Here is a 57142-nt window from a genome sequence, read left to right on the forward strand (position 1 = left end):
AGCTCGTCCATGTACTGCTTGCCGCGCAGCGAGCTGACCACACGCTCGGTCGCCTCGAAACCGGTGCGGCGGCGCAGCAGGATGGTCTCGTCGAGTTCGGCCATTTTGAGTTCGGCCACGCGCGCGATGCGCCACACGCTGGCCCGTTCGGCATCCGTGCGCGCCAGTTCCTTGGCGTCGTGCAGGGCCGAGGGCAGCGTGCGCCGGGCCCGCTCATACGGCTCGAGGAAGGCCTCGTTGCCGGTGATGACGAAGCCGCGCTGCGCCGTCTCGGCATCGCGCAGGCTGGTCAGGACATCGTCCAGGCGCTGCTGCGCGAGTCGGTCGGCGCGCGTCTGCGCCAGCAGGACGTTGACGGAGCGGTTCAGCCAGAACGGCACCGCCGCCACCAGCACCATGACGGTGAAGACGGCAAGGACGACGAATCTGAGATGTTTTGCGCTGCGCATGGGATGTCGATCGGAATGTCATTGCTACGAGGCAAGGCAAAATAGCACAGATTCCTTGGCGCACGGTTGAAATGGACGATGCCAACCTCCCGGATCGTGTTTTTGCCTACGCCGCGTGGAGGTGGCGCGGCAAATGCAGGATCGCTTCTGCGTTCGAACTGGAAAAGCACCGGTCGGCCGCTTCCAGCAACGGCAGCCAGGCATATTGCAGGTGTTCGCGCGGCGCGAGGGTGATCGCGATGTCGCGGGGGACGCAGACGGAGAACACGTGCTCGGTGTTGTGGGTGACGCCGGGCGCGTAGCGGTGGCGCCAGGTCTGGTAGATCTCGTAGACGTTGGACAGGTGCCAGTCCTTGAGGACGATGCGTACGCCGTCGGCGACGATGCCCGTTTCCTCGAACAGTTCGCGGGCGGCCGTTTCCAGCAGCGGTTCGTCGGGGTGGTCGAGGGAGCCGGTGACGGATTGCCAGAAGCCGGGACGGTCGGCGCGTTCGATCAGCAGCACCTCCAGGTCGGCGGTGTGGATGACGACGAGGACGGATTCGGGGATTTTATGCGTCATGACGCCATTGTAGCGCCACATGAAAAGCGTCGTCCCCGCGGAGGCGGGGACCCAAGTTTCATGCGCAGTCGAGACGCAAGCAAAATTGGATCCCCGCCTGCGCGGGGACGACGATTCATCCGTCTACAATAACGAAGGCTTACGCGACCTTCGGCTCGTTACGCAGACGGATATGCAGCTCTTTCAGCTGCTTCTCGTCGACTTCCGACGGCGCGTTGGTCAGCAGGTCCTGCGCGCGCTGGGTCTTCGGGAACGCGATCACGTCGCGGATCGACTCGGAGCCCGTCATCAGCGTGATCAGGCGATCCAGGCCGAACGCCAGGCCGCCGTGCGGCGGCGCGCCGTACTGCAGGGCGTCGAGCAGGAAGCCGAACTTCAGCTGCGCTTCTTCCGCATCGATCTTCAGCGCGCGGAACACCTTGCTCTGGACTTCCTCGCGGTGGATACGGATCGAGCCGCCGCCCAGTTCCCAGCCGTTCAGCACCATGTCGTAGGCCTTGGCGATGCAGGCGCCCGGGTTCGTCTCGAGCATGTCCTCGTGGCCGTCCTTCGGCGCGGTGAACGGGTGGTGCGTCGCGTTCCAGCGGTCGCCTTCCTCGTCGTATTCGAACATCGGGAAGTCGATGACCCACAGCGGCGCCCAGACTTCTTCGAACAGGCCGGCCTTTTTCGCGAATTCCGAGTGGCCGATCTTCACGCGCAGCGCGCCCATCGAGTCGTTGACGACTTTCGCCTTGTCGGCGCCGAAGAAGATCAGGTCGCCGTCCTGCGCACCGGTCAGTTCCAGCACCTTGGCCAGCACGTCGTCGGAGAGGTTCTTGACGATCGGCGATTGCAGGCCGTCGCGGCCCTTGGCCTTCTCGTTGACCTTGATGTAGGCGAGGCCCTTGGCGCCGTAGATGCCGACGAATTGCGTGTACGCGTCGATTTCCGAACGCGGCATCGAACCGCCCTGCGGCACGCGCAGGCCGATGACACGGCCGCCCACCATGTTGGCGGCGTTGTTGAAGACCTTGAATTCGACGGTCTTCATCAATTCGGTCAGTTCGGTGAACTGCAGTTTTACCCGCATGTCCGGCTTGTCCGAACCGTAGAGGCCCATGGCGGTGGCGAAGTCCATCACCGGGAACGGGTTCGGCAGGTCGACGCCGGCGGCGTTCTTGAAGACGACGCGCATCATGTCTTCGAACAGGTCACGGATTTCCTGCTCGGTCAGGAACGACGTTTCGCAGTCGATCTGGGTGAATTCCGGCTGGCGGTCGGCGCGCAGGTCTTCGTCGCGGAAGCACTTGGTGATCTGGTAGTAGCGGTCGAAGTTGGCGACCATCAGCAGCTGCTTGAACAGCTGCGGCGACTGCGGCAGCGCGAAGAAGTTGCCCGGGTTGACGCGCGACGGCACCAGGTAGTCGCGCGCGCCTTCCGGCGTGGACTTGGTCAGCATCGGGGTCTCGATGTCGATGAAGCCCAGGTTGTCCAGGTACTTGCGCACTTCCATCGACACCTTGTAACGCAGGCGCAGGTTGTGCTGCATCTGCTGGCGGCGCAGGTCGAGCACGCGGTGCGTCAGGCGCGTCGTTTCCGACAGGTTGTCGTCGTCCAGCTGGAACGGCACCGGCACGGACGCGTTCAGCACTTCCAGCTTGGTGGTGTTGATCTCGATCTTGCCCGACTTCAGGTTGGCGTTGGCGGTGCCCTCCAGGCGGTTCACGACGGTGCCCGTCACGCGCAGGCAGTACTCGTTGCGCACGTGCTCGGCGACCTTGAACACGTCGGCATTGTCGGGGTGGCAGACGACCTGCACGAGACCTTCGCGGTCACGCAGGTCGATGAAGATCACCCCGCCGTGGTCGCGGCGGCGGTGCACCCAGCCGCACAGGCTGACGGTTTGGCCCAGCAGCTCTTCGGTCACGAGGCCGCAGTAGTGAGTACGCATGGAGGACATAGTTTTTCGATCCTGGTTGGTTGATTCGGTGGGCCCGCTCCTGGCGGGACCTGGATTCTTTGCTGCCTTGTTCTTCTATTGCGCCGCGATGGCGGCGGGGGCGGCGGCCTCGGCCGGCGGCGGGGGCGCCACGACGCCCATCGAGACGATGTACTTGAGCGCCGCGTCGACCGTCATGTCCAGCTCGACGACCCGGCTGCGTTCCATCATCAGGAAGAAGCCGGAGGTCGGGTTGGGGGTGGTCGGCACGTACACGCTCACGTAGTCGCCCACCAGGTGGTTCTTGACGTCGCCGCCCGGCACGCCGGTGAGAAAAGCGATCGTGTACGAATTCTCGTGCGGGTACGGGACCAGGACGGCCTTGCGGAACGCGTTGCCCGACGACGAGAACAGCGTGTCGGACACCTGCTTGACGCTGCCGTACACCGAGTTCACGACGGGGATGCGCTGCAGCAGCCGCTCCCACATGCGCACGAACCATTTGCCGACGAGGTTATTGGTCAGCAGGCCGGTCACGAACACGATGGCCAGCGTGATGATGGCGCCGAGGCCCGGAATATACGTCTGCGGCCGCCACTCGCTCGGCACGAGCACGAGCGACTGGTCCAGCGCGCTGATCACGAAGTTCAGCACCCAGGCCGTGATCGCGAGGGGCACCAGCACCAGCGCGCCTGTGATGAAATATTTACGCATCGATTGTCGTGACGATTCTCGTCCGGTGAATGTGTCGGGTGCTCATTATGCGCCGGCCGCGGGGCCGGTGCCGCGGTCAGGTACTGCTGTCTTTCGCCGGTGCGGCGGCGGGTGCCGGCGCGTCCGACGATGCGGATGTGCTTGCGCCACCATCGGACGACGACGACGCCGCCGCCGCTGGCGCCGCCGGCGCCGCGCCGGTCGCCGGCGTCGAGCCGCCACGGAAGTCCGTCACGTACCAGCCGGTACCTTTCAACTGGAAACCGGCGGCGGTGACCTGCTTCTTGAACGATGACTTACCGCACGACGGGCAAACGGTCAGAACCGGATCGGCAATCTTTTGCAGCACATCTTTGGCAAAACCGCATTCATCGCAGCGGTAGGCGTAAATCGGCATCTGAATACTCCGCAAAAATCATCAAAACCCTGAATTATAAAGCTTTTGCGGGAGATTTTGACTCTGGCCGGCATCCGGGGGCCGGATGGCCGCCCGGTCAACTTGCTGCAGCATGGAAACAGTGTTGTTTTTCGTCAGCGCACGGATGAGTTCCGTTTGCCGAACATCAACTTAACTGTTTAAATAGCATTCCTCAGCGGTATCACGCTGCGCAAGATTTAAGAAACAGAAGTTTGCGCGACCGGCTCTGCCGGCCCGCCGCAATACCATAGAAGAACACTTCAAATCGGGGCCCGCTTGCGGGCCTTTCTTTTTTCTTTGCCCGATCCTGCAGATCACTGCCCAGTCCGACAGACGCGGATTATCATGATCCGTATGGATATTTCCCTTCTCGATGCCGTGCGCCGGCACGCGGACGCCCATGCCGGTCCCAACGGCGCCGCGCCCACCGCGATCCCCGGCCTCACGGCGATCCGCGCGGCCGCGCGGACCGAGCTGGGCTACCAGATCCAGCGGCCGCTCATCTGCCTCGTGCTGCAGGGCGCCAAGCACGTCGCCATGGGCAGCCGGGCGCTGACCGTGCGCGCCGGCGATTCGCTCGTGATCACCGCCGACGTGCCGACTGCCAGCCGGATCACCGAAGCGAGCCTTGCTTCGCCCTATTACTCACTCGTGATGGAGCTGGACCCGGCCGTCATCGCCGGTCTGGCGACGGACATGGCGGCCGTCGGCGATGTCGACGATGCCCCGGTACGGATCGAATCCACGGACATCCACGTCAGCGACACGGCATTGCGCCTGATGCGCCTGCTCGACCGGCCGGCCGCGCTGCCGGTGCTGCTGCCGGCACTCGTGCGCGAATTGCACTACTGGCTGCTGGCCGGCCGCCACGGCGGCGCGATCCGGCGCCTGGGCCTGCCCGACAGCCACGTGCGGCGCATCGCCCGCGCCGTCGCCCTGCTGCGTGCCGGGTACGCGCAACGGATGCCCGTCGACAGGCTGGCCGCCGCCGCGGGCATGAGCCCGTCCGCCTTCCACCAGCACTTCCGCGCGGTGACGTCGCTCACGCCGCTGCAATTCCAGAAACAGCTGCGCCTGATCGAGGCGCGCCGCCTGATGCTGGCGGAGGGCGTCAACGCCAGCAATGCGGCGTACGCGGTCGGCTACGAGAGCGTGCAGCAGTTTACGCGCGAGTACGGCCGGATGTTCGGGCGGCCGCCGATGCGCGACGTCGCGGTGACGCAGCGGCATCTCGACGCCGCCTGAGTCGCCGTGCCTCAGATGACCTGGCCGCCCGAGACTTCGATGCGCTGGCCGCTGACCCAGCCCTGGTCCTCGCCCAGCAGGTTGGCGATCACCGGGCCGACGTCGTCCGGCACACCCACGCGCCCGAGCGCCGTCATCCGCGCGAAGGCCGCGTTCAGGTCGGGTGTGTCGCGCACGGCGCCGCCGAGGAAGTCCGTCTCGATGGCGCCCGGCGCCACCGTGTTGACGGCGATGCCGCGCGGGCCCAGCTCCCTGGCCAGGTACACGGAGAGCACCTCGACGGCGCCCTTGGCCGCCGCGTATGCACCGAAACCGGGATAGGACACGCGGGTCAGCCCGGACGAGAGATTGACGATGCGCCCGCCGTCCGCCAGCAGCGGCAGCAGCGCCTGCGTCAGGAAAAACACGCCCTTGAAGTGGACGTTCACCAGCCCGTCGAACTGCGCTTCCGTCGTCGCGTCGAACGCGGCCATGTCGCCATGGCCGGCGTTGTTGACGAGGTGGTCGAACCGGTCGCGCCCCCACACATCGCGCAAGCCGGCACGCACGTGCTCGGCGAACAGCGGGAAGCCGGCCGTATCGGCGAGGTCCAGCCGCAGCGCCAGTGCCTTGCGGCCCAGCGCGCGGATGTCGGCGACCACCGCCTGTGCGTCGTCGGCGCGGTCCCGGTAAGTGAGGATGACGTCGCCGCCGCGGCGCGCGATGTGCAATGCGGTATTGCGTCCGAGGCCGCGGCTCGCGCCGGTAACGATGGCAATCCTGGTCATGATCTGCTCCTGTCGAGTCGTTGAGGAGCAGTCAGTATCGGACCCGGGGCGGCCCCGCCGTTGCCGGGAACTCGGCCGTTCTTGCCCGATCCTACAGGCCGCGGCGGCGCCAGATCATCCAGCGTTCCTTGCCTGCGAACACCGGTATCGAATCCTCGACCGTCTCGTCGGCGACGCACTCGAACGCGCCCGCCAGCAACGCATCCAGTGCCGCGCGAGACATCCCGAACGGCGGCCCCTTGGCCGCATCGTCGAAGAAGAAATAGCCGGCCAATAAACCGCCCTGCCCCAGCAGTTCCGCCCAGCGCCGCGCCACGTCCGGCCGGCGCGCCGGCGGCAGCGCGCACAGGAACGCCTGTTCGTAGATCAGGTCCAGCGGCCGCGGCGGAGCATACGCGAAAAAGTCGGCCTGGACGATGCGGTCCGCCCACGGGCCCGCCTGCGCGCGGGCACGCGCGACGGCTTCGGCCGAGAAATCGATGGCGGTGGCATCCCAGCCGGCCTCGCACATCACGGCCAGCTCGTGCGCCGAACCGCAGCCGGGCACCAGCACCGACAGCGGACGATCGGCGTTCGCCACGAAACGGCGCAGCGCCAGCGATATACCGCCCCGCTCCCACGGCGTGAAACCACGCTCGAAGCGCTCGTCCCAGAATCGCGGCGACAGCGGATCGCGGCTGGAGAAGGCCGGCGGCGCGGCCATCAAGACGTCCAGTGCAAGTGCCCGGCGGCGAACATCGCGCCGACGAGCACGGCCAGCACGCCTGTCACGCAGGCGAGGAAGATCAGCAGGCGCGTGGCGCGGCGTTGTTCCTGCACCATTTTTGCCATCAGGTCGCCCATGTCGAGGTCGCTGTACGCGCGCTTGTGCAAGACCTGGTGCATCAGGCGCGGCAGCTGCGGAAAGATCTGGGCGAAACGCGGCGCCTCGGCCTTCAGGCGCTCGGCCATGCCGCGCCAGCCGACCTGCTCGGCCATCCAGCGTTCCAGGTACGGTTTCGCCGTCTTCCACAGGTCGAGGTCGGGGTCGAGCTGGCGGCCCAGGCCCTCGATGTTGAGCATGGTCTTTTGCAGCAGCACGAGCTGCGGCTGCACCTCGACGTTGAAACGGCGCGACGTCTGGAACAGGCGCAGCAGCACCTGGCCGAAGGAAATGTCCTTCAAGGGGCGGTCGAAGATCGGCTCGCAGGTGGCGCGCACCGCGGCTTCCAGTTCGTCGACGCGGGTCTCGCGCGGCGCCCAGCCGGATTCGATGTGCGCCTCGGCCACGCGCTTGTAGTCGCGCCGGAAGAAGGCGAGGAAGTTCTGCGACAGGTAATCCTTGTCGAAATCGTTCAGCGTGCCGACGATGCCGAAGTCCAGCGCGATGTAGCGGCCGAACGTGGCCGGATCGATGGAGACGAGGATGTTCCCGGGGTGCATGTCCGCGTGAAAAAAACCATCGCGAAAGACCTGCGTAAAGAAGATCTCGACACCGTCGCTGGACAATTTCTTGAGGTCGACGCCAGCCGCGGCAAGGCGGTCCGTCTGCGAGATCGGGATGCCGTTCATGCGCTCCATCACGATCACGCTGCTGGAACAGTAATCCCAATACATTTCCGGCACGAGCAGCAGATCGGAATTCGCGAAGTTGCGGCGCAGCTGGCTGGCATTGGCCGCCTCGCGCATCAGGTCGAGCTCGTCGTGCAGGTATTTGTCGAACTCGGCCACCACTTCGCGCGGCTTCAGGCGGCGGCTGTCGGCCCACACTTTTTCGATGAGGCTGGCGGCCATCTGCATCAGCGCAATGTCCTCGTCGATCGTGGTCTTCATGCCCGGACGCAGCACCTTCACCGCCACCTGCTTGCCGTCCTTGAGCGTGGCGAAGTGCACCTGGGCGATCGAGGCGGAGGCGACCGGCGTGCGTTCGAACGACGCGAACAGCAGGTCCGGCGCCGCGCCGAGCGAGCGCGTGATCTGGGCGATGGCCACGTCGGAATCGAACGGCGGCACGCGGTCCTGCAGCAGCGACAGCTCGGCCACGATGTCCGGCGGCATCAGGTCGGGCCGGGTCGACAGCACCTGGCCGAATTTCACGAAGATCGGCCCCAGCTCTTCCAGCGCCAGCCGCAGACGGATCGCGCGGGGCGAACTGATGCGGCGCCAGAAGAAAACGGTATTGATCACGCGGGCGGTACGCGGTACGTGCAGGCCGGAAATTGCGATCTCGTCCAGGCCATATTTGACGATGACGGTGAAGATCTTCAGCAGGCGCAGGAATTTCAGGATCATCAGTGGTCCGAAGGCGTGTCAGGGAGCGGCGGTACGGGCGCGGCGCCGTGTCCGGCGCGCTGTGCGAGCTGCTGTGCCAGCTTCTGCTCGAGTTTGGCGATGCGCTTGGCCGTGCGTTCGACGTCGTCGCGCAGGCGGCCGACGTCGTCCGCGAACATGTCGACGGTCGCGGGACGCACGAGCACGCGGCGTTCTTCCAGCAGGAATTCGGCGACGTTCTCCGCCAGCCGGCGTCCGGCCGCGGCCGCGCCCGTCACGGCCGAGCGCGCACCGCCGGCCAGGCGCACGGCGCCGATCGGCCCGAACAGGCGCTCGAGGTCGTGCTCGGCATCCCAGCGCAGGCCCTTGGATAATTGCGAGATCGTGTTGGCAAACTCGGCATCGCCCTCGATGCGCACATAGGAAAACGCGCGATCGCGGTTCTGCAGGATCAGCGGCACGTCGCCCAGCTTGACGTGGATGGTGACGCCGGCCGCGTCGTCGGCGCCCGCCGTCTCCAGCATGCCGTCGCGCGCGACGCGCATGCGCAGGGCGACGTAGCCCGTATCGATACAGGCGGTCTTGCCGGCGTGGCGCATGAGGGCGTCGCGCGCCCACGCTTCCTGCGCCAGCAGGTGGTTGATCGTCGCCACGGCCGGGGCCGTCAAGCCGCGTTGCGGCGACAGGAAAGAGGAAGTCGAAGACATGAAGGATTCGTATTCACAAAATAAAACCGCCCGGCATCGTCGGGCGGTTTCGATCTTACCAGTTCACCAGAGCATAAAACCCGGAGCACAAGCTTTTTATTGCGAAGTGTTCAAGTAATTTGCTGGATGCCCGCCAGCACCCAGCCGCCATTGCCGTTCAGCGGCTTGGACAGGTTCCACACCTCGACGAACGGTTCCGGCTGCGCGCCCGGCGCATTGCGGATCATGCCGTTGAACTGCACGCTGGCCAGGTAATCGCGCTCGTTCGTCTCGATGCCGAGCAGCTGGGAATCGATGGTGACGACTTCCGTAAAGTCGGGCTGGCCGCCCCGCTCCTGGATCTGCAGCGACAGTTCGGCATACACCTCGGGCGACGTGAACTCGCGCAGGTCGGCGACGTCGCCGCGGTCCCAGGCGGCCTGCATGCGGATGAACGATGCCTTGGCGTGGCGCAGGAAGGCCTCCGTGTCGAACCCGGCCGGCACGCCCCACTGCTGGTGCGCGGGCGCGGCCTTGTCGAGGGACGGCGCGTTCGAGAAGCCGGACTGGAAGCCGCCGGCGTTGCCCTGGTAGGCACTGTTCAGGCCCGAGCCGATTTCCGGCGTGGCCGAAGCCGGCAAGGGATTCTGGTTAAAGCCGGTAAACGTCGGGTTGGCCGGCGTGTCCTTGCGGCGGAACATGCGCACGATGAACATCACGGCGAACACGAGCAGCAGAATCATCAGCACCGACGACAGGGCGCTCGCCATGGCGCCGCCGATGCCGAAGTGCGAGAACAGCGCGCCCAGTCCGAGGCCCAGCAAAGCACCGCCCAGCACGCCTTTCCACATGCTCGGCCGCTTCACCGACAGCGCGGGCGGCACGGCGGGCGCGGGGGCCGCGCGCTGGTACGACGGCTGCTGGTAAGGCGTGGGCGCCGGCGCCGGGGTGCGCATGCGGCTCACGGACTGCGACTGGCGGCCGAACGACCGGCTGCCGCCGAGCGGGCGCGCGTCGGCGATGCTGGACAGCGCCATCAGCGCGATCAACATGCTGGCCAAGAACTTTTTCATCTGCTCACCTCAGAGTTTGATGCCGGTGTGCAGTGCGGCCACACCGGCCGTCAGGTTGTAGTACTGCACGCGGTCCAGGCCCGCCGTTTCCATCATCGACTTCAGCGTGTCCTGGTCCGGATGCATGCGGATCGATTCCGCCAGATAACGGTAGCTTTCCGCGTCGCCGGCGATGCGCTGGCCCAGCCACGGCAGCACGGAGAACGAATACACGTCGTACGGCTTTTGCAGCGGCGCCGCGACTTTCGAGAATTCCAGCACGAGCAGCTTGCCGCCCGGCTTGAGCACGCGGCGCATTTCCGCCAGCGCCAGATCCTTGTGCGTCATGTTGCGCAGGCCAAAGGCCACGCTGACGCGGTCGAAATAATTGTCGGGGAACGGCAGTTTTTCCGCGTCACACAGCAAGGTGGGGGTGACGAGACCCTTGTTCAATAGACGATCGCGGCCCACGCGCAGCATCGACTCGTTGATGTCGGTCAGCCAGACCTCGCCGCTCGGCCCCGCCTGCTTGGCGAACGCCTTCGACAGGTCGCCCGTGCCGCCCGCGATGTCGAGCACCTTGAAGCCTGGACGGATGCCGGCCTGGGCGATGGTGAACGCCTTCCATACGCGGTGCAGGCCGGCGGACATCAGGTCGTTCATCACGTCGTATTTCGACGCGACCGAGTGGAATACCTTGGCTACTTCGTGAACCTTCTCGTCTTCCGAGACGGTCTTGTAGCCGAAATGGGTGGTGTTGGTCATGGTAGCAAGCCGTTTAGTCTTGCCACATTATACAAGCCGGGTGCTGTGCTCAGCTTAAAGGTGTCTTACCCCCGAAGCGTACCTGTGCAATCGTTGTCATGCGTGCACCTGTCGTCTTTGCCACACGAGATAGCAATCGTGCATCACAACTGTTAAAACTCTGCTTATAATGATTTTCGCTTGCGCACAGTTCGGAACAGGGATGCCTTATCGCTTAACCATGTGTCGCCAGCAAAAACACATTATTTTTCAAAAAAATTTCTTGAGAGAGAGAAACATGGCGACTGGCACCGTGAAATGGTTCAACGACGCAAAAGGCTTTGGCTTCATCAAACCTGACGATGGTGGCGACGATCTGTTCGCCCACTTCTCGGCCATCAATTCGGCCGGCTTCAAATCGCTGGCGGAAAACCAGCGCGTCAGCTTCGACGTCACGTCGGGCCCGAAAGGCAAGCAGGCAGCAAACATCCAGCCGCAATAATCCCTACCGGGACACAGACCGGATAGCGCCGGCCCACCAGGCCGGCAAGAAAAAAGCGCCGTGTGTCAAACCGGCGCTTTTTTCGTTAGTGGCTGCACCCACCGCTCCCGCAACCGCCACCCTTCTGCCCGCCCACCGGCACGGCGCTCGCTTCGCGGCCGCTGTCGCCTTCATACCCCGCCGCATGCAGGCGATCCAGGTAATCCTGCCACAACCGGTCGTGCTCGTTACCCAGCTTGTACAGGTAATCCCACGTGTAGATCCCGGACTCGTGGCCGTCCGTGAACAGCGGCTTGACGCCGTAGTTGCCGACCGGCTCGGCGCCGCGGATGCCGACGTCGCGCTTGCCGACCTGCAGCACTTCCTGGCCAGGGCCGTGGCCCTTCACTTCGGCCGACGGCGAGTACACGCGCAGTAGTTCGAACGGGATGGCGAAGGCGGCGCCGTCGTCGAAGGCGATTTCCAGGACCTTCGATTGCTGGCGGATGGTGAGGCTGGTGGGAGTGGGCATGATGTGTCTTGATGAGTGGCGTTGCCGGATACCGTCGTTGCCGCGAAGGCGGGAACCCGTTTGCAAGCGTTTCGGTGGCTGATGCAGAACTGGGGTCCCCGCCTGCGCGGGGACGACGTTTCAGGAAGACGCTATTTTAGCGAACCTGCGCTTGATCGCCTCCGCCAGCTGCGGCACGAGCGCGCGGCGCGCCCGCAGCACCGCATCCGGCGTCGCGCGCACGGCCTGCGCCCACACGGGTGCCGGAAAATGCGCGTCGTCGGCGTAGCGCGGGATCACGTGCCAGTGCAGGTGCGGCACGACGTTGCCGAGGCTCGCCACGTTGACCTTCAGCGGCTGCATCACCTCGCGCACCGCCAGTTCGAGCTTGTACACCGCATCGTTCAGCAGCAGGCGATCGGCGTCCGCCAGGTCGCTCACCTCGCGCACGTGGTCCTTCCAGATCACGCGCGCGAAGCCGGGGTAGTTGGCGTCGTCGACGAGGATGACGGCGAACCTGTCGTTGTCGACCACGGTGGGCGCCGACAACGCGCACAGCTCGCAGCCGGCCACACGCGTCATACGAGCACCCGCTCGATGCCGCCGTTGTTGGCGTTGGCGACGTAGTTCGGCATCCAGTTCTCGCCCAGCAGGTGGCGCGCCATCTCGACGACGATGTAGTCGGCCGTGGTGCCCGAATCGTCGTTGTAGCGCGACAGGCCCTGCAGGCAGGACGGGCAGCTCGTCAGGATCTTGACGTCGCCCGTGAACCCGTCGGCGCGCAGCTTGTCCGCGCCCTTCACCATTTCCTGCTCCTTGCGGAAGCGGACCTGGGTCGAGATGTCCGGCCGGCTGACGGCGAACGTGCCCGACTCGCCGCAGCAACGGTCGTTCTTTTCGATCGCGACGTTGTCGACGGTCTGCACGAGCGCGTTCACGGTCTTCATCGAATCGCCCAGCTTCATCGGCGTGTGGCACGGATCGTGGTACATGTAGCGCGTACCGGTCACGCCTTCGAGCTTGACGCCCTTCTCCAGCAGGTACTCGTGGATGTCCATGATGCGGCAGCCCGGGAAGATCTTGTCGAACTCGTAGGTCGCCAGCTGGTCGTAGCACGTGCCGCACGAGACGAGGACCGTCTTGATGTCGAGGTAGTTCAGCGTGTTGGCCATGCGGTGGAACAGCACGCGGTTATCCGTCATCATCTTGTCGGCCTTGTCGTACTGGCCGGCGCCGCGCTGCGGATAGCCGCAGCACAGGTAACCCGGCGGCAGCACGGTCTGCACGCCCACTTCCCACAGCATCGCCTGCGTGGCCAGGCCCACCTGCGAGAACAGGCGCTCGGAGCCGCAGCCGGGGAAGTAGAACACGGCTTCCGTATCGGCGTTCGTGACCTTCGGGTTGCGGATGATCGGGATGACCTTGTCGTCCTCGATGTCCAGCAGCGCGCGCGCCGTTTTCTTGGGCAGGTTGCCCGGCATCTTCTTGTTGACGAAGTGGATCACCTGCTCGCGGATCGGCGCCTTGCCCGTGGTCGGGGGCGGTGCCTTGGTCTGCTCTTTCGCGACCGCCTTCAGCACGCTCGCGCCCAGGCGCTGCGCCTTGTAGCCCCAGTCGATCATCCCCTTGCGCATCGCGTTGATCGTCGTCGGATCGGTCGCGTTCAGGAAGAACATGCCCGCGCGCTGCGCCGGCTTGAAGCTGCGCTTGTCCATCTTGCGCAGCAGGTTACGCATGTTCATCGAGACGTCGCCGAAGTCGATGTCCACCGGGCACGGCGTCACGCACTTGTGGCACACGGTGCAGTGGTCGGACACGTCCTCGAATTCTTCCCAGTGGCGGATCGACACGCCGCGGCGCGTCTGCTCCTCGTACAGGAATGCTTCGATCAGCGCGGACGTCGCCAGGATCTTGTCGCGCGGCGAATACAGCAGGTTCGCCTGCGGCACGTGCGTGGCGCATACCGGCTTGCACTTCCCGCAGCGCAGGCAGTCCTTGACGCTGTTGGCGATCTCGCCGATGTCGCTCTGCTGCATGATCAGCGATTCGTGGCCCATCAGGCCGAACGACGGCGTGTACGCGTTGCGCAGGTCGGCGTAGGAGGTCTCGCTGTTGAGCAGCTTGCCCTTGTTGAAGCGGCCTTCCGGATCGACGCGCTGTTTATAGTCGCGGAAATCGCGGATCTCGTCCTCGGTGAGGAATTCCAGCTTCGTGATACCGATACCGTGCTCGCCCGAGATCACGCCGTCCAGCGAACGCGCCAGCTTCATGATGCGCTCGACGGCCTTGTGCGCATCCTGCAGCATCGCGTAGTCGTCCGAGTTCACGGGCAGGTTCGTGTGCACGTTGCCGTCGCCCGCGTGCATGTGCAGCGCGACGAATACGCGCGAACGCAGCACGCGCTTGTGGATCGCGGTCGCCTCGGCCAGGATCGGCTCGTAGGCCGCGCCGTTGAAGATCTGGCGCAGCGGCGCGCGGATCTCGTGCTTCCACGAGACGCGCACGGTGTGGTCCTGTACGACGTCGAACAGCGTGGCGCCAGGCTGCTGCGCGAGACGTGCCTGGAACGTGCCGCTCGAGCCTTCGAGCCCGACGCCGGCCAGTTGATCGAGCACGGCGTCCAGCGGCTGGTCGAGGTTGGCCATGATCCAGGTCCAGCGCGCGGACACGCGAGCCAGCAGATCGTCGCCCTGCTGCGGGCGGTCGCCGAGGATTTCTTCCTTCGACACGCCTTCGCCGGTCGCATCGTCGGCCTTCGTCGTTTCCAGGTTCCCGGACGCGAAATAGGCGTGCAATTCCTCGACGAGCTGCAGCTTGTTCTTGATCGACAGCTCGACGTTGATGCGCTCGATGCCGTCCGTGTATTCGCCCATCCGGTTCAGCGGGATGACGACGTCTTCGTTGATCTTAAACGCGTTGGTGTGGCGCGCGATGGCCGCGGTGCGCGAGCGGTCGAGCCAGAATTTCTTGCGCGCTTCCGGGCTCACGGCGATGAAACCTTCGCCCACGCGCGTGTTCGCGAGACGCACGACTTCGGACGTGGCCAGCGCGACGGCGTTCTCGTCGTCGCCGACGATGTCGCCGAACAGCGCCATCTTCGGCAGGGTGCCGCGCTTCGATTTCGTCGCATAGCCGACGGCGCGCAGGTAGCGTTCGTCCAGGTGCTCCAGGCCCGCGAGGCGCAGGCTGGCGAATTCCGGCTTGCCGTTCTTCGGCAGGCCGTCCAGGTAATCCTTGATCTCGACGATCGACGGGATCGCATCGCGCGCCTGGCCGAAGAATTCCAGCGCGACGGTGCGCGTGTACTTCGGCATCTTGTGCAGGATCCAGCGGCCGGACGTGATCAGGCCATCCGTGCCCTCTTTCTGGATGCCCGGCAGGCCCGCGAGGAATTTGTCGGTGACGTCCTTGCCGAGGCCCTCCTTGCGGAAGCGGCGGCCTTCGATGGCGAGCGTCTCGGTGCGGAACGGCTCGCCTTTCGGCGCGCCCTTTTCCGACGGGTGCGTCCATTCGAGCTTGAACGTGGCGACCGGGGCGTCGTGGATCTTGCCCAGGTTGTGGTCGACGCGCGTGACCTCGAGCCAGTCGCCGTTCGGGTCGACCATGCGCCACGACGCCAGGTTGTCGAGCGCCGTGCCCCACAGGACGGCCTTCTTGCCGCCCGCGTTCATCGCGATGTTCCCGCCGATGCAGGAGGCGTGCGCGGAGGTCGGGTCGACGGCGAACACGAAGCCGGCCTTCTCGGCCGCCTGCGATACGCGCTGCGTAACGACGCCGGCGCCCGTGTAGATGGTCGCGTAGTCGCGGTCGACGCCCGGCAGGCGGGTCATCTCGACCTCGCTCATGCCGATCAGCTTTTCCGTGTTGATCACGGCCGACAGCGGCGACAGCGGAATCGCGCCGCCCGTATAGCCGGTGCCGCCGCCGCGCGGGATGATGGTCAGCCCGAGTTCGATGCAGCCCTTCACGAGGCCCGCCATTTCGTCTTCCGAATCCGGCACGAGGACGAGGAACGGGTATTCGACGCGCCAGTCGGTGGCGTCCGTCACGTGCGACGTGCGATGCATGCCGTCGAAGCGGATGTTGCGCTTGTCGGTGTAGCGGCCCAGCACGGACTTGGCGCGCTTGCGCAGGTCGTAGGTCTCGGCGAACTCGCGGCCGAAGTCGTCGACGGCCTTGCGGGCGGCGACGAGCAGCTGTTCGACGGCATCGCTGCGACGCGCGGCCGTGGCGGGATCGGCCTCGCTGCCATCCACCGTCAGGCGGCGCTTGTCGACTTCCGCCAGCCGGTGGTGCAGCGCTTCGATCAGCTTGGCGCGGCGCTTGGGGTTGTCCAGCAGGTCGTCCTGCAGGTACGGATTGCGGCGCACGACCCAGATGTCGCCCAGGACTTCATACAGCATGCGCGCCGAGCGCCCGGTCTGGCGGGCGCCGCGCAATTCGTCCAGCAATTGCCACGATGACTCGCCCAGCAGACGGATCACGATCTCGCGATCGGAGAACGACGTGTAGTTATAGGGGATTTCGCGCAGACGGGTCGGCGCGTTGTCTTCGAGCAGGGCGTGGATATTGGCAGGAGCGTTCATGGGGAGATCGACTGTCTTACTGACGCGTAGGACTCTCTATTCTAGCTTATTGCGATGCACCACGCTGGGGAAGGAATGATTTTTGCAACGGCCGAAAAGCAGAAACCAACAGAAAAGTGCCATTGCGCTCGAATTTGTTTTGGAAAAACGAGGTTTTTCCACCTAAAGCACGGCACCCCGCGTGGAGAGGCGTCTTATCCACGCCGGCCAGCCCGTCGATCCTACCGCCCGGGCCGGCCCGATATAACCGGTGCAAGGTCAGGGCGACGGTTGCAGCTTCCAGCGCTGGCAATCGCCACCGAGCCACTGCCATTGCTGGACATTACCGCCCGGGGCGGTGGAACAGGCATCGACATCCAGCACCAGGCCGCTGTTCTTCGACACCAGACGGAAGTAACCGCCGCCGACCGGCTCCGGGTGCCATGCCTGGCAAGGGGCGCCATTCGGCGTCCACTGCTGGACGTTGCCGCCATTGGCCGTCGAACAGGCATTCACGTCCAGCGCCAGGCCGCTGTTCACGGAAGTCAGCAGGTAATCGCCGTTACCCTGGTTTTGCACATTCCAGCGCTGGCAATTGGCGCCGTTCGGCGTCCATTGCTGGACGTTGGCGCCGGCGAGGGTCGAACAGGCGTTGACGTCCAGCGCCAACCCGCTGTTCTTCGAAATCAGCGTATAGATGCCGCTGGCGACCGGATTATCCATCGGCCCGACGGCAAACTTGATCGAGCAGCCGACGTTGACCAGTTCATACAATTGCACGCCATTCGCGGACGGCAGCAATTGCGTGGTATAGCCATTGCAGACGTCACTGCCGCCGTTGGTCGCGGCCGCCTGCGGGGTCGCGCCTTCGGTCCATAATCCGGTGCCGTTATTGGTGTTGTACATGAAGGTCTGGCCATTGCCGGCGGCAATGCCGTTGTCGGCATTGCGGCGCAGGACCATGCCGGTCACCAGCAGACGGCCATTGGCGCTGCCATCGTTGTACCAGCGCACGGTCGGCGTTTGCGTGAAGTGATTGCCGGAGGTGGATTCGATGCGTGTGCCCAGATTCGACGGCACGCCCCAGTTCACGCCGTCGGAAGACGTGCGGATGAAGGCGTCGCAATTCGACCCGCCGCAGACCTCGTACGTCATCACATAGCTGCCGTTCGGCAGACGCGCCACCAGCGGCATGCCGGGCCGTTGCACATTGCCGTCGCTGACGCCGACGACGATGGTGTCGCTGCTCCAGGTGACGCCGCCATCGTTGGAAATACGCTCGGCGATCAGCTGGTTGTAGCCGCTACCCTTGTATTCTTCGCTGGAGTAATACATGACCAATCGCCCGGCGCTGTCGGTCGCGAATTCCGCCTCCCACACGCCGGTGCCGCCCGTCACCGGCGTGGACAGCAGGCTCCAGGTATGGCCCCGGTCGGTGCTGCGATAGATCTTGATGGCGTGGACGCTGCCGTTGGTGGTGGACGTGGTCCACAGCAGCGCGCCTTGCGGCGTTTCGTACAGGCCGCTGCAGCAGTGGCCGGGCTCGCCGAGATTGATGGTGGCGATCTGGGTCCAGCTGGCGCCATTGTCGGCACTGTCCCAGATGGTGCTCTGCGTATTCCCGTAATCGAAGCTGGCGATCAAATGCGCATTCGAGTTCAACCTCAACATGCGCGGATAGAACGACGTCTGATTTCCCAGCGTGACGGCGGCACTGGCGCCACTCAGCCAGCACAGCATCGCCAACAGCACTGCATAGAAACGGATCTGCATGGTATATCCTTTCGTATGTGCCGAAAAAAAGGCGGGGGCAAGCCCCCGCCAAATACTCCAAAAGGAGCAAGGAGCCGGTATTACAGCTTGAAGCGCAGGCCAAGCGAATAGACGGCCGGGTCGTAACGGATATCGCGCGGGAACTGTTCGTAGCCGCTGTAGCTTTCATAGGCGGCGTGGCTCAGGTTCCAGGCATTGAATTGCAGGGACAGCTGAGGATTGATCTCGTAGCCGACCGACAGATCGACCTGGTTACGCGCACGCACCACATTGGTCGGCGGCAGCTGGATGCCGCCGTTGTTCAGCGATTCGACATACCGGTCGCGACGGGTGAACGCCAGCCGGCCGCTGAAGCCGAACTTCTCGTAGATCAGCGCCAGGTTGGCGTTCCGTTTGGCGACGTTGGTCAGCGGCGTGACAGTATAGTCGCTGCCGTTCCGGGTATTGGCGGTTTCGGTGCTGCCTCTGATCCACGTGTAGTTGGCTTGCACACCGAGGCCGGCCAGCGCGCCCGGCAGGAAGTCCATGAACTTCTGCGCCGACAGTTCATAGCCGTGCAGCTTGCCCTTGCCGGCATTCTGCGGACGCGTCACCGTGTAATCCAGGCCGTCGATGTTTTCCACCTGCGAGAACGGCTGCAGATAGCCATCGATGCGGCGATCGAAGTAGGCCAGCGATGCGTAGCCGTTGTTGTCGAAGTAGCGCTCGAGGGTCAGGTCGAAGGACTTCGATTCCACCGGCTTCAGATCCGGATTGCCGGCGCTGCCGTAGCCGGGGCGGTTGATCGACGGCGGCGTCAGCGACAGCGCGGGATTCAGCGACGCGAAATCCGGACGCGTGACCGTCTTGCCCCAGCCGACGTGCGACATCCAGTCGGCATTCCAGTCGATCTTCGCGCCGATGCTGGGCAGGACGTCGGTATGCGAACTGCTCGAGTTGATCGTGCTGATGGTGTTGCCGATGCGGTTGTTGCCGGTCAGGTCGCGGTCCAGGCGGCTCACGCGCACGCCGCCCACGCCAGAGACGCTCACCGAGCCCACATCGAACGCATAGTTGGCCATGCCGTAGACGCTGTAGTTCTTCTCGGTCTGCTTGAACAGGCGGTTCGGGTCGTCCGGCAGGCGTCCCGCCGGCAAGCCGTAGTACTGGCGCACCTGGTCGCGGTTATCCAGCAGGAAGTTGGTCGACGGCGTCGCGAAGGCGCCGCCCAGCCGTTCCACGCCCGGCACGACATCGTCGAACGACGAGCCGAACACGCCGACCGGTACCGGACGCACACCACCCGGCGTATCGGCGCCGCCTTCCGCGCCGTGGTATTCGGCATCGCGCGACGACAAGCGGAACCCGGCCGACAGCTTTTCGATCAAGCCCGGCGCCAGGCGGTAGCTGACGTCGTTGCGCCACTGCGTCTGCCGGCCGCTGCTCTCGCTCCACGACTGGAAGAAGCCGCGCAGCACATACTGCGACGGATCGCTCAAGGCGTTCGGGTGGCCGGGCGTGGAGCCGGAAAAGCCGCCGTGGCCGTCGCCGTCCAGGCCGATCACGTGCAGCGTGGCGAACGGCACGCTCTGGTCGATGATGATGCGGTCGTCGACGGCCTTCGAATAGGTGAGCGCCAGGTCGGTCGTCGCCTGCCACGGGCCGTTCTTGTACTTGGCGCCGATGCTGCCGTACATGGTGTCGGTTTTCTGCTGGTGCGCCTGGGTGCTGCTGGCGGTGTAGGGCGCGACGCCGTCCGCGTCCGGCAGCACGTCGGCGGACGCGATCGGGCACACGTGGCCGCGGCTGGTGTTGCAGTAAGGGCCGTCCGGCACCAGCACCACATTGGTCGCCTTGTTGCCGTCACGCGCCACGGCGAACAGATAGTCTTCGGCGCTGCGGCCGCGGTATCCCATGTAGATCGCCTGGCTGTCCACTTCCAGCTTGTCGCTCGGACGCCATTGCAGCGCGCCGTGCAGCTGCTCGCGCTCGCGCTTCCCGGAGTTGTACACGCCGCCGGGGAAAGGCATGACGGCGGTCGTCGTGGCCCCGCCCTTGGCCTGTTCGGCCGCCAGGTTCGGATTACCCGGATCGTTGCGATACGCGCTGCCGTCGGGACGCACCTGCCACGAGGCGCCGCCCGGTTCCGCGAACCACTGCACCGGATTGACGAAGCGGTCCTTGACGTAGGTGCCGTCCAACAGCACGCCGACGTCGCCATGCGCGGTCTTCCAGCGATTCGAAACCAGGCCGCCAAGCTGCGGGTCGGTATGCGAATCGGCACCACTGCCGCGCGGATGCAGATTCACGCCGTCGACGAAGCCGGAGGCGGTGAATCCCTTCAGGTCCAGCGGCTTACGCAGGCGCACATCCATCACGCCGGCAATGCCGCCTTCCTGCTGGTTCGCGGTGGCGGACTTGTACATGTCCAGGCCGGCCACGCCTTCGATCCGCAGGTCCTGGTACGACAGGCGCCGGCCGTCGCCGGTAAAGATTTCGTTGCCGTTGATGGTGGTGGCCAGGTCGGGCAGGCCGCGGATCAACACGTCGGTGACCTCGCCGGCATTGCGGCTCACCTGCACGCCCGGAATGCGCTGCAGCGCTTCGCCGACGGAGCGGTCCGGAAATTTTCCGATGTCTTCGGCATTGATCGAGTCGACCACCTGGTCGGCGGTGCGTTTGATGTCTTCCGCTTTGCGTACGCTCTGGCGGATGCCGGACACCACCACCGTGTTGGTATCGTTAATGGCATCGGCGGGCTGCTGTTGCGCCCAGGCCGGTGCGCCGGTCAATACGCCCAGCAAGGCCGCGGCGACCGGCGTCCTCTTGAACTGTTGCATGTGATGTCTCCACTATTGAACGAAGCTTCCGTGCCGGTCCGGTATGCCCTGGCGAGCTACAGATACCGGATGCCGTCAGTGCTGGCACGATGCGTCATCGCTTTAATTCTTGTTTGTTATGGGCGGGCACTACAACAAATTTATTTGCGATAGTGCCCCAGCAGCGATGCAATAGTGAATGTATTTCTTATTTATTTCAACAATATTTGCGATAAATATTGAAATTTTATGAACATCGGGTAAGTGCGCGTCAATTCGACGCTAAGCAACAACAAAACTTGTTGGAAAAGGGCCGCCCTCAGCCGATTTTCCTGGAAACCGGCACCGGCACGCCGCTCGGGAACTCGAAGCCGAGCTTCATGACGATGTCTTGCGGGTAGTTGCCGAACTTGCGGCCGAACAGGTTGAGGCCGCCCTTGTTGCGCGCGTCTTCCTTGACGCCGATGCGCACGCGGATGTGATTGGCCTGCCCCAGCTTCAGGTCGCCGATGGTCGTCCCGCCCAGCGAGACGCCGTCGATCATGGCACCGCGCTCGTTGACGCTCCATTGTTTCAGCATGCCATAGGTCGTGCCCTCGACCTGCCACCACGACGGCGTCAGCAGGGCCGGCTTGCCGCCGAAGTCGCCGGGCGAAGTCCACGTGCCGACTTCCACCTCGTTGATCCACAGCGTAATGTCGGACGGCCAGTCGGGATTGTAGTTGGGCGCCTCCGAACACAGTTCCATGGACAGCGACAGCTCGGTGGTCACCGCGCCGTACGGCACATTGTTCGGGAAGGCATATTCCACATGGCCCGCGCCGAACCACAGCAACTGCGCGTGGACGTGTTCCGGCTCGAAGAAGGAGCGCGGATCGTCCAGCATGCCGATGATCTTGCTCTCGCTGACCAGGCCACAGGTCGGACTGGCTTCGACGCTGCGATAGCTGCCGATCGGCATACTGATGGTGACGGTATTCTGCTCCGCCTCCACCGCCGCGCCGGGCAGGCGGATGCGCACTTCATCGTAGCGCTTGGAGCACAGTTTCTGGATGCCGCGCGTGCCCGGCTCGGTTTCCACCACCACGAGGCCCACCGCCTCCAGCTGGTTGACGTTGAAGCTGACGGTGGAATGCGGCAGGCCCATGGTCGCGGCCAGCTCCGACAGGTTCAGCACCTTGTGCGTCAACAGGCCCAGCATCGCTTGCCGCGTTTCCGACGCCAGTGCTTTTACCAGCGGCAGTACCGCATCGCCTTCTACCAGCAAAGACCGATTCCCAGCATCCATGTTGCGCCCTATTCCTCTGAATATATCTGTGAGTTCACCACGTCGGGTGAGGATGGCATGCATGATACCGCGTGGCGAAAATGCCAGTAACGCAAATTTATAACAATTATTCTTGTAAGTAATGATGTATATTGCGAGAATAAACCAACGAAAATACTTGTGAATTAATAGCTCAACAACAACAGGAGACCAGCATGATCAACAAGACCGGCATGTTTGCCATTGCCACGCTGTGCGTGGGACTGTTCCTCAGCGGTTGCGGTGGCAGCGGCGCGATCGCGGCCGCGCCGGGCGCAGTGGCCGCCGCCACGCCACCCGCCGCCGGCACGTCGAACCAGGGCGCGCTGCTGGCCGACACGTTCGCGACCTACCCGCGCCTGATCCGCCAGAGCCATCACCAGACCGCGGCGTTGAACGGCCGCCTGGTGGCCAGCGTCACCAGCAGGAACGCCGACCAGCCGGTGGCCGGCATTTATGCCAGCAGCGACGACGGCGCCAGTTTCACCCGCATCGGCACGGTCGCCGATCCCGATTTCAAGAACGGCCATTGCTGCGGCACCTTGTACGAACTGCCGGTCAAGATCGGCGCGCTGCCGGCCGGCACCTTGCTGTACGCGGCATCCGTCGGCCAGGAACGCGAGGCGCCGATGGAAAACCGCATTTACCAGAGTGCCGACGGCGGCGTGACCTGGAACTACCTGTCCCTGTGCGGCACGGGGCGCATTCCCAAGAATCCGAAAGCACCGTCCGGCATCTGGGAGCCGGAATTCGCCATCGCCAAATCGGGTGAACTGGTGTGCTACTACTCGGACGAGACGCTGGCGGGCCACTCCCAGATCCTGGCGGAAGTCACCAGCCTCGATGGCGTCAACTGGAGCGCGCCGCGCACGATCGTCGCCGGCGACGATCCCAAATCCCGTCCCGGCATGGCCATCGTGCGCCAGCTGCCGAACGGCGCTTATCTGCTGACCTTCGAGAACTGCTACCTCGGGACGCTGGACTGCGCACTGCGCGCCAAGCGGTCCAGCGATGGCCTCGACTGGGGCCCCGCCAACGATCCGGGCTTCCGCCTGGAGACCGCCAGCGGCCAGTTCTTCCGCCACGCGCCGACCTTCGCCTGGGCCCCGGTCACGGGCCAGCCCAACGGCATGCTGATCGCGATCGGCCAGATCCTCGTCGACAAGAACGGCATCCCGGATGCCGGCGGCAACGGCAAGGTCATGTTCACCAACACCACCGCCGACGGCAGCGGCCCGTGGAAGCTGGCGCCGGCGCCGCTGGCCATCGCTTCTCCGCCGCTGACGACCAACTGGTGCCAGAACTATTCCAGCCCGCTGCTGCCGTCGACCGACGGCAAGCGCCTGGCCATGCTGCAGTCCGACGGCGGTGCCGACCAGAGCTGCCGCACCCGCTTCGGCACCGCCGCGCTGACGCCCTGACGACGTCAACCCCTCCAATCCTGATTTCAGAAAGAACATGATGACCACTGCACCCGCCACGCCCGCCGTTCCACAAGTCCCGCTGTGGAGCCCGCAGCGCGCGCATGCCTGGTTCGCGGCGCAGCCGCGCATCCTCGGTGCCAACTTCGTTCCCGCCAGCGCGGTCAACCAGCTGGAAATGTGGCAGGCCGACACCTTCGATACGGAGCGCATCGACCTCGAACTGGGCTGGGCCGCCAGCCTGGGCATGAACACCATGCGCGTGTTCCTGCACGACCTGCTGTGGGCGCACGACGCCGAAGGTTTCAAGCAGCGCATCGACGTCTACCTGGGCATCGCCGCGCGCCACGGCATCCGCACGATGCTGGTGCTGTTCGACTCGTGCTGGGATCCGCGTCCCGAGCTGGGGCCGCAGCGCTGGCCCGAACCGGGCGTCCACAATTCCTGCTGGGTGCAGAGCCCCGGCGCGGCCCAGCTGGCCGATCCGTCCAGCTACCCGGCGCTGCGCGCTTACGTCGAAGATATCGTCACCACCTTCGGCAACGACGACCGCGTGTGGTGCTGGGACCTGTGGAACGAGCCGGACAACCAGGGCGGCGGCCTGGGGTACTACCTGCCGTTCGAAGCCAAGGAAAAGATCTCGCTGGTGGCGAAGTTGCTGCCGCAGGTATTCGGCTGGGCCCAGGGCTGCGCGCCGAAGCAGCCGCTGACCAGCGGCGTCTGGTTCGGCGATGACTGGTCGCCAGCGTCCACGGTACTCAACGACGTGCAGAAAGCGCAGCTGGCGCTATCGGACGTGTTAACCTTCCACGATTACAGCGGTCCGGAAAAATTCCTGGCCCGCGTCCACCAGTTGCAGGGCTACGGCCGCCCGCTGATCTGCACCGAATACATGGCACGCGGCATGGGGTCCACCTTCAGTTCCGCCCTGGAGATCGCGCGCACGGAACACATCGGCATGATCAACTGGGGCTTCGTGGCGGGCCGCAGCCAGACCAACATGCCGTGGGACTCGTGGAAGACACCCTACGCGGACACGCCGCCGCCCGTCTGGTTCCACGACGTGCTGCATGCCGACGGCACGCCCTATTGCACAGAGGAGGTCGAACTGCTGCGGCAGTACGGCAAAACAGAATGAAGATGGAACATGAACTGGGCGGCATCGAGTGGGTCGACGTCAGCAAGCGCTATGGCCAGAACGCGGTGATCCCGGACTTCAACCTGTCGATCGCGCCCGGTGAATTCATTGCGCTGCTGGGCCCATCGGGCTGCGGCAAGTCGACGCTGCTGCGCATGCTGGCGGGACTGGAGCCGGTGTCGGGCGGCCGCATCGCCATCGGCGGGCGCGACGTCACCACGCTGCCGCCGGGCCAGCGCGGCGTGGCGATGGTATTCCAGCAGTACGCACTGTATCCGCACATGACGGTACGCGACAACATGGCGTTCGGCCTGCGCAACGTCCGCATGGACGAAGCGGACATCGCGCGCCGCGTGAACGATGCGGCCACCATGCTGGAACTGCAGCCGCTGTTGGAGCGCAAGCCCGGGCAGCTGTCCGGCGGGCAGCGCCAGCGCGTCGCCATCGGCCGCGCCGTGGTCAAGGAACCGCTGGCGTTCCTGTTCGACGAACCGCTGTCCAACCTCGACGCCGCATTGCGCACGCGCACCCGGCTGGAACTGGCGCGCCTGCACAAGCGCCTGGGCGCGACCATGCTCATCGTCACCCACGACCAGGTCGAAGCCATGACCCTGGCCAGCCGCATCGTGGTGCTCAACCAGGGCCGCATCGAACAGTGCGCGGCGCCGATGGAACTGTACGAACGCCCGGCCACGCGGTTCGTTGCGGCCTTTGTCGGCAGCCCAGGCATGAACTTCCTGCCGGTTGCGCGCGCCGCCGACGTGAATGGCCGCTGCGCCGTCACGCTGGCCGACGGCGCGACCGTGCGGACCGCCGTGCCCGCGTTCGCGGCGGAAGGCAGGCTGGAACTGGGCCTGCGCCCGGACGCCATCACGGCCGCCGCCGATGGACAGCTCGAAGGCACGCTGGAAGTGATCGAACGCCTCGGCGACCGCACCCTGCTGCACGTGCAGTTGCAGGATGGCCTGCTGATCGTGGCCGACGCGCCGCCGCGCGCCGCGGAACCGGCCGTGGGCGCCGCCATCCGCCTGCGCGTGGACCTGCGGCGCGCCCACCTGTTCGACGCGGCCGGCATTGCGCACCATCCGGCATGAGGCGCGACCGATGAAACGCGACCTCCCCTCTGCCCTGCTCGCGCCCGCGCGCCGCACCGCCTTCGCCTGGACCGGCCTGCTGTTCGTCAGCCCCTTCCTGCTGTGCTACCTGGCGTTGCTGGTGTGGCCGCTGGTGAAGGGGCTGTGGCTCAGCCTCCACGCGATCGACCTGCTTTCCAATATCGGCCGCTGGGTCGGCGCCGTCAACTTCGTCGACCTGCTGCAGGACGAGATGTTCGTGCGCTCGACGTTCAACACCGTGCTGTTCGCGGCGCTGTGCACGCCCGCCATGGTGATCACGGGCCTGGCGCTGGCGCTGGCGCTGAACCGGCCGGGCCGCGCCACCGCCATCCTGCGCGGCGTGTTCTTCGGCGCCGGCGTGCTGTCGGTCACGATCGTCACCCTGGTCTGGCGCCTGGTGCTGATGCCGGAACACGGCATGCTGGCCAACGCCGCACACGGCATGGGCCTGGATTCGGGCGCACCGCTGACCGACCAATGGCTCGCATTGCCGATGGTGGTGATGGCCACCGTCTGGTGGGGCGTCGGCATGCCGATGATGCTGTTCCTGGCGTCGCTGCAGCAGATTCCGCACGATGTCTACGAGGCCGCCGCGCTGGACAACACCAGCCGCTGGCGCAGCTTCCGCCACATCACGCTGCCGGCGATCCGCCACAGCGTTATCCTGGTCGCGGTCACGCAGCTGATCGCACAGTTGCAGGTGTTCGGCCAGATCCAGTTGCTGACGCAGGGCGGTCCGAACAACAGCACACGCTCGCTGGTGATGTTCGTGTATGAAGCCATGTTCGAACAATGGCAGCTGGGGTATGCGGCCGCCGGCGCGCAAGCCTTGTTCCTGTTGATGCTGGCCGGGATCGCGCTGCAAGGCTGGCTGGAACGCCACGCACGAAAGGCGCAATCATGAATGCGAATCTGACCAACCGCTGGGGCAACCGCGCCATCTTCGGCGCCACCGTGCTGGCCGCGATCGTCTGGGTGGCGCCATTGCTGTGGATACTGGCGCTGTCGTTCAAGCCCAATGAATTGCTGGCGCAGCGCACCGACATCCTGTTCGCGCCGCCCTACACCCTGAAAAACTACAGCGACATCCTCGGCACCTCGCTGGTGTTCCGCTGGATCGTCAATTCCTGCGTGGTGGCATTCGCCCAGACCATCCTGGTGCTGGTACTGTCGTCGCTGGCCGGCTACGGCTTCGCCCGCACCGAGTTCCCCGGCAAGACCTGGCTGTACCGCCTCGTCCTGGCCGGGCTGGCCGTGCCGCAGACCGCCGTCGTCATCCCGCTGCACCGCATGTTCGCCGACTGGGGCCTGCACAACAGTTATCCGGGCCTGATCCTGCCTGGCCTGGCGGCGCCGTTTGGCGTGTTCCTGATGACGCAATACTTCAAGGCGATACCGCGCGATCTGGAAGAAGCCGCGCTGCTGGACAATGCCTCGCGCTGGACCGTGTTCACCCGCGTGATCCTGCCGCTATCGCTGCCGGCGCAAGCCACGCTGGGCATCGTCACCTTCCTCGGCGCGTGGAACGACTACCTGTGGCCTTTGATCTCCGCCACCCAATCGGACCACTACACGCTGACCCTGGGCCTGGCCTCGACCCAGACCAACTTCGCGCAGTCCGAAGGCCTCGGCTTCCTGATGGCGCAGGCCGTGTTCGCGGCCGCGCCGGTGCTGGTGCTGTACGCCTTCTTCCAACAATACATCGTCGCCGCGGTCGCCGGCGCCCGGGTACGTTCAGCATGAGACTCATTCCCTTCGTCGCCGCGCTGGCCCTGATGCTCGCGGCCCGCGCGGCAGCTGCCGCGCCGACCGACATCTCGTTCGCACGCTTCTTCGGTTCCTGCGAAGCCGAATACGGCAACTCGACCGATACCGCCAACGCCACCGGCGAATGCGGCATCATCACCACGCTGGTCAACAAGTTCAACGCCACCAACCGCGAGCAGATCACGGTGCACACGCAAGTGGTGGAGCATGGCTCGTACTACAGCCAGCTGGGTGCGCGGATCGTCGGCCGCGACATGCCCGCCGTCGCCATCCTGCACAGCTCCGCGCTGAACGACTTCGTCAAGCGCGGCCTGATCGCACCCCTGGACGACGAGTTCCGCGCCGCCGGCATCGACGTCGCCGACTTCACGCCCCAGGCGCGCACCGCGGTCACGATCGGCGGCCATCAGTACGCCCTGCCCTTCGACACCCATTCCTGGCTGTGGCACATCAATCTCAATTTGATGAAGCGCGCCGGGCTGGTGACCAGGGACGGCAAGCCGCTGCTGCCGCAATCGCCACAGGAGCTGCTGGCCCAGGCACGCCAGTTCAAGGCCGCCACCGGCAAGCCCTATTTCATCTGGCTGACCGATAACGATCCGGCCTTCTTCCCGCGCATCCTGCTGACGCTGGTGCGCCAGCAGGACACGACCCTGTTCCCCAAGGACGACTTCCACATCGACCTGCACAGCGCGACCGTGCGCGCGTCCGTGCAGCTGCTCAGGACGATGTACGAAGAAGGCCTGACCACGCGCGGCCAGGATTACGGCGCCGCCCTGCAAAGCTTTGCCGCCGGCGAAGGCGCGGTGATGATCAACGGGACCTGGATCATCGGCGACCTGCTGCGGCAGTCGCATGAGGCGCACAGCGCCACCGCGGGAGGCTATACCGCGGTGCCGTTCCCCCGCCTGCATGGCCACAGCGCCGTGTGGGCCGACAATCACGTGATGGTGCTGCTGAAAGGCGGCACGCCGGATGCGCGCAGCCGCCATGCCGCGCTGGCCTTCCTCAAGTTCTTATACGATGAAGGCGGGGTGTGGGCGCGCACCGGCCAGCTGCCGACGCGCCGCTCGGTGATCGAATCGGCGTCGTTCACGCGGCTGCCGCTGCGCGGCGAGATTGCCGCGATTTCGCGCGACGGCGTCGCGCTGCCGATCGAAGTCGCGCGCCAGGCGATCGTCGCCAAGACCCTCGGTGATGCGATGATCGCGGTGATCGCCTACGGCGCGGACCTCGATCGCACGCTGGCACGCGCCGAAACCAGCATCGACCGCATCCTGGCGCGCGACGCCCAGTTTCAGGGAGGCGCCACGGCGCCGCGCTGAGGGATGGCCCTCATCCGAACACCCTGTTCGCCAGCTCGCCGAGCCACTTCCACCAGCCGTTCGGCACGTACAGCAGCGTCACGGTCATGAAGACGTAGCGCCCGAATTTGCCGATGGCCATATAGATCACGCTGGGCCAGAACGGCAGGTGCAGCCAGCCGGCCAGGGTGCACAGCGGGTCGCCGATGCCCGGCACCCAGGACAGCAGCATCGTCTTGGCGCCGTAGCGCTTCAGCCAGTGGAACCAGCGCGACGAGCGCTCCTTCGCGAAGGCGACCTTGGCGCGGTAGCCGATCCAGTAGTCGACCACGCCGCCCAGCGTGTTGCCCAGCGTGGCGACGAGGATCACGGGCCAGAACATCGCGGGATTGGCCTTGACGACCGCGAACACGGCCGGTTCGGAGCCGAGCGGCAGCAGGGTCGCGGAAACGAAGGCGATCAGGAAGACCGACGTGAGCCCGACGGTGGGCACGGCGAGGAATTTCAGCAGCCACAGTACGGCGGATTCGATCATCGGCAAGAAGGGGTGGACGGCGAACGGATGGGTTGATTACATTATAATGGGGAGAAACACCTCGTAACGACACGGCATGCCAGGCTCTACCGAGCCAAACTGCCGCACTGCTCGCCTCGGTTACCCGCCAAGCAGGACAGTCAGCGTCGCCCCGGAACCCGAACAGACCGCATCGATCATGACTACCGACTACCTCAAGAAAATCCTTACCGCACGCGTCTACGACGTCGCCGTCGAGACCCCGCTCGAATACGCCCCCAGCCTTTCCAAGCGCACCGACAACAAGATTTACCTGAAGCGCGAGGACATGCAGAGTGTGTTCAGCTTCAAGCTGCGCGGCGCCTACAACAAGATGGCGAACTTGTCGGAATCGCAACTGAACCGCGGCGTGATTTGCGCGTCGGCCGGTAACCACGCGCAGGGCGTCGCCATGTCGGCGGCCCGCCTGAACTGCCGCGCCGTGATCGTCATGCCGACCACCACGCCGAGCGTGAAGGTCGACGCGGTCCGTGCCTTCGGCGGCAGCAATGTGGAAGTCGTCCTGCACGGCGAATCGTACACCGACGCCTTCAACCATGCGCAAGTGCTGGAGAAGGAGCAGAAGCTGGCGTTCGTGCACCCGTTCGACGATCCGGACGTCATCGCCGGCCAGGGCACGATCGGCGTCGAGATCCTGCGCCAGCATTCGGGCCCGATCCATGCGATCTTCCTCGCGATCGGCGGCGGTGGCCTGATCAGCGGCGTGGCCGCGTACGTGAAGCAGATCCGTCCCGACATCAAGATCATCGGCGTGCAGACCAACGATTCGGATGCGATGGCGCGCAGCCTGAAGGCCGGCGAGCGCGTGACCTTGACGGACGTCGGCCTGTTCGCGGACGGCACCGCCGTGCGCCTCGTGGGCGTCGAAACCTTCCGCCTGTGCCAGGAACTGGTCGACGAGATCATCATCGTCGACAACGACGCGCTGTGCGCCGCCATCAAGGACGTGTTCCAGGACACGCGCAGCATCGTCGAGCCGTCCGGCGCGCTCGCGGTCGCGGGCGCCAAGGCGTATGTCGAGCGGTCGCTGATGACGAAGAATCCGGTGCGCGGCGAGTCCCTCGTCGCCATCGCCTGCGGCGCCAACATGAATTTCGACCGCCTGCGCTTCGTCGCCGAACGCGCCGAACTGGGCGAGGCGCGCGAAGCCGTGTTCGCCGTGACGATCCCCGAGCAGCGCGGCAGCTTCAAGCGCTTCTGCGCGCTGATCGGCCCGCGCAACGTCACCGAGTTCAACTACCGCATCAGCGACGAGCGCGAAGCCCACGTCTTCGTCGGCGTGCAGATCGGCAGCCGCAGCGAGTCGGGCACCGTCGCGCGCACGTTCGAGGAACACGGCTTCCGCACCCTCGACCTCACGCACGACGAATTGGCCAAGCAGCACGTGCGCCACCTGGTCGGCGGCAAGAGCGGCCTGGCGCACGACGAGCTGCTGTACCGCTTCGAATTCCCGGAACGCCCGGGCGCGCTGATGCGCTTCCTGGACAGCATGGCGCCGAACTGGAACATCTCCCTGTTCCACTACCGGAACCAGGGCGGCGACGTGGGGCGCATCCTCGTCGGCCTGCAGGTGCCGTCCGGCGAGATGGACGAGTTCCGCCAGTTCCTTGCCACGCTCGGTTATCGCTACTGGGACGAGAGCGCGAATCCGGCGTACAAGCTGTTCCTGTAAAACGGCTGCGGATGTGCCTGGTGGGCACGGGGTGCCCACCGATGATATGCCGATAACGCATCCATTAACGGGACACGCATCCGATCGCGGAAAGGTGTACGATACGCCGCTTTGCCGCCGCCGGACCGGCATCGCCACGCACGTCACGAACGTGGCCGGCCTCGAGAAAACATCATGACCAATACCCCTGAACATTCGCCTCTCGGCAAGAACTCGGCCTACCAGACCCAGTACGCGCCGGAGCTGCTGTTTCCCATCCCGCGCCAGCAAAAGCGCGACGAGCTCGGCCTGACCGGCACGCTGCCCTTCTTCGGCGTCGACATCTGGAACGCCTACGAATTGTCGTGGCTGAACATGCGCGGCAAGCCGCAGGTCGCCATCGCGACCTTTACCGTGCCCGCCGATTCGCCCAACATCGTCGAATCGAAATCCTTCAAGCTCTACCTGAATTCGTTCAACCAGACCCGGCTGGCCAACACGGACGCCCTGCTCGCCCTGCTGCGCGAGGACCTGTCGACCGCGTTCGGCGCGCCCGTGCACGCGGCGCTGACCCTGCCCGAAGACTTCGACAAGGTCAAAATGGGCGAGCAGGACGGCCTCCTGATCGACCGCCTCGACATCGAGGTCGACAACTACAGTCCGTCCCCGGAACTGCTCAAGGCCAATCACGACGAAGCCGCGGTCGAGGAAACCCTCGTGTCGCACCTGCTCAAGTCGAATTGCCTCGTCACCGGCCAGCCGGACTGGGGCAGCGTGCAGATCCGCTATACCGGTCCGCAGATCGACCAGGAAAGCCTGCTACGCTACCTGATCGGTTTCCGCGAGCACAACGAATTCCATGAGCAATGTGTCGAGCGCATCTTCACCGACATCCTGCGCCAGTGCAAACCGATCAAGCTGGCCGTGTACGCACGCTACACCCGGCGCGGCGGCCTGGACATCAACCCATGGCGCGCCAATTTCACCACCGGAAAACTGCCGAATTTGCGCACTGCACGTCAATAGACAGTGTGGATGGGTGATTTTTCGTCGATCGCCCCCATCTACAGTGTACGTTTCCAACGACATTTGCGACGCCAGCCCGGCCATGCCGGCCGGCGTTCCGCCGTGTCGCCGGATATGCAAAGCGACAAGTTTTCGCTAGAAAAATCGGTAAAAGAGGCCCCGGGAAGATGTTTTGTGCGTAAAACCCGGGATTTCGTGGCGGAAATTGCGCATGTCCGATTGTCGGATGCGAGGTCTTTACGCAAAGGTTTGCGACGGGGATCACACAGGCACCGGACGACATGCGAAATCGAATTACACGGCCATAAAACCGGCCTATAATTCCCGCTCGCAAGCACCCCCGGGTGCACCGCAATAGAAGCGTTTTATGACTAATCTAAGCAAAATCCTCTCGCTCGAGAACGTGCAGCTCGATCTGGAAGTGTCGAGCAAGAAGCGCGCCTTCGAGCAGGCCGGCCTGATCTTCGAGAACAACTGCGGCATCGCCCGGTCCACCGTGTCGGACAACCTGTTCGCGCGCGAGCGCCTCGGATCCACGGGACTCGGCCACGGCGTCGCCGTGCCGCACGGCCGCATCAAGGGCAGCAAAAGCCTCAAGGCGCCGCTGGCCGCCTTTGTGCGCCTGCTCGAACCGATTCCGTTCGAATCGCCGGACGGCCAGCCGGTCAAGCTGCTGTTCTTTCTCCTGATCCCGGACCATGTCACGCAACAGCACCTCGAGATCCTGTCCGAGATCGCGGAACTGTTCTCGGACGAAGCCATCCGCACGGCATTGACGACCGATAACGACCCGCGCGCCGTCTACGAACGCATCATCAACTGGCAGCCGAGCCTGCAAGCTCTCGGCTGACCTTGCGAAAGGGAACATGCTGCAGACTCCGCTGACCATCCAACGGCTATACGACGACAACCGCGACAGCCTGCAACTGGGCTGGTTCGCCGGATTCCCGGGCGGCGAGCGCCAGATTTCCGGCGACGCCGTCTCGGCCGCGGACCAGGTGGGTCACCTGAACCTGATCCACCCGGGCCGCATGCAGGTGTTCGGTCACCAGGAACTGAATTACTACCAGCGCTTGAAATCCGGCTCGCGCAGCCACCTGATCGGCGAACTGATCGCGGGCGGGCCGCCGGCCCTGTTCATCGCCCAGGGGCTCGACACGCCTCCGGACATCCTCGCCATCTGCGACGAGCAGAATATCCCGCTGTTTTCGACGCCGCTGCCGGCCGCGCAGGTGATCGACTACCTGCGCGTGTACCTGTCGAAGAAGCTGGCGCAGCGCGTCATCATGCACGGCGTGTTCATGGACGTGCTGGGCGTCGGCGTGCTGATCACGGGCGACTCGGGCCTCGGCAAGAGCGAGCTGGGCCTGGAACTGATCTCGCGCTCGCACGGCCTGGTCGCCGACGACGCCGTGGAATTCTCGCGCATCGCCCCGAACATGATCGAGGGCCGCTGCCCGCCGCTGCTGCAAAACCTGCTGGAAGTGCGCGGCCTGGGCCTCCTCGACATCAAGGCGATCTTCGGCGAGACGGCCGTGCGCCGCAAGATGCGCCTCAAATTGATCGTCCACCTCGTCAAGCGCGGCGCGCTGGACGAAGAGGTCGAACGCCTGCCCTTCCACTTCCCCACCGAGGACGTGCTGGGCCTGCCGATCCGCAAAGTGGTCATCCCCGTCGCGGCCGGCCGCAACATCGCGGTGCTGCTGGAGGCCGCGGTGCGCAATACGATCCTGCAGTTGCGCGGGATCGATACGCTGCAGGAGTTCATGGAACGGCAGCGGCAGGCGATGAGCAGCGATTAGCGCTGCAGTGCAGTGCGGAGCCGTGCTCCGCGAAACCCCTGCTCCACCAGCGGCAGGCGATGAGCAGCGATTAGCGGTGCGGTGCGGTGCGGTGCGGTGCAGTGCGGGCCAAGCATGCGACATCGGATCCCCGCCTGCGCGGGAAACGTTGTCGAGGCTGGGTACGCCAAATCGTCGTTCCCGCGCAGGCGGGAACCCAAGTTCCCTGTTGCAAATACCTCAACCATAAGCCTGGTGCACTGCGGTAAACATCGGCCGATGCTATCATCGCCGCATGCGCATCCTACTCATCACAGGTATCTCCGGCTCCGGTAAATCCGTGGCCCTGAACGTCCTCGAAGACGCAGGCTACTACTGCGTCGACAACCTTCCTCCGGCCCTGCTGCCGGCCCTCGTCGGCAACGTCGACGGCGGCGCGACCCGCCGCATCGCCGTCGCCGTCGACGCGCGCAGCGCCGAATCGCTGGCCGAACTGCCGACGACGGTGGCTACCCTGCGCGACGAAGGCCACCAGGTCAAGGTGATCTTCCTCACCGCCAGCACGCACTCGCTCGTCGCGCGCTTTTCCGAGACGCGGCGTAGCCATCCGCTGTCGCACGAACTGCGTCCGGGCGAGAACCCGGCATCGCGCCGCACGCTGATCGAATGCATTTCGGAAGAGCGCGACCGCCTCGGCCAGATCGAAAAGATGGGCCACGTGATCGACACGTCCGAGCTGTCCGCGAACAAGCTGCGCGCCTGGGTCAAGGAGCTGGCCGAGGTCACGTACGCGCCGCTGACGCTGTACTTCGAATCGTTCGCGTTCAAGCGCGGCGTGCCGCTCGACGCCGACTTCGTGTTCGACGTGCGCGCCGTGCCGAATCCGTACTACGACCTCACCTTGCGCCCGCTGAACGGCAAGGACGCACCCGTGATCGCCTTCCTCGACGCGCAGCCGCAGGCGGCCGAACTGCTGTCCGACATCCGCGCCTTCATCGCCAAGTGGCTGCCGTCGTTCAAGAAGGACAACCGCAGCTACCTGACGGTGGCCGTCGGCTGCACGGGCGGGCAGCACCGGTCCGTGTACATGGCGGAGCGCCTCGGGTCTTATTTCGCCGACACGGAACGGGTCGTCGTGAGGCACCGCGAGCAGCCCTGAAGCGGCAGACGTGACGCGTGCGCTGTCGCGGGCACGGGGTGCGCGCCCTACGGTGACTGTCGTGGGCACGATCACGCGTGACACAAGTCCGTAGGGTGGGCAACCTTTGCCCACGCGCAGAGGCAAACGACCGGATCACAGGTCGCGCAGCGGATGCGCGTGCGCCGGCCACACGGGCGCGAAGAACCACGCGACCATCTCCGGCGTGACGTCGGCCAGCAGCGGCGGATTCCAGCGCGGCGCATTGTCCTTGTCGATCACGAGCGCGCGCACGCCCTCCAGCACTTCGCCGTGTTCGAAGGTGCGGCGCACGAGCGAGCGTTCCATGCGCAGGCAGTCGGCCACGCCGAGACTGGCGCCGCGCACGAGCATCTCGCGCGTCACCGACATCATCAGCGGCGAGCGCTGGCGCATCGTGGCCAGCGTCTTTTGCGCGAACGGGTTCGCGTCCGTCTCCAGCGACGCCATCACGGCCGCCACGGAATCCGCGCCGAAGTGGCGGTCGATCGCATCGCGCTGCGCCGCCAGCTCGCCCGTGCCGGCCTGCGCCGCATACGGCGCCGCGAACGCGCGGATCGCGGCGGCCAGTTGCGCGCCCGGCGTCGCGTCGACCAGCGCGCGCAGGGCATCCAGCTGCGCCGACGGCACGAACACGTCGGCCAGCCCCACGTAGATGGCGTCCGCGGCGCCGATGGTCACGCCGGTCACGCCGAGGTAGTGGCCCAGGCGGCCCGGCGCATGCGACAGGAAATGGCTGCCGCCCACGTCCGGAAACAGGCCGATGTTCACCTCGGGCATGGCAATTTTGGAACGCTCCGTCACGATGCGCAGGCCGCAGTCCGGCCCGCCCTGGGCGATGCCCATGCCGCCGCCCATCACGACGCCGTCCATCAGCGCGATATACGGCTTCGGATAAAAATGGATCAGGTGGTTGAGGGCGTATTCCTCGGTGAAGAAATCTTCCAGCAGCGGGCTGCCCGTCCGCGGCGTGGCCCTGCCGGCCTCGTGGAAGAAGCGGATGTCGCCGCCGGCACATAACGCCTTCTCGCTCGTGCTCGTAATGACGACGGCGTCCACGCCGGCATCCCCGCGCCAGGCGAGCAAGGCCGCGGTGAGCGCGCGGACCATGTCCAGCGACAGCGAGTTGAGGGCTTTGGGGCGGTCCAGGGTGATGATGCCGGTGCGGTTGGCGACCCGCGTTTGCACGTGTTCGGTCATGTCTCGTGTTATTGAAGTGTTATTGGAATAAGCAGAACCGCATTCTAACGCGCATGGGTGGCGCATAAAATCGAAAAGGGCGCCGATGCGCCCTTTGTCATTGATGCTGCTGCACGCGTGGCATCACGCGGCGGCGGGTTCTTCCTCTCCCCCTTCGGACATGCGCTTGATGCACGCGTTGTCATGATCCTTGAGCATTTGCTTGTACTTGACGACCTGGCGGTCGAGGCGGTCCATCAGCATGTCGATCGCGGCATATAAATCGTGCGCGGCACTGGCGACATGGACGATCTTGCCTGCGAGACGCAGATTGATCTCGGCTTTCTGGCGTTTTTCTTTCTCGGTGAGATTGTCGATGCAGAGGATGACGTGGGAGTCAATCACTTGATCGAAATGGCGGGTAATGCGTTCAAGCTTGTTCTGTACGTATTCTCGGATTGCTGGGGTTACATCGAGATGATGTCCGCTGATAGTGAGATTCATACACACTCCTTTGAAGATTCGCTGCCGTGCCGTGCGCGCATCCGGGCATGGAGGCAGCGTTGTTGCCAGAGCTTGCTGCAAGAGCTTGCTACTAGAGCTCGCTACAAGGATTTGCGGAGACTGACGGGAGGGATCTTCAGCGCCTCACGGTATTTGGCGACCGTGCGCCGCGCGATAACCATTCCCTGTTCCCCTAGCATCTCCGCGATCTTGCTGTCGGATAAAGGGTTCTTGGGGTCTTCTGCTCCTGTGAGTTGTACGATGAGGGCCCGTATTGCCGTCGACGATGCTTCGCCTCCCGCTTCGGTGGCAACGTGACTCCCGAAGAAATACTTCAACTCGAACATGCCGTGCGGGGTCAGCATGTATTTCTGAGTTGTGACTCGAGAAATTGTGCTCTCGTGTAGACCTAGTGTATCAGCTATCTCACGTAAAACAAGGGGCCGCATTGCGACGGCGCCATGCGAGAAAAAGTTGCGCTGGCGATCCACAATGGCCTGGGCCACGCGCAGGATCGTGTCGAAGCGCTGACGCATATTCTTGATGAGCCACTTGGCTTCCTGCAACTGTGCTCCCAGCTGGGATTCCGATTTCCCCTGCTTCATCAGCGCCGCATACACGCTGTTGACGCGCAGGCGCGGCATCACTTCCGGATTCAGCTGCACGCTCCAGCCGTCCTTGGCGCGGCGCACGATCACGTCCGGCACGACGAAGTCTGACACATCCGACGCGAACGCCGCGCCCGGATGCGGATTGCACTGGCGGATGATGGTCTGGGCTTCGCGCAGGTCTTCGTCGTCGCAGTCCAGCGCCTTTTTCAGCTTGTTGAATTCGCGCTGCGCGAACCACGTCAGGTATTTCTCGACGATGACCAGCGCCATGCGCCGCGTGACGAGCGGCACGCCGGGCATGCGCCGGATCTGCAGGGCCAGGCATTCTGCCGCGCTGCGCGCGCCCACGCCGGGCGGGTCCATGCTCTGCACGAGGGCCAGCGCCATGCGCAGTTCCTCGAACTCGATCTCCAGTTCGGCCGGCAGGCGCGCGTGGATGTCGTCCAGCGGTTCGTCCAGATAACCATTGTCGTCCAGCGCGTCGACGACGAGTTCCACCAGCGCGCAGTCGCGCGCCGCGCAGCACGTCATGCGGACCTGTTCCATCAGGTGCTCGCGCAAGGTGACCGGGCTCGCTTCCAGCTGCGGACGGCCGTCCTCGTCCTCGCCGCCGCTGCCGCTGCTGCGGCCGAATTCGCCCCAGTCCTCGCCGCCTTCGCTGCCGGCGCCTTCGCCGCTGTCGCCGCCGGCATCGGCGCCGCTCTCGCCGCTGCCGTTCTCGGCGGGCGCGCCGCCCTCCGCGCTCGGCCCCTGCGCGGCCGGCGCCTCACCGGCCTGCATCGATGCCGGCGCGCTGTTGATGGCGCCGTCGGCCAGCAGGCGTACGGAGCGGTCGAGCGGATCGTCGAGCCGTTCGAGCAACGGGTTCTCGCTCAGGGCCTGCTCGATTTCCTGGTGCAGCTCGAGAGTCGACAGCTGCAGCAGCCGGATCGACTGCTGGAGTTGCGGCGTCAGTGCAAGGTGCTGTGAAGTCTTGAGTTGCAGCGTCTGTTTCATGACTACATTCGGAAGTGTTCGCCCAGGTAGACGCGCCGCACCGATTCATTGGCGATGATGTCGTCGGGACGGCCGGATGCCAGCACCGCCCCCTGGTTGATGATGTAGGCGCGGTCGCAGATGCCCAGCGTCTCGCGCACATTGTGGTCCGTGATCAGCACGCCGATGCCGCGCTCCTTCAGGAAGCGCACGATACGTTGGATCTCGATGACCGCAATTGGATCCACGCCGGCGAACGGTTCGTCGAGCAGCACGAAGCGCGGATTCGTCGCGAGGGCGCGCGCGATCTCCACGCGCCGCCGTTCCCCGCCCGACAGCGACAGGGCCGGGCTCTCGCGCAGCTTTTCGATCTGCAGCTCGGTCAGCAGCTCGTCGAGGCGTTCGGCGATGCGCGTCTTGGTGAGCGGCTTGCCGTTCTCGCGCTGCAATTCCAGCACGGCGCGGATGTTCTCTTCCACCGTCAGCTTGCGGAACACGGACGCTTCCTGCGGCAGGTACGACAGTCCCAGCAGGGCGCGCCGGTGGATCGGCAGGCTCGTGACGTCGGTGCCGTTGATGTCGATGCTGCCGGCATCCGACGGCACCAGGCCCACGATCATGTAGAACGACGTCGTCTTGCCGGCACCGTTCGGGCCCAGCAGGCCGACGACTTCGCCGCACGCGACCTGCAGCGACACGTCGCGCACCACCAGGCGCTTGCCATAGCTCTTCTGCAGGCCGTTGACGACCAGCGTGCTGCCGCCGCATTCGGCCGGCGGGATGTCCGTATGGGCCTCCATCGTGCGGACCTCCGTCATTGCTTGCCCGCCGGCGTGGCACCCGCGGCCGGCGCGGGCGTGCGGCGCGGCTGCAGCGTGATGCTGCCGCGGCCATTGCCGGGCTTGTCCGCGCCGCTGGCGTCGTTGCGGCCGACCAGCACTTCCTTGCGGTTATCGTAGGAGATGAATTCGTTGTCCATTTCCTGCGTGACCTTCTGGCCTTCGAGCTGGCGGATCATGGCTTTCGAGAACAGCTTCACGAGGTCGTTGCGTTCGTCGTATTCGATGCGCTGGGCCTGGCCTTCGTCCCACAGGTCGGGGCCGCCGTCGCGCTTCTGGCGGAAGGTCGCGAGCTTGCCCGGATCCGCGGTCAGGATGAACGTGTGATAACCGTCCGGCGCTTCCTTGACCTCGGCGCGGTCCGACTTGAGGACCATGGTGCCGCGCGTGATGATCACGTTGCCGGTGACGACATAGTTCTGCGTCACCAGGTCGCTGTTGGCCTTGTCGTACTTGATGTTGACCGGCTTGAGGGCGTCCGCCCTCTCGGCCGAAGCAGCCAGCGGCACCAGCAGGAACATGGCGGCGGCGAGTATTTTCTTCATTCGTTTATCCTCTCAATTGGCTTCAGCGCGGCGGGCGCGGTGGGCGCGGCGGATAGGTGGCCGAGCCGCGGCCGCCCAGCGCGATCTGCTGGGTGGCGTTGTTGGCCTCCATGCCCACGGCGTCGATCGACGCGCTGCCGAGCGTCATGTGGACCGGCCGGTCGGTCTTGGCGATCTCGTCGTCCGTCAGCAAGGTCAGGACCTCGGTGCGGATCCGCAGCGGCTGCGACGTCGCGTTGCCGGGGCGCTGGATGTCGACGTTGCCGGTCAGGTCGATCTGGTTCTGGTTCTGGTTGACGAGCGCGTGCTCCGCCGTCATCGTCATGGGCGGGTGTTCGGCCGTGAGGCTCTGCACCACGGGCTTGTCGACGAGGGCCGTGTTGTCGGCCGGGCGGTGCGTCAGGCGCTCGCCCGAGATCACGTAGCGCGGCTTGCCGGCCTCCGACATGCGCACCCAGCTGAAGTTGTCGACGATGTAGTCCGGCTCGTTGCCCGCATTGGCGCCCGGCGTGGTCTCTTCGCCCTGCATCACCTGCACGAGCCAGAAGCTGCCGAACGCAAAAAACACGGCGGTCAGCATCAGGGCCAGCAGGCGCCAGCGGTGCGCGGTGCGCTTGTAGTTGGCAGGGGCCATGGCTGCGCTTATCCTGAAATTAACCGAAATACGGCGCGAGCGCCTGTTCGTAGGTGCCCTGGGCGCGCATCACCATGTCGCACACTTCGCGCACGGCGCCGCGGCCGCCCGGGTTCTGCGTGACGTAATGGGCGCGGTGCCGCACTTCCGGATGGCCGCTCGGCACGGTCACGGCAAAGCCGACGCGCGTGAACAGCGGCAGGTCGATCACGTCGTCGCCGATGTAGCCGCATTCCTCGGCCGTCACACCCGTTTTGGCGAGCAGGTCGGCGAACGCGAGGCGTTTGTCGTGCTGGCCCTGGAACACGTGCGTGATCCCGAGGTCGGCCGCGCGCCTGATGACGATGGGCGACGTGCGTGCGCTGATGATGGCCGTCTGCACGCCCGTGCGGTTCAGGAGCTGGATGCCGAGGCCGTCCAGCACGTAGAACGTCTTCGTGACTTCGCCGTCCGGGCCATACGTCAGGCTGCCGTCGGTGAGGACGCCGTCGACGTCGAAGATCATGACTTTCACGCGCGCCGCGCGCTCCATGTGTGCCAGCGGGGTCACCATCAGATCACCTTGGCGCGCGTGAGGTCGTGGATGTGCAGCGCGCCGACCAATACGTCGTCGGCGTCGGTGACGAGCATCTGGTTGATGCGGAATTCTTCCATCACGGCGACGGCATCCACCGCCAGCTGGTCCGGATGCACGCGGCGCGGGTCCGGATGCATGACGTCGCGGATCACGAGCTTGCTGAAATCCTGGGCCTTCTCGATCAGGCGGCGCAGGTCGCCGTCCGTGAACACGCCGACCGGATGGCCGGCGGCGTCGACGACGGCCGTCATGCCCATGCCCTTGTGCGAGATTTCCAGCAGCGCATCGGTCAGCAGCGCGTCCGGCGTGACCTTCGGCACGGCGTCGCCGCTGCGCATCACGTCGCGCACGTGCGTGAGAAGCCTGCGGCCCAGCGCGCCGCCCGGATGCGAGCGCGCGAAATCGTCCGGTTTGAAGCCGCGCAGTTCGAGCAGCGCGACGGCCAGCGCATCGCCCAGCGCGAGGGTCGCGGTGGTGCTCGCGGTCGGCGCCAGGTTCAACGGGCAGGCTTCCTTCTCGACCGCGACGTCCAGGTGCACGTCCGCCGCCAGGGCCAGGGTCGATTCCGGCTTGCCGGTCATGGCGACCACGGGCACGCCCATGCGCTTGACGGCCGGGATCACGACGGCCAGTTCGCTGCTTTCGCCGGAATACGAGATCGCGATCAGGACGTCCTGCGCGGTCACCATGCCGAGGTCGCCGTGGGCCGCTTCGGCCGGGTGCAGGAACAGCGCGGGGGTGCCGGTCGAGGCCAGCGTCGCCGCGATCTTGCGGCCGATATGGCCCGACTTGCCCATGCCGGTGACGACCACGCGCCCCTTGCAGGCCATCATCAGCGCCACGGCGCGCGGCACGCTGTCGTCGCGGCCGAGGCGCGCGGCCAGCTTGCGGATTGCTTCGCCTTCGATATCCAGCGCCTCGCGGGCCAGTTCCAGCGCCCGGGCTGCCTGGGCCGCATTAAAACTTGTCAGCATTGTTTTTTCATCGGTTACACTCATAGTCAAAGTATAGCCGAATTGGGAAAGCAAAAAACTTGCCAGACGTAACAAACAACATGTTTACGGGACCTCATCGTCAACCGATATGACCTCAGGCCTCGAACTCACCCTTCTTTTGCTGGGCAGCGCCGTCCTCGGCGTCGTCGCATTCCGCATGCTGCACCTGCCGCCCATGCTGGGCTATCTCGCGGTGGGCGTGCTGATCGGGCCGCATGCCCTGGACCTCGCCGACAACGGCTCCACGACGCAGGCCCTGGCCGAATTCGGCGTCGTCTTCCTCATGTTCTCGATCGGGCTGGAATTCTCGCTGGCCCAGCTGCGCGCCATGCGCCGCATCGTGTTCGGCCTCGGGCTCGCACAGGTCGTGCTGACCATCGCCGTGACGGTGCTGGCGTCGCTGCTGACGCGCTACCTGCCCCCATCGATGCACGTCGGCTGGCAGGCCGCGCTGGCGCTGGGCGGGGCGCTGGCGATGTCGTCCACGGCCATCGTCTCGAAACTGCTGACCGAGCGGCTCGAACTGGAAAGCGAGCACGGACGCCGCATCATCGGCATCCTGCTGTTCCAGGACCTCGCCGTCGTCCCGCTGCTGATCCTGATCCCGTCGCTGGCGCAACCGGCCGAGGAACTCGCGATGACCCTGGCCTGGGCCGGCATCAAGGCGGCGGCCGTGCTGGCGCTGCTGCTGTTCTTCGGCCAGAAGGTCATGCGCAAGTGGTTCAACGTCGTCGTCAAGCGCCGCTCGCAGGAACTGTTCATGCTGAACCTGCTGCTCGTGACCCTCGGCGCCGCGGCGATCACGGAACATGCGGGCCTGTCGATGGCGCTGGGCGCGTTCGTGGCCGGCATGCTGATCTCCGAGACACCGTATAAACACCAGGTGGAAGAAGACATCAAGCCGTTCCGCGACGTGCTGCTGGGCCTCTTCTTCATCACCATCGGAATGCTCCTGAACGTGCACCTCGTGCTCGCCAACTGGTGGATCGTCCTGGTGCTGCTCATCGTGCCGGTGATGCTGAAATTCGCGCTGATCGCGCTGCTGGCCAAGGCCTTCGGCTCGTCCGACGGCATCGCCATGCGCACCGGCCTCGCGCTCGCGCAGGCCGGCGAATTCGGCTTCGTGCTGCTGAACCTCGCCTCGGGCTCGAAGCTGATCCCGCCGTTCGTGATCCAGCTGGTGCTCGCGTCGATGGTGCTGTCGATGCTGGCCGCACCGTTCGTCATCGCCCACATGGACAAGCTGGTGATGAAGATCGCGGCCAACGAATGGATGCTGCAATCGCTGCAGCTGACGCAGCTCGCGAGCCGCACGATGGCCACGCAGAAGCACGTGATCATCGCCGGCTTCGGCCGCAGCGGCCAGTCGCTGGCGACCCTGCTGTCGGAAGAAAAGCTGCCGTGGTACGCGCTCGACCTCGACCCCGAGCGCGTGCAGGAAGCGCGCACGGCCGGCATCAACGTGTCGTACGGCGACTGCACGCGGCGCGAAGCCCTGATCGCGGCCGGCATCAACCGCGCCAGCGCCCTCGTGATCACGTTCGCCGACACCCGCCTTGCCGTGAAGGTGCTGCACCTCGTGACCGAGCTGGCGCCCAAGCTGCCCGTGATCGTGCGCGCCCATGACGACCGCGAACTGGACGTGCTCAAGAAGGCCGGCGCCACCGAGGTCGTGCCGGAAGCGCTGGAATCGAGCCTGATGCTCGCGTCGCACGCGCTGGTGGTGATGGGCGTGCCGCTGCGCCGCGTCGTGCACCGCGTGCAGGCCGCGCGCGACGAGCGCTATGCCTCGCTGCGCGGCTTCTTCCACGGCGCCAGCGACGTCGCCGACGGCACGGAACACGACTACGTGCGCCTGCATTCGGTGACCCTGCGCGACGACGCCGGCGCCGTCGGGCGCTGCATCGCGGAGCTGGAACTGGACGAAGTGGGCGCGGAGGTGACGGCCGTGCGGCGCGGGAACGAGCGCATCGAACCGACGCCGGAGACGGCGCTGCGGGCGGGGGACGTGGTGGTGTTGCGGGGAACCGGCAACGCCGTCACGCGCGCCGAAGGCCGACTATTGCGGTAGGGTGGGCACCCTGTGCCCACGCGAACGTTCGCGTCATGCCGGCGTCACGCGTGGGCTCGGGGAGCCCACCCTACGTCGATGCGACGACGCGGTTGCGGCCACCTTCCTTCGCCTGGTACAGCGCCTGATCGGCATGCGCGACGAGCTGCTGCGCCACGCCTTCGATCGCGTGATCGCGCTCGAAATCGTCGAGGGTCGCGACACCGATCGACACCGACACCGCCAGCGTCTGCCCCTCCTGCAGCAGGAACGGCCGCTCCGCCACGCTGGCGCGGATGCGCTGGGCGACCATGCTGGCGCTCTCCAGGTCCGCGTCGATCAGCAGCACGACGAACTCCTCGCCGCCGAAGCGGCCCAGCGCGTCCGTCATGCGCAGCTCCGCCTTGATGCGCGCCGCGACTTCGCGCAGCACGTCGTCGCCGGCCAGGTGGCCGTACGTGTCGTTGACCTGCTTGAACCAATCGATGTCGATGTACATGCACGACAGCCGGTACGACTGGCGCCGCGCACGCGAGATTTCCTCGACGAGGCGGCGGTCCATGTAGCGGCGGTTGTAGACGCCCGTGAGCGCATCGGTGAGGCCGATGTACTTCAGCATCTCGTTGCTGATCACATTCTCCAGGCAGATCGCGATGATCGATGCCATGTGCTCGACGAAGTCCGTGCCCAGCAGCGGCGTGAAGCGGCTCGGGTCGCGGCTGCCCAGGTTCAGGCTGCCGATCAGGCGTTTATTCCGCATCAGCGGCACCATGGCCACGCTCGCGAGGCCAGCGGGCGGATGGGGAAAGGCGTGGCGCTGCGTGGCCGCGTCGAACGGCACCAGGCGCGGCCGCGGCGCACGGCTGCCCGCGAGATCGAAGCCGAGCGCGTCGCCATCGTCGTGGAACAGCAGATGCGGGAACGCCTCGAAATCCACGCCCAGCTTGTGCATGACGGTGTAGATGTCGGCGCCCGTGTCGACGAGCGACAGCGTGAGGGCGTCCAGGTCGGAAATCACGGGCAGCAGGCGGAAGATGGTGCCGGCCAGCTCCTGGAAGGTGCTCGCGCCGACGATTTCCAGGTCGAACGCCTGGTGCCGCATCATGATGGCGTGGTTGCCCTCGGCCTGGTCGATCAGGCTGGACAGCTGGCGGCGCAAGGCCTCGTTCTCGGCGATGAGTTCGCGCACACTGGCGCCGCGCTCGTGCATGTGTGGTTCCCCTTCAGCAAGAACCCTAATTTACGCGAATCTACGCGGCTTGGAAACGAAAATGATGAGGCAAAGGCATTAACATTGCCAAGATGTCATGCCTATCGCCTGCCAGGCGCGCTCCAGCAACGGCGGCGCCAGCAGGTGGACGGCGCGCGGCACGACGTCCAGCCGCACGTCCGCGCCCAGCGCGGCGAGGCGCTCGAAGGCCCGTTCGCTATGCTGCACGGGCACGGTACGGTCCATGCGGCCGTGCACGAGGGTGACCATCGTACGCCGCTCCCACGCGCCCGGCAGCGGCGCGCTGCGGCCGGCGATGGCGACGACGTGGCGCGCGAGGAAGCGGTTTTGGCACGCGGCGAGCGCCATGGCCGCGCCTTGCGAAAAGCCGGCCAGCACGGTCCGTTCCGGGGTCGCGCCGTATTCTCGCTGCAAATCTTCGACGGTGGCGACGAACGCCGGCAGCGCCGCGCGGACGCGGCCGGGACGGTTCGCGTCCGTGATGCCGTCCACCGAAAACCATTGATAGCCGGCGCCGCCGCGGTCGCAGGGCCATGTGGCCGGCGGTACCGCCACGCGCGCATTGGCATCGTGCGCGGCGATCAGGCCGGCCAGCGGCGCCATGTCGGCCGGCGTGCTGCCGACGCCGTGCAGCAGGACGATCAGGGCATTCATCGTGTCGGGGTCGTCGAAAACCGCACAGTCTAGCGCATCCGCCGCATATCGATATGCGCCGACCGACTCAGGCGGTTTTCATATTTGTAAGCGCGAAATCATTCGTTCGCGCCGTGTGATCCCGTCGCTACCATCCTGGCAAGCATGACGACCTTCAGCGTCATCCACGACACTCACCCAACTGCTTCAGGAAGCCGACATGGAAACACATATTCAAATCGTCGACGTGCTCGTGATCGGCGGCGGCACCGCCGGCCCGATGGCTGCCGTCAAGGCCAAGGAGACAAATCCGCAGTTGCGCGTGCTGCTGCTGGAGAAAGCCAACGTCAAGCGCAGCGGCGCCATCTCGATGGGCATGGATGGCCTCAACAACGCCGTCGTGCCGGGCTTCGCGACGCCCGAGCAATACGTCAAGGAGATCACGATCGCCAACGACGGCATCGTCAACCAGGCCACCGTGATGGCGTACGCGCGCAACAGCTACGCCATGATCGAGGAACTGGACAGCTGGGGCGTGAAGTTCGAAAAGGATGCGACGGGCGACTACGCGATGCGCAAGGTCCACCACATGGGCACCTACGTCTTGCCGATGCCCGAAGGCCACGACATCAAGAACGTGCTGTACCGCCGCCTGAAGCGGGCGCGCGTCGAGATCACCAACCGCCTCGTCGCCACGCGGCTGCTCACGACGGACGACGGTGCAAGTGGCGGAAAAATCGCCGGCGCCATGGCCTTCGACTGCCGCACGGGCGACTTCCACGTGATCCGCGCGAAATCCGTCGTGCTGGCGACGGGCGCCGCCGGCCGCCTCGGCCTGCCCGCCTCCGGTTATCTGTTCGGCACCTACGAGAACCCGACCAATGCGGGCGACGGCTACAGCATGGCCTATCACGCGGGCGCCGAGCTGTCGGGCATCGAATGCTTCCAGATCAACCCGCTGATCAAGGATTACAACGGCCCCGCCTGTGCCTACGTGACGGGGCCGTTCGGCGGCCACACGACGAATGCGAAGGGCGAGCGCTTCATCGAATGCGATTACTGGAGCGGCCAGATGATGCAGGAGTTCCACGACGAACTTCAGGGCGGCAACGGCCCCGTGTTCCTCAAGATGAACCACCTGGCCGAGGAAACCATCCGGACCATCGAAACGATCCTGCACACGAACGAGCGCCCGAGCCGCGGGCGCTTCCACGCGGGCCGCGGCACCGACTACCGCGAGCAGATGGTCGAGATGCACATCTCGGAAATCGGCCTGTGCAGCGGCCACTCGGCGTCCGGCGTGTGGGTCGACGAGCATGCGCGCACGACGGTTCCCGGCCTGCTCGCGGCCGGCGACCTCGCCTGCGTGCCGCATAACTACATGCTGGGCGCCTTCGTCTACGGCCGCCTGGCCGGAGAAAGCGCGGCCGCGTACTGCGCCGCGCAAGCCCTGCCGGGCGTCGACGAGGCCCAGGTCGAGCGCGAGCGCGCCCGCGGGTGGGCGCCGCTCGCGCGCCAGGACGGGCTGCCGCCGAACCAGGTCGAGTACAAGCTGCGCCGGATGGTCAACGACTACCTGCAACCGCCCAAGGTCACGCGCAAGATGGAGATCGGCCTGCAGCGTTTCGAGATGATCCGCGCCGACCTCGACCGGCTGCAGGCGCGGAACCCGCATGAGCTCATGCGCGCGATGGAAATCCACGCGATCCGCGATTGCGCCGAGATGGCCGCGCGCGCTTCGCTGTACCGCACGGAGAGCCGCTGGGGCCTGTATCACAACCGCGTCGACTACCCGCAGCGCAACGATGCCGACTGGTTCGTGCACGTGCAGCTCAAGAAGCAGGACGGCGGGATGACGTGCTTCAAGCGTCCCGTCGCGCCATACATCGTGCCGCTCGACGACAGCGAGAAGGCGGCCTACCAGCGCCTGCGCGTGAAGACCGAGCGCCTCGCGGCCTGACCAGGAGAACCCATGCCGACCACCATCAACATCACCAGCGTTCCGGTCACCGTCGACGGCGACAAATGCATCGCACACAAGGGCTGCACCGTGTGCGTGGACGTCTGCCCCCTCGACGTGCTGGCCATCGACATGGTCCAGGGCAAGGCCTACATGCAGTTCGACGAATGCTGGTACTGCATGCCGTGCGAGCAGGACTGCCCGACCGGCGCCGTCCGCGTCGACATCCCCTATCTGCTGCGCTGAACGACACTACCCGGAGAATGACTCGATGAAGCTGCACCATGAACTGATCGGCCTGTCCCTGCTGCTCGCCTTCGGCAGCGCCCACGCGCTTGACACCATCCGCGTTGCCATCGGCACCCAGGACACGACCATCAACTGCGCCACCGGCGGCCTTCTGATCCGCGAGCTGCACCTGCTGGAAAAATACCTGCCGCACGACGGCAAGTACAAGGACGTCAAGTACGACATCGAATGGAAGAATTTCACGTCCGGCGCGCCGCTGACGAACGAGATGGTCGCGGGCAAGCTGGACATCGGATCCATGGCCGACTTCCCCGGCGCCTTCAACGGCGCCGCGCACGCCAAGGCGGGCAGGAAGAGCATCTTCGTCACCGTCCTGTCGGGCAGCACGCTCGGTTCCGGCAACGGCATCGTCGTGCCGAAGGGTTCGCCGGTGCAGTCGCTGGCGGAGCTGAAGGGCAGGACGATCTCGGTGCCGTTCGCGTCCACGGCCCACGGCATGCTGCTGCGCGCCGTGAGGGCGCAGGGCTGGGACCCGGACAAGGACGTGAACATCACGACGCAGGCGCCGGAAGTCGCCGGCTCCGCCCTGCAGGGCAACAAGGTCGACGCCCACGCCGACTTCGTCCCGTTCGCCGACCTGTTCCCGCACCGCGGCTTCGCCCGCAAGATCTACGACGGTTCGCAGGCCCGTTCCCCGACGATGCACGGCAGCCTCGTCGAGGCCGACTACGCGAAAAAATATCCGGAGATCGTCGTGGCCTACCTGCGCGCGGCCATCGAAGCGGACCGCCTGATCGCGGCTGAACCGGAAAAATACAGTGAGCTGATCGCGAAGGTGACCGGCATCGACGCCGAAGTCGACTACCTGTTCCACGGGCCGGTAGGCCTGCAGACGCGCGACTTCACGTGGAAGCCGGAATACCGGCAGGCCGTAAAAACCTCGATCGACACGCTGCGCCTGCTGAAGCGCACGGACTCTGACCTCGACGTCAACACCTTCATCGACGATACGTTCATTCGCACGGCCTTCAGGCAGGCCGGCCTGGACTACGACAGGCAATTGAAGAACTACGACAAGCTGCCGTTGAAGGCGCGGGACGCGGTGACCGGCAAACCGATCACGGACTTCCGTCACCTCACGCAGATCTGGGTGCGGGGCGAGCCGCTCGTGCGCCACTACGCGAGCGCGACGACCGCGATCGCCGCGCTGCGCCAGCTGGAACAGGCGGGCAAGAAGGTGCGCACCGTGTACGCCCACGATCAGGGCTCGGGCCTCAAGCTGCTGGCGGGCGACGCGTGGTTCGTCGTCGCCGCCGACGGCAAGGACGTCAGCGCGTTCCTGCTGAAAGCCGATGCGCAGACGCAGGCGGCCAAGGTCAAGGGCAAGGTGGTCGATTTCGATACGCTCAAGAACGGGAAGGCGATGTAATGGCTTGAAAGCCACCGTTAGCGTCATCCCCGCGCAGGCGGGGATCCAGGCTTTGCGTCCGTAGTCGAAACCCTTGGGTTCCCGCCTGCGCCGGAACGACGTGCAAATGCAGCGTTCCCTAAAAAATGCATCGATCCTCATCCAGTCACCCAGGAGCTTCATGGACACCACCGCCCCTCGCACACTCGACCCCGCCCTGCTGCGCCACGCGCGCCGCCTGGCCCTGCGCGTGCTCTCGCTCGTCGCCTGCGTGGCCGCCTGGCAGTGGGCCGCCACGCACCGCCTCGACCTCGGCCTCGTCACGTTCCGGAATGTGCCGTCGCCCAAGGACGTGTTCGATGCGGCCGCCGCGCTGCTGGAATCGCCCAGGCTGGTCCTGCATTTGAAGGCCAGCGTGGGGCGCGTGTTCGCCGGCTTTGCGGCGGCGGGCGTGGCCGGCCTCGTGCTGGGCCTCGTCATCGGCCGTTCGCGGCTGCTGGAAGACGTGCTGCTGCCGCCGCTCGAAATGCTGCGCCCGATCCCGGCCGTCGCCTGGATCCCGCTGGCGATCCTGATGTTCCCGTCATCCGAGTTGTCGATGGTGTTCATCACGTTCATCGGCGCGCTGTTTCCCATCTTGCTGGGCACGATCCACGGCGCGGAGGGCGTCGATCCGCGCCTCGTCGCATCGTCGCGCAGCCTCGGCGCCGGCCGCTGGACCATCTTCACGGAAGTCATCCTTCCGGCGGCCGCACCCAACATCGTCACGGGCCTGTCGATCGGCATGGGCACGGCGTGGTTCTGCCTCGTGACGGCGGAGATGATCGCCGGCCAGTTCGGCATCGGCTATTACACGTGGGCCGCGTACACGATCCAAAACTATCCGGACATCGTCGTCGGCATGCTGTTCATCGGCGTCATCGGCATGGGCAGCAGCGCGCTCGTGAAAAAGCTGGGCGATCTCGCCATGCCCTGGTACCACATGCAAAGGACGAAGCCATGAACCAGACGACCAGCATCGAACGCGCACGGCTGACGCAGGGCGGCGCCATCGAGATCGACCAGCTCGGCATCCGCCTCGGCGCCGGAACGCAGGCGTTCGACGCGGTGCACGACGTGTCGCTGTCCATCGCGCCGGGCGAATTCGTCTGCGTGCTCGGGCCGTCCGGCTGCGGCAAGTCGACGCTGCTCGGCGCCCTGGCCGGCCATTGGACACCCAGCCGCGGCAGCATCCACGTCGATGGCGCGCCCGTCGCGGGACCGCATCCGGACCGCGGCCTCGTGTTCCAGCAGCACACGCTGTTCCCGTGGCGGAAGGTGCTCGACAACGTCGCCTTCGGCCTCAAGATGAAGGGTATCGGACGGGACGAGCGGCGCGAGCGGGCGCGCGAGCTGCTGGGCCTCGTGGGCCTGGCTGCCTTCGAGGACCGCTATCCGGTCCAGCTGTCGGGCGGCATGCAGCAGCGCGTGGAAATCGCGCGCGTCCTCATCAACCATCCGCGCGTGATGCTGATGGACGAACCGTTCGGCGCACTGGACGCGCAGACGCGCCTGAAAATGCAGGAGCTGCTGCTGGAGGTGTGGGCACGCGTGAACACGACGATCGTCTTCATCACGCACGACATCGACGAGGCGTTGTTCCTCGCCGACCGCATCCTCGTGATGAGCCCCCGCCCGGGCCGCATCATCGACGAGATCCGCCTCGACTTCGAACGCCCGCGCCATCCGGACCTCATGACCTCGAGCCACTTCACGCGCCTGAAACGCCACTGCCTGGACCTGCTTCACCCGCAAGCCAGCATCACGCCGCTGGCGCGCCTGAGCCCACTGGGCCCTCTCTGAACCCTGCCATGCAAGGACACACCGTGACAACCGATTACCACGACGCCCCCGAACTCGCAGCCCTCGCGCTGCGCCTGCAGGACGACGACCACACGGTCCGCCGCATCGCGCTGCTCGGCCTGGCCGACCTGGACGGCGACGCCCACGTGCCGCTGCTGCTGGCCGCGCTCGACGACGACGCCGCGGCCGTGCGCACGGCCGCGGCCCGCGCGCTGGAAGCCTTCGAATCGCCGGCCACCGTGCGCGGCCTCGCGCGCCTGCTGTCCGACGGCGATGCCGGCGTGCGCGCGGCCGCCGCAGAAAGCCTCGCGGAGCTGAAACTGCCCGATTCGGCGCGGGAACTGTTGCCGTTCATCGGCGTCGATGACGCCTTCGTGCGCGCGGCCGTACTGCGCGGCGTGCGCGAACTGCGTGTGCCGGACAGTTTTACGCCCGCGCTGGCGGCGCTCGGCGATGCCGATCCGCTCGTGCGGCGCGAGGCGGTGACCGTGCTGGGTTTCCTGCAACATCCCGATGCGGTCGACGCGCTGGCGCGGCTGGCGATCCAGGATCCGGAGCCGGAAGTACGCCGCGCCGCCGCGGGTGCACTGGGCTTTGCCGCCGCGCCGCAGGCCATATTGCCCGCCCTGCTGGCGGCCCTGTCCGACCAGGCATGGCAAGTGCGCGAGGAAGCCGCGACGACGCTCGGCAAGCTGCGCCTGCGCGACGCGGCGCCGGCATTGATCGCCGCGCTGGGCGACGACTGGTGGCAGGTGCGCCTGCGCGCCGCCCGCAGCCTGGGACGCCTGCGCAACCCGGACGCGCTGCCGGCCCTGATCGCTGCGCTCGATCACAGGATCGGCAACCTGAGAAAAGAAGCGGCGCTGGCGCTGGGCGAGATCGGTTCGCCCGCCGCACTGCCCGCGCTGTGCGAGGCGGAAAGCGATTCCGACCCGGAAGTGCGCAAGTCCGTGCGCCTCGCGCTCCAGCAAATCGCGGCGCAAGCATGACGGTGCTGCCGGAAGCGGTCGAGAACCACGCCGCGCAAGGCGTGCTGGCGCTGCGCTGGCCGGACGGGCGCACGGTGCGCATCACGCATGCGCGCCTGCGCGCGGCCTGCCCGTGCTCGGCATGCCGCGCGCAGCGCCGGGCCGGCGCCGGCGTCGAAGCCGGCGATGCCGTACGGCTGACCGCGATCGAACTGGTGGGTACATATGCACTGAACCTGGCGTTCAGCGACGGCCACCGGCGCGGCATCTATCCGTACGAGATGCTGGCGACGCTGGCCTAGAACGCGATTTCCGTTTCCATCTCCTGGCCGAGATGCAGTTCGCTGCCGGCACCCGCCGTCACGATGCAATTCATGCCCAGGCAGATGGCGCCTTCCATGCGCGGATTGGCGCGGTAGGTCTGCAGGATGTCGAGCGGGTCCGGGCCCGGGATGCCCGTCGCCTGGTCGATGGACGGGATCGGGCAGCGCGCGCACGGCTTCACGGGACGGATCTGGACGCCGCCCACCGTCAGCGTCGCCAGGAAATCTTCTTCGCACGCGTCGAGACCGTCGACGACGAGGTTCGGGCGGAAGCGGTCCATCGGCAGCGCATGGCGGCCGGCCGCGACGAGGCGCGCGTTGAGGTCGTCGAGCGACGCCTGGCCGATCAGCAGCAGCGGATAGCCGTCCGCAAAGCGCGTCCGCGCTTCCACGCCATCCGTCCACCTGGTGCTCGTCGGCCGCACGACGTCGCGGTGGAAGCGCACGAGGCGGCACGGCGTGGCCAGCGCGGCCGAAAACCAGGCGGCCGCCGCGTCGCCGCAATCGGCGGCGTCGACCTTGTCGTCCCAGATCCGCACGGTGCGCGTGGCGGCCGCCTCGTCCCACGCGAGCGGCAGCGCCAGTTCATCCATGCCGGGCGCATGGACGCGCAGCCTGCCGCCGTCGGGCAGCGGCCGGATCAGCGCCATGCGCGGATGCTCGCGCTGCGTGAGGAACTGGCCGTCGTCCGTCACCAGCATCCATTCGCGGTCGTGCACGCCCAGCGCGGACAGGCCGGATTCGTTCACGACGGCCGACCGGACGGCGATGCCGGCGCAGGATTTGATCGGGTACAGCAGCAGGTGGGTCAGGATGGCCATGGATCGCGTGGGCGGAACGGTGGATTGACGCCGACAGTATCGCATCAAACGCCGTCCATGCCCACCGGCGGGGCAAAGCGGCCGGCCAGGAAATCGATCAGCAGGCGCAGCTTCTTCGACATGTGGCGCTTGCTGAGGTAGAGGGCGTGGATGTCCAGCGCGGCGCCGGCGAAGTCCTCCAGCACGGGCACGAGGGCGCCGGCCGCGATCGACGGTGCGAGCGCGAACGCCGGACCGAACACGATGCCCGCGCCCGCGCGCGCCGCCTGGCATGCCAGCGCGATCGAATTCGTCCGCAGCGGGCCGTCGACCCGGACCGTCATCCGGCCGCCGCCGGCCTCGTACCACCACTCGCCCGGCGTCGTCACGCCGCTCAGGTACAGGCAGCGGTGGGCCGCCAGTTCGGACGGATGCGCGGGCGTGCCGTGGCGCGCGAGGTAGGCCGGCGCCGCGCACGTGATCATGCGGCTGGCGCCGAGGCGGCGCGCGACGAGCGCCGAATCGGGCAGGCGGCCGATGCGCAGCGCCAGGTCGAAGCCTTCGTCGATGAGGTCCGAAAAGCGGTCCGTCAGCTCGACGTCCAGCACGATGTCGGGATAGCGCGCGAGGAATGCCGCGAGCGCGGGCGCCAGGTGCTGCTCGCCGAACGTCACGGGTGCCGTCAGGCGCAGCAGGCCGCGCGGCACGGCCTGCAACTGCATCGCCTCGCGGTTGGCCTCCTCGATGTCGGCGAGGATCTGCACGCAGCGCCGGAAGTAATTGTCGCCGGCCTCCGTCAGCGTCAGGCGGCGCGTGGTGAGGGTCAGCAGGCGCACGCCCAGGCTCTGCTCCAGGCCGCGCAGATGCTTGCTCACCATCGCGTGCGACAGCCCGAAGTGGCGCGCCGCGGCCGCCAGGCTGCCGCCCTCGACGCTCTTCACGAACACCGCCATGCTCGTCACCCGGTCCATGCGATCTCCCACCCAAAGTGGTAAATGATGCCACGAAATCCGGGATTATCGAACGAACCGATGGAAGTTACAGTCTTCGTCTTACCCCATCACCCAGGAACGGCAATGAAGATCAAGACCAACGGCATCGAACTCGATGTCCACCTCACCGGCAGCGGCGCGACCACCCTGCTCTATCTGCACTACTGGGGCGGTTCGGCGCGCACGTGGCAACCCGTGATCGGCGCCCTGCCCGACGGTTACCGGCATGTGGCCGTCGACCTGCGCGGCTGGGGCGATTCCAGCCAGCCCGACGCGGGCTACGCGCTGGCCGACATGGCGGCCGACGTGCGCGGCGTGGTCGAGGCGCTGGCGCTCGACCGCTATCTCCTCGTCGGCCACTCGATGGGCGGCAAGCTCGCGCAATATCTCGCGGCGGACCGCCCGGCCGGGTTGCGCGGCCTCGTCCTCGTGGCGCCGTCGCCACCCCTGCCGCTGCCGCTCGACGCGCAGCAGCGCGACGCCATCGCCCACGCCTACGACGACGCGGCCGCCGTCGGCGCCACGCTCGACCACGTGCTGAGCGCGGGCCCGCTGCCGCCCGCGCTGCGCAGCCAGGTCGTCGAGGACAGCCTGCGCGGCGCGCACGCCGCGAAACGGGCCTGGCCGCATGGCGCGATGGCGCACGACATCACGGAACGGGCGCGCAGGATCGCCGTGCCGGTGACGGTCGTCTCCGGCGAACTGGATCGCGTCGACCCGCCGGCGGCGCTGCTCACGCACCTGCTCCCGTTCATCCCGCACGCGGTGCTGGAGACGGTGCCGGGACGCGGCCACCTGCTGCCGCTGGAGGCGCCGGACGCGGTCGCGCAGGCGATCCGGCGTTTGCCATTCTGAAAAAACACGCGTACACTCCGTCCCGTCGCTCCGGCCATCCGGGGCGACATCAATGCTAGGGGTCCTGCGCCGTCACGCGGCGTGGGTGAGAAATACCCTCTGAACCTGATCTGGATAATGCCAGCGAAGGGAAGCTACAGAGTTCCGCGTGCACGTTCGTCTGCCCGCATCTTTGCACCTCCTCCAGCTGGATCGCCGATCTCCCGGGGCACTTCTAAACCTGCTGCGCGTTGCATTTTTTGCCCTGCGATGCTCGCTGTATTCGCGTACAGCTGCGCGTCCCGGCCAAAACTGCTGCCGCTCGCGACGGTTTCGAAATGCCCCTTAGTGACCAACAAGGAGTGCACTTGAACGCCGATCCGAAATTCCTCTCCGCCAGCGCCACCGTCGATGCCGCCGCCGTCGCGCCGCTGCCCAATTCCCGCAAGGTCTACGTGACGGGCAGCCGCCCGGACATCCGCGTGCCGATGCGCGAGATCCGCCAGTCCGACACCCCGGCGTCGTTCGGCCATGAGCCGAATCCGCCCGTGTGGGTCTACGACACGTCGGGTCCGTACACCGATCCCGACGCCGTCATCGACATCCGCTCCGGCCTGGCGCCGCTGCGTGCGGACTGGATCCGCGAGCGCGGCGACACCGAGGAACTGGCGGGTCCGACGTCCCACTACGGCGTCGAACGCCTGAACGATCCGAAACTGGCCGAGCTGCGCTTCCACCTGCAGCGCAAGCCGCGCCGCGCGGTCGCCGGGCGCAACGTCACGCAGATGCATTACGCGCGCCAGGGCATCATCACGCCCGAGATGGAATATGTCGCCATCCGCGAAAACCTGCGCCGCCAGGAATACCTCGCCGCGATGGAGGCCGCCGGTCCCACGGGCAAGCGCATGGCGCAGGTGCTGGGCCGCCAGCATCCGGGCCAGTCGTTCGGCGCATCGGTCCCGCGCGAGATCACGCCCGAATTCGTGCGCGACGAGATCGCGCGCGGCCGCGCCATCCTGCCGAACAACATCAACCACCCGGAATCGGAACCGATGATCATCGGCCGCAACTTCCTCGTGAAGATCAATGCGAACATCGGCAACTCGGCCGTGACGTCGTCGATCGGCGAGGAAGTCGAGAAGATGACCTGGGCCACGCGCTGGGGCGGCGACACCGTGATGGATCTCTCCACCGGCAAGCATATCCACGAGACCCGCGAATGGATCATCCGGAACAGCCCCGTCCCCATCGGCACGGTGCCGCTGTACCAGGCGCTGGAAAAGGTGCACGGCAAGGCCGAGGACCTGACCTGGGAGATCTACCGCGACACGCTGATCGAGCAGGCGGAGCAAGGCGTCGACTACTTCACCATCCACGCCGGCGTGCGTCTCGCCTACGTGCCGATGACCGCGAGCAGGCTCACCGGCATCGTCTCGCGCGGCGGCTCGATCATGGCCAAGTGGTGCCTCGCCCACCACAAGGAATCGTTCCTGTACACGCATTTCGAAGAGATCTGCGCGATCATGAAGGCCTACGACGTCGCGTTCAGCCTGGGCGACGGCCTGCGTCCCGGCTCGATCTACGACGCCAACGACGAAGCCCAGCTGTCCGAACTGAAGACCCTCGGCGAACTGACGCAGGTCGCGTGGAAGCACGACGTGCAGGTGATGATCGAAGGCCCGGGCCACGTGCCGCTGCAGCTGATCAAGGAAAACATGGACCTGCAGCTGGAGCAGTGCCACGAGGCGCCGTTCTACACGCTTGGGCCGCTGACGACCGACATCGCGCCGGGCTACG

53 protein-coding genes and 1 riboswitch (2 of these 54 cut by a window edge) are annotated in these 57142 nt (G+C 65.9%); of the genes, 23 read left to right on the top strand and 30 right to left on the bottom strand.

Annotation, left to right across the window (positions count from 1 at the left end; genetic code table 11):
• From U9J41_RS08365 to U9J41_RS08385, 5 genes are all read right to left on the bottom strand, one after another.
• Window positions 1-449: the 5' portion of a diguanylate cyclase gene (locus U9J41_RS08365; RefSeq protein WP_322401757.1), read on the bottom strand. It extends 1228 nt beyond the left edge of the window; only the first 449 of its 1677 coding nucleotides appear in the window; its start codon is at window positions 447-449; its stop codon lies off the left edge, out of view.
• Between the two features lie 106 nt (window positions 450-555).
• Window positions 556-1011, bottom strand: coding sequence for a dihydroneopterin triphosphate diphosphatase (gene nudB, locus U9J41_RS08370; RefSeq protein WP_322401758.1), 456 nt, complete (start codon window positions 1009-1011; stop codon window positions 556-558).
• A gap of 139 nt (window positions 1012-1150) precedes the next feature.
• Entirely contained in the window at window positions 1151-2944 is a 1794-nt protein-coding gene (aspS, locus tag U9J41_RS08375) for an aspartate--tRNA ligase (protein ID WP_322401759.1), read from the bottom strand.
• Between the two features lie 84 nt (window positions 2945-3028).
• Window positions 3029-3646, bottom strand: coding sequence for a DUF502 domain-containing protein (locus U9J41_RS08380; RefSeq protein ID WP_322401760.1), 618 nt, complete (start codon window positions 3644-3646; stop codon window positions 3029-3031).
• 76 nt (window positions 3647-3722) lie between these two features.
• Entirely contained in the window at window positions 3723-4043 is a 321-nt protein-coding gene (locus tag U9J41_RS08385; RefSeq protein ID WP_322401761.1) for an FmdB family zinc ribbon protein, read from the bottom strand.
• 375 nt (window positions 4044-4418) lie between these two features.
• On the opposite strand from U9J41_RS08385, the gene U9J41_RS08390 reads away from it, so the two are divergent.
• On the top strand, window positions 4419-5309 hold the full coding sequence (locus U9J41_RS08390; protein ID WP_322401762.1) for an AraC family transcriptional regulator: 891 nt from the start codon (window positions 4419-4421) through the stop codon (window positions 5307-5309).
• A gap of 11 nt (window positions 5310-5320) precedes the next feature.
• Here the strand turns inward: U9J41_RS08390 and U9J41_RS08395 are convergent, their stop codons facing one another.
• The 6 genes from U9J41_RS08395 to ubiE all read right to left on the bottom strand — a co-directional run bounded on the left by U9J41_RS08395 (window position 5321) and on the right by ubiE (window position 10829).
• Window positions 5321-6076 carry an SDR family NAD(P)-dependent oxidoreductase gene (locus U9J41_RS08395; protein ID WP_322401763.1) on the bottom strand — a complete coding sequence of 252 codons (756 nt, stop codon included), beginning with the start codon at window positions 6074-6076 and terminating at the stop codon, window positions 5321-5323.
• Between the two features lie 91 nt (window positions 6077-6167).
• Entirely contained in the window at window positions 6168-6779 is a 612-nt protein-coding gene (locus U9J41_RS08400) for a methyltransferase domain-containing protein (protein WP_322401764.1), read from the bottom strand.
• Entirely contained in the window at window positions 6779-8347 is a 1569-nt protein-coding gene (ubiB, locus tag U9J41_RS08405) for a ubiquinone biosynthesis regulatory protein kinase UbiB (RefSeq protein ID WP_322401765.1), read from the bottom strand. Before ubiB ends, U9J41_RS08400 begins: the two co-directional genes overlap by 1 nt.
• Window positions 8347-9033 carry a ubiquinone biosynthesis accessory factor UbiJ gene (locus U9J41_RS08410; protein ID WP_322401766.1) on the bottom strand — a complete coding sequence of 229 codons (687 nt, stop codon included), beginning with the start codon at window positions 9031-9033 and terminating at the stop codon, window positions 8347-8349. Before U9J41_RS08410 ends, ubiB begins: the two co-directional genes overlap by 1 nt.
• Window positions 9034-9143: 110 nt before the next feature.
• On the bottom strand, window positions 9144-10085 hold the full coding sequence (locus U9J41_RS08415; RefSeq protein ID WP_322401767.1) for a Tim44 domain-containing protein: 942 nt from the start codon (window positions 10083-10085) through the stop codon (window positions 9144-9146).
• Window positions 10086-10094: 9 nt separating this feature from the next.
• Window positions 10095-10829: a bifunctional demethylmenaquinone methyltransferase/2-methoxy-6-polyprenyl-1,4-benzoquinol methylase UbiE gene (gene ubiE, locus U9J41_RS08420; RefSeq protein WP_322401768.1), complete on the bottom strand. Its 735-nt coding sequence runs from the start codon at window positions 10827-10829 to the stop codon at window positions 10095-10097.
• Between the two features lie 277 nt (window positions 10830-11106).
• On the opposite strand from ubiE, the gene U9J41_RS08425 reads away from it, so the two are divergent.
• Entirely contained in the window at window positions 11107-11310 is a 204-nt protein-coding gene (locus tag U9J41_RS08425) for a cold-shock protein (protein WP_056448893.1), read from the top strand.
• 85 nt (window positions 11311-11395) lie between these two features.
• Here the strand turns inward: U9J41_RS08425 and U9J41_RS08430 are convergent, their stop codons facing one another.
• From U9J41_RS08430 to U9J41_RS08455, 6 genes are all read right to left on the bottom strand, one after another.
• A complete protein-coding gene (locus U9J41_RS08430) occupies window positions 11396-11821 on the bottom strand; it encodes a gamma-butyrobetaine hydroxylase family protein (protein ID WP_322401769.1) in 426 nt (141 codons plus the stop codon).
• Between the two features lie 120 nt (window positions 11822-11941).
• Window positions 11942-12382 carry an HIT family protein gene (locus U9J41_RS08435; RefSeq protein WP_322401770.1) on the bottom strand — a complete coding sequence of 147 codons (441 nt, stop codon included), beginning with the start codon at window positions 12380-12382 and terminating at the stop codon, window positions 11942-11944.
• The gene (locus U9J41_RS08440) at window positions 12379-16386 is read right to left on the bottom strand and encodes an FAD/FMN-binding oxidoreductase (protein WP_322401771.1); all 4008 of its coding nucleotides are present in this window, start codon (window positions 16384-16386) and stop codon (window positions 12379-12381) included. Before U9J41_RS08440 ends, U9J41_RS08435 begins: the two co-directional genes overlap by 4 nt.
• Window positions 16387-16644: 258 nt before the next feature.
• Window positions 16645-18138 carry an RICIN domain-containing protein gene (locus U9J41_RS08445; RefSeq protein ID WP_322401772.1) on the bottom strand — a complete coding sequence of 498 codons (1494 nt, stop codon included), beginning with the start codon at window positions 18136-18138 and terminating at the stop codon, window positions 16645-16647.
• Window positions 18139-18218: 80 nt separating this feature from the next.
• On the bottom strand, window positions 18219-20957 hold the full coding sequence (locus tag U9J41_RS08450; protein WP_322401773.1) for a TonB-dependent receptor: 2739 nt from the start codon (window positions 20955-20957) through the stop codon (window positions 18219-18221).
• Between the two features lie 298 nt (window positions 20958-21255).
• Window positions 21256-22203 carry an ArsR/SmtB family transcription factor gene (locus tag U9J41_RS08455; RefSeq protein ID WP_322401774.1) on the bottom strand — a complete coding sequence of 316 codons (948 nt, stop codon included), beginning with the start codon at window positions 22201-22203 and terminating at the stop codon, window positions 21256-21258.
• A gap of 215 nt (window positions 22204-22418) precedes the next feature.
• Between U9J41_RS08455 and U9J41_RS08460 the strand changes: the two genes are divergently transcribed.
• The 6 genes from U9J41_RS08460 to U9J41_RS08485 are packed head-to-tail and all read left to right on the top strand — an operon-like array spanning window position 22419 to window position 29008.
• Complete coding sequence (locus tag U9J41_RS08460; protein ID WP_322401775.1) at window positions 22419-23663, top strand: sialidase family protein; 1245 nt, start codon at window positions 22419-22421, stop codon at window positions 23661-23663.
• Window positions 23664-23700: 37 nt separating this feature from the next.
• The gene (locus tag U9J41_RS08465) at window positions 23701-24801 is read left to right on the top strand and encodes a glycoside hydrolase 5 family protein (RefSeq protein ID WP_322401776.1); all 1101 of its coding nucleotides are present in this window, start codon (window positions 23701-23703) and stop codon (window positions 24799-24801) included.
• Window positions 24802-24815: 14 nt separating this feature from the next.
• On the top strand, window positions 24816-25895 hold the full coding sequence (locus U9J41_RS08470) for an ABC transporter ATP-binding protein (RefSeq protein WP_425260199.1): 1080 nt from the start codon (window positions 24816-24818) through the stop codon (window positions 25893-25895).
• A 10-nt stretch (window positions 25896-25905) separates the two neighbouring features.
• Window positions 25906-26820, top strand: coding sequence for a carbohydrate ABC transporter permease (locus U9J41_RS08475; protein ID WP_322401778.1), 915 nt, complete (start codon window positions 25906-25908; stop codon window positions 26818-26820).
• Window positions 26817-27659, top strand: coding sequence for a carbohydrate ABC transporter permease (locus tag U9J41_RS08480; protein ID WP_322401779.1), 843 nt, complete (start codon window positions 26817-26819; stop codon window positions 27657-27659). Before U9J41_RS08475 ends, U9J41_RS08480 begins: the two co-directional genes overlap by 4 nt.
• Entirely contained in the window at window positions 27656-29008 is a 1353-nt protein-coding gene (locus tag U9J41_RS08485; protein ID WP_322401780.1) for an extracellular solute-binding protein, read from the top strand. Before U9J41_RS08480 ends, U9J41_RS08485 begins: the two co-directional genes overlap by 4 nt.
• 10 nt (window positions 29009-29018) lie before the next feature.
• Here U9J41_RS08485 and U9J41_RS08490 read toward each other — a convergent pair whose 3' ends face one another.
• A complete protein-coding gene (locus U9J41_RS08490; protein ID WP_322401865.1) occupies window positions 29019-29522 on the bottom strand; it encodes a YqaA family protein in 504 nt (167 codons plus the stop codon).
• A 76-nt stretch (window positions 29523-29598) separates the two neighbouring features.
• On the opposite strand from U9J41_RS08490, the gene ilvA reads away from it, so the two are divergent.
• The 5 genes from ilvA (at window position 29599) to rapZ (ending at window position 35178) form a co-directional block, all read left to right on the top strand.
• Entirely contained in the window at window positions 29599-31233 is a 1635-nt protein-coding gene (ilvA, locus tag U9J41_RS08495; protein ID WP_322401781.1) for a threonine ammonia-lyase, biosynthetic, read from the top strand.
• 174 nt (window positions 31234-31407) lie between these two features.
• Window positions 31408-32238 carry an NADPH-dependent 7-cyano-7-deazaguanine reductase QueF gene (queF, locus tag U9J41_RS08500; protein ID WP_322401782.1) on the top strand — a complete coding sequence of 277 codons (831 nt, stop codon included), beginning with the start codon at window positions 31408-31410 and terminating at the stop codon, window positions 32236-32238.
• Between the two features lie 367 nt (window positions 32239-32605).
• Entirely contained in the window at window positions 32606-33088 is a 483-nt protein-coding gene (locus U9J41_RS08505) for a PTS sugar transporter subunit IIA (protein WP_322401783.1), read from the top strand.
• A gap of 16 nt (window positions 33089-33104) precedes the next feature.
• The gene (hprK, locus tag U9J41_RS08510; protein WP_036238906.1) at window positions 33105-34040 is read left to right on the top strand and encodes an HPr(Ser) kinase/phosphatase; all 936 of its coding nucleotides are present in this window, start codon (window positions 33105-33107) and stop codon (window positions 34038-34040) included.
• Window positions 34041-34314: 274 nt separating this feature from the next.
• Window positions 34315-35178 carry an RNase adapter RapZ gene (rapZ, locus tag U9J41_RS08515; protein WP_322401784.1) on the top strand — a complete coding sequence of 288 codons (864 nt, stop codon included), beginning with the start codon at window positions 34315-34317 and terminating at the stop codon, window positions 35176-35178.
• Between the two features lie 135 nt (window positions 35179-35313).
• On the opposite strand, the gene U9J41_RS08520 is transcribed toward rapZ, so the two are convergent.
• The 8 genes from U9J41_RS08520 to U9J41_RS08555 all read right to left on the bottom strand — a co-directional run bounded on the left by U9J41_RS08520 (window position 35314) and on the right by U9J41_RS08555 (window position 42058).
• The gene (locus U9J41_RS08520; RefSeq protein ID WP_322401785.1) at window positions 35314-36396 is read right to left on the bottom strand and encodes an enoyl-CoA hydratase/isomerase family protein; all 1083 of its coding nucleotides are present in this window, start codon (window positions 36394-36396) and stop codon (window positions 35314-35316) included.
• Between the two features lie 123 nt (window positions 36397-36519).
• A complete protein-coding gene (gene hpf / locus U9J41_RS08525) occupies window positions 36520-36879 on the bottom strand; it encodes a ribosome hibernation-promoting factor, HPF/YfiA family (RefSeq protein WP_036238902.1) in 360 nt (119 codons plus the stop codon).
• A gap of 101 nt (window positions 36880-36980) precedes the next feature.
• Complete coding sequence (locus U9J41_RS08530; protein ID WP_322401786.1) at window positions 36981-38486, bottom strand: RNA polymerase factor sigma-54; 1506 nt, start codon at window positions 38484-38486, stop codon at window positions 36981-36983.
• A gap of 2 nt (window positions 38487-38488) precedes the next feature.
• The gene (gene lptB, locus U9J41_RS08535; RefSeq protein WP_425260171.1) at window positions 38489-39283 is read right to left on the bottom strand and encodes an LPS export ABC transporter ATP-binding protein; all 795 of its coding nucleotides are present in this window, start codon (window positions 39281-39283) and stop codon (window positions 38489-38491) included.
• Window positions 39280-39849 carry a lipopolysaccharide transport periplasmic protein LptA gene (lptA, locus tag U9J41_RS08540; RefSeq protein WP_322401787.1) on the bottom strand — a complete coding sequence of 190 codons (570 nt, stop codon included), beginning with the start codon at window positions 39847-39849 and terminating at the stop codon, window positions 39280-39282. Before lptA ends, lptB begins: the two co-directional genes overlap by 4 nt.
• A 22-nt stretch (window positions 39850-39871) precedes the next feature.
• The gene (gene lptC, locus U9J41_RS08545) at window positions 39872-40483 is read right to left on the bottom strand and encodes an LPS export ABC transporter periplasmic protein LptC (protein ID WP_322401788.1); all 612 of its coding nucleotides are present in this window, start codon (window positions 40481-40483) and stop codon (window positions 39872-39874) included.
• A 19-nt stretch (window positions 40484-40502) separates the two neighbouring features.
• Complete coding sequence (locus tag U9J41_RS08550; RefSeq protein WP_322401789.1) at window positions 40503-41036, bottom strand: KdsC family phosphatase; 534 nt, start codon at window positions 41034-41036, stop codon at window positions 40503-40505.
• Window positions 41036-42058, bottom strand: a complete 1023-nt coding sequence (locus tag U9J41_RS08555) for a KpsF/GutQ family sugar-phosphate isomerase (protein WP_425260174.1) — start codon at window positions 42056-42058, stop codon at window positions 41036-41038. Before U9J41_RS08555 ends, U9J41_RS08550 begins: the two co-directional genes overlap by 1 nt.
• A gap of 85 nt (window positions 42059-42143) precedes the next feature.
• On the opposite strand from U9J41_RS08555, the gene U9J41_RS08560 reads away from it, so the two are divergent.
• Complete coding sequence (locus U9J41_RS08560) at window positions 42144-44126, top strand: monovalent cation:proton antiporter family protein (RefSeq protein ID WP_322401791.1); 1983 nt, start codon at window positions 42144-42146, stop codon at window positions 44124-44126.
• 70 nt (window positions 44127-44196) lie between these two features.
• On the opposite strand, the gene U9J41_RS08565 is transcribed toward U9J41_RS08560, so the two are convergent.
• Window positions 44197-45315 carry a GGDEF domain-containing protein gene (locus tag U9J41_RS08565; RefSeq protein ID WP_322401792.1) on the bottom strand — a complete coding sequence of 373 codons (1119 nt, stop codon included), beginning with the start codon at window positions 45313-45315 and terminating at the stop codon, window positions 44197-44199.
• 78 nt (window positions 45316-45393) lie between these two features.
• On the bottom strand, window positions 45394-45990 hold the full coding sequence (locus U9J41_RS08570) for a dienelactone hydrolase family protein (protein ID WP_322401793.1): 597 nt from the start codon (window positions 45988-45990) through the stop codon (window positions 45394-45396).
• A gap of 199 nt (window positions 45991-46189) precedes the next feature.
• On the opposite strand from U9J41_RS08570, the gene U9J41_RS08575 reads away from it, so the two are divergent.
• From U9J41_RS08575 to U9J41_RS08605, 7 genes are all read left to right on the top strand, one after another.
• Window positions 46190-47929, top strand: coding sequence for a fumarate reductase/succinate dehydrogenase flavoprotein subunit (locus U9J41_RS08575; protein ID WP_322401794.1), 1740 nt, complete (start codon window positions 46190-46192; stop codon window positions 47927-47929).
• 12 nt (window positions 47930-47941) lie between these two features.
• Complete coding sequence (locus tag U9J41_RS08580; protein ID WP_056448973.1) at window positions 47942-48175, top strand: 4Fe-4S dicluster domain-containing protein; 234 nt, start codon at window positions 47942-47944, stop codon at window positions 48173-48175.
• Between the two features lie 25 nt (window positions 48176-48200).
• Window positions 48201-49607: an ABC transporter substrate-binding protein gene (locus tag U9J41_RS08585; protein ID WP_322401795.1), complete on the top strand. Its 1407-nt coding sequence runs from the start codon at window positions 48201-48203 to the stop codon at window positions 49605-49607.
• Window positions 49608-49767: 160 nt separating this feature from the next.
• Entirely contained in the window at window positions 49768-50589 is an 822-nt protein-coding gene (locus U9J41_RS08590) for an ABC transporter permease (protein WP_322401796.1), read from the top strand.
• Window positions 50586-51428 carry an ABC transporter ATP-binding protein gene (locus tag U9J41_RS08595; protein WP_322401797.1) on the top strand — a complete coding sequence of 281 codons (843 nt, stop codon included), beginning with the start codon at window positions 50586-50588 and terminating at the stop codon, window positions 51426-51428. Before U9J41_RS08590 ends, U9J41_RS08595 begins: the two co-directional genes overlap by 4 nt.
• A gap of 8 nt (window positions 51429-51436) precedes the next feature.
• A complete protein-coding gene (locus tag U9J41_RS08600; protein WP_322401798.1) occupies window positions 51437-52417 on the top strand; it encodes a HEAT repeat domain-containing protein in 981 nt (326 codons plus the stop codon).
• Window positions 52414-52698 (top strand): DUF971 domain-containing protein, encoded by a 285-nt coding sequence (locus U9J41_RS08605; protein WP_322401799.1) that lies wholly within the window; start codon window positions 52414-52416, stop codon window positions 52696-52698. The genes U9J41_RS08600 and U9J41_RS08605 overlap by 4 nt, the downstream gene beginning before the upstream one ends.
• Here the strand turns inward: U9J41_RS08605 and U9J41_RS08610 are convergent.
• Together U9J41_RS08610 and U9J41_RS08615 are read right to left on the bottom strand one after the other, a co-directional pair.
• Window positions 52695-53540 (bottom strand): MOSC domain-containing protein, encoded by an 846-nt coding sequence (locus U9J41_RS08610; RefSeq protein ID WP_322401800.1) that lies wholly within the window; start codon window positions 53538-53540, stop codon window positions 52695-52697. The genes U9J41_RS08605 and U9J41_RS08610 overlap by 4 nt on opposite strands.
• A gap of 44 nt (window positions 53541-53584) precedes the next feature.
• Window positions 53585-54490 carry a LysR family transcriptional regulator gene (locus U9J41_RS08615; RefSeq protein WP_322401801.1) on the bottom strand — a complete coding sequence of 302 codons (906 nt, stop codon included), beginning with the start codon at window positions 54488-54490 and terminating at the stop codon, window positions 53585-53587.
• 105 nt (window positions 54491-54595) lie between these two features.
• Between U9J41_RS08615 and U9J41_RS08620 the strand changes: the two genes are divergently transcribed.
• Window positions 54596-55366: an alpha/beta fold hydrolase gene (locus U9J41_RS08620; protein WP_322401802.1), complete on the top strand. Its 771-nt coding sequence runs from the start codon at window positions 54596-54598 to the stop codon at window positions 55364-55366.
• 47 nt (window positions 55367-55413) lie between these two features.
• Window positions 55414-55515, top strand: a riboswitch (TPP riboswitch).
• Window positions 55516-55713: 198 nt separating this feature from the next.
• Window positions 55714-57142, top strand: the 5' portion of a protein-coding gene (gene thiC, locus U9J41_RS08625) for a phosphomethylpyrimidine synthase ThiC (protein ID WP_322401803.1). It continues 485 nt past the right edge of the window; the window shows 1429 of its 1914 coding nt (coding positions 1-1429); its start codon is at window positions 55714-55716; the stop codon falls past the right edge of the window.

The sequence above is a fragment of the Massilia luteola genome (genome assembly GCF_034420155.1).
Classification (GTDB): domain Bacteria; phylum Pseudomonadota; class Gammaproteobacteria; order Burkholderiales; family Burkholderiaceae_D; genus Telluria; species Telluria luteola.

Coding starts and splice junctions, on each gene's coding strand:
- ubiB (WP_322401765.1), bottom strand. CDS start 8,347: ATGATCCTGAAATTCCTGCGCCTGCTGAAGATCTTCACCGTCATCGTC.
- U9J41_RS08490 (WP_322401865.1), bottom strand. CDS start 29,522: ATGATCGAATCCGCCGTACTGTGGCTGCTGAAATTCCTCGCCGTGCCC.
- U9J41_RS08400 (WP_322401764.1), bottom strand. CDS start 6,779: ATGGCCGCGCCGCCGGCCTTCTCCAGCCGCGATCCGCTGTCGCCGCGA.
- aspS (WP_322401759.1), bottom strand. CDS start 2,944: ATGCGTACTCACTACTGCGGCCTCGTGACCGAAGAGCTGCTGGGCCAA.
- U9J41_RS08530 (WP_322401786.1), bottom strand. CDS start 38,486: ATGAAACAGACGCTGCAACTCAAGACTTCACAGCACCTTGCACTGACG.
- U9J41_RS08615 (WP_322401801.1), bottom strand. CDS start 54,490: ATGGACCGGGTGACGAGCATGGCGGTGTTCGTGAAGAGCGTCGAGGGC.
- U9J41_RS08550 (WP_322401789.1), bottom strand. CDS start 41,036: ATGGTGACCCCGCTGGCACACATGGAGCGCGCGGCGCGCGTGAAAGTC.
- U9J41_RS08430 (WP_322401769.1), bottom strand. CDS start 11,821: ATGCCCACTCCCACCAGCCTCACCATCCGCCAGCAATCGAAGGTCCTG.
- U9J41_RS08595 (WP_322401797.1), top strand. CDS start 50,586: ATGAACCAGACGACCAGCATCGAACGCGCACGGCTGACGCAGGGCGGC.
- U9J41_RS08480 (WP_322401779.1), top strand. CDS start 26,817: ATGAATGCGAATCTGACCAACCGCTGGGGCAACCGCGCCATCTTCGGC.
- U9J41_RS08505 (WP_322401783.1), top strand. CDS start 32,606: ATGACTAATCTAAGCAAAATCCTCTCGCTCGAGAACGTGCAGCTCGAT.
- U9J41_RS08580 (WP_056448973.1), top strand. CDS start 47,942: ATGCCGACCACCATCAACATCACCAGCGTTCCGGTCACCGTCGACGGC.
- U9J41_RS08520 (WP_322401785.1), bottom strand. CDS start 36,396: ATGACCGAACACGTGCAAACGCGGGTCGCCAACCGCACCGGCATCATC.
- rapZ (WP_322401784.1), top strand. CDS start 34,315: ATGCGCATCCTACTCATCACAGGTATCTCCGGCTCCGGTAAATCCGTG.
- U9J41_RS08465 (WP_322401776.1), top strand. CDS start 23,701: ATGATGACCACTGCACCCGCCACGCCCGCCGTTCCACAAGTCCCGCTG.
- U9J41_RS08475 (WP_322401778.1), top strand. CDS start 25,906: ATGAAACGCGACCTCCCCTCTGCCCTGCTCGCGCCCGCGCGCCGCACC.
- U9J41_RS08390 (WP_322401762.1), top strand. CDS start 4,419: ATGGATATTTCCCTTCTCGATGCCGTGCGCCGGCACGCGGACGCCCAT.
- U9J41_RS08395 (WP_322401763.1), bottom strand. CDS start 6,076: ATGACCAGGATTGCCATCGTTACCGGCGCGAGCCGCGGCCTCGGACGC.
- ilvA (WP_322401781.1), top strand. CDS start 29,599: ATGCCAGGCTCTACCGAGCCAAACTGCCGCACTGCTCGCCTCGGTTAC.
- U9J41_RS08425 (WP_056448893.1), top strand. CDS start 11,107: ATGGCGACTGGCACCGTGAAATGGTTCAACGACGCAAAAGGCTTTGGC.
- U9J41_RS08610 (WP_322401800.1), bottom strand. CDS start 53,540: ATGGCCATCCTGACCCACCTGCTGCTGTACCCGATCAAATCCTGCGCC.
- lptC (WP_322401788.1), bottom strand. CDS start 40,483: ATGGCCCCTGCCAACTACAAGCGCACCGCGCACCGCTGGCGCCTGCTG.
- U9J41_RS08415 (WP_322401767.1), bottom strand. CDS start 10,085: ATGAAAAAGTTCTTGGCCAGCATGTTGATCGCGCTGATGGCGCTGTCC.
- U9J41_RS08585 (WP_322401795.1), top strand. CDS start 48,201: ATGAAGCTGCACCATGAACTGATCGGCCTGTCCCTGCTGCTCGCCTTC.
- U9J41_RS08555 (WP_425260174.1), bottom strand. CDS start 42,058: ATGAGTGTAACCGATGAAAAAACAATGCTGACAAGTTTTAATGCGGCC.
- hpf (WP_036238902.1), bottom strand. CDS start 36,879: ATGAATCTCACTATCAGCGGACATCATCTCGATGTAACCCCAGCAATC.
- lptA (WP_322401787.1), bottom strand. CDS start 39,849: ATGAAGAAAATACTCGCCGCCGCCATGTTCCTGCTGGTGCCGCTGGCT.
- U9J41_RS08575 (WP_322401794.1), top strand. CDS start 46,190: ATGGAAACACATATTCAAATCGTCGACGTGCTCGTGATCGGCGGCGGC.
- lptB (WP_425260171.1), bottom strand. CDS start 39,283: ATGACGGAGGTCCGCACGATGGAGGCCCATACGGACATCCCGCCGGCC.
- U9J41_RS08380 (WP_322401760.1), bottom strand. CDS start 3,646: ATGCGTAAATATTTCATCACAGGCGCGCTGGTGCTGGTGCCCCTCGCG.
- U9J41_RS08600 (WP_322401798.1), top strand. CDS start 51,437: ATGCAAGGACACACCGTGACAACCGATTACCACGACGCCCCCGAACTC.
- U9J41_RS08620 (WP_322401802.1), top strand. CDS start 54,596: ATGAAGATCAAGACCAACGGCATCGAACTCGATGTCCACCTCACCGGC.
- hprK (WP_036238906.1), top strand. CDS start 33,105: ATGCTGCAGACTCCGCTGACCATCCAACGGCTATACGACGACAACCGC.
- U9J41_RS08560 (WP_322401791.1), top strand. CDS start 42,144: ATGACCTCAGGCCTCGAACTCACCCTTCTTTTGCTGGGCAGCGCCGTC.
- U9J41_RS08385 (WP_322401761.1), bottom strand. CDS start 4,043: ATGCCGATTTACGCCTACCGCTGCGATGAATGCGGTTTTGCCAAAGAT.
- U9J41_RS08410 (WP_322401766.1), bottom strand. CDS start 9,033: ATGTCTTCGACTTCCTCTTTCCTGTCGCCGCAACGCGGCTTGACGGCC.
- nudB (WP_322401758.1), bottom strand. CDS start 1,011: ATGACGCATAAAATCCCCGAATCCGTCCTCGTCGTCATCCACACCGCC.
- queF (WP_322401782.1), top strand. CDS start 31,408: ATGACCAATACCCCTGAACATTCGCCTCTCGGCAAGAACTCGGCCTAC.
- U9J41_RS08450 (WP_322401773.1), bottom strand. CDS start 20,957: ATGCAACAGTTCAAGAGGACGCCGGTCGCCGCGGCCTTGCTGGGCGTA.
- U9J41_RS08460 (WP_322401775.1), top strand. CDS start 22,419: ATGATCAACAAGACCGGCATGTTTGCCATTGCCACGCTGTGCGTGGGA.
- U9J41_RS08440 (WP_322401771.1), bottom strand. CDS start 16,386: ATGAACGCTCCTGCCAATATCCACGCCCTGCTCGAAGACAACGCGCCG.
- U9J41_RS08565 (WP_322401792.1), bottom strand. CDS start 45,315: ATGCACGAGCGCGGCGCCAGTGTGCGCGAACTCATCGCCGAGAACGAG.
- U9J41_RS08485 (WP_322401780.1), top strand. CDS start 27,656: ATGAGACTCATTCCCTTCGTCGCCGCGCTGGCCCTGATGCTCGCGGCC.
- U9J41_RS08570 (WP_322401793.1), bottom strand. CDS start 45,990: ATGAATGCCCTGATCGTCCTGCTGCACGGCGTCGGCAGCACGCCGGCC.
- U9J41_RS08590 (WP_322401796.1), top strand. CDS start 49,768: ATGGACACCACCGCCCCTCGCACACTCGACCCCGCCCTGCTGCGCCAC.
- U9J41_RS08445 (WP_322401772.1), bottom strand. CDS start 18,138: ATGCAGATCCGTTTCTATGCAGTGCTGTTGGCGATGCTGTGCTGGCTG.
- ubiE (WP_322401768.1), bottom strand. CDS start 10,829: ATGACCAACACCACCCATTTCGGCTACAAGACCGTCTCGGAAGACGAG.
- U9J41_RS08435 (WP_322401770.1), bottom strand. CDS start 12,382: ATGACGCGTGTGGCCGGCTGCGAGCTGTGCGCGTTGTCGGCGCCCACC.
- U9J41_RS08605 (WP_322401799.1), top strand. CDS start 52,414: ATGACGGTGCTGCCGGAAGCGGTCGAGAACCACGCCGCGCAAGGCGTG.